The organism is Lutispora saccharofermentans, assembly GCF_024363565.1.
GTDB classification, from domain to species: domain Bacteria; phylum Bacillota; class Clostridia; order Lutisporales; family Lutisporaceae; genus Lutispora; species Lutispora saccharofermentans.
This window is the reverse complement of sequence record NZ_JAJEKE010000003.1, coordinates 57,672-115,342: the sequence shown is the minus strand read 5'-3', so window position 1 is coordinate 115,342 and position 57,671 is coordinate 57,672. Positions and strand designations below refer to the sequence as shown.

The 57,671-nt window shown below is 40.8% G+C and carries 48 protein-coding genes and 2 other annotated features (2 of these 50 cut by a window edge); of the genes, 14 read left to right on the top strand and 34 right to left on the bottom strand.

Annotated features, from left to right (window positions below):
• Positions 1 to 50 carry the start of a sigma-70 family RNA polymerase sigma factor gene (locus LJD61_RS05505; protein ID WP_255226517.1) on the bottom strand. Its footprint begins 442 nt before the window's first position, so only the first 50 of its 492 coding nucleotides appear in the window; its start codon is at positions 48 to 50; the stop codon falls past the left edge of the window.
• A 207-nt stretch (positions 51 to 257) separates the two neighbouring features.
• Here LJD61_RS05505 and LJD61_RS05500 point away from each other — a divergent pair, with 207 nt between their 5' ends.
• On the top strand, positions 258 to 1,130 hold the full coding sequence (locus LJD61_RS05500) for a pyridoxamine kinase (protein ID WP_255226516.1): 873 nt from the start codon (positions 258 to 260) through the stop codon (positions 1,128 to 1,130).
• 25 nt (positions 1,131 to 1,155) lie between these two features.
• Positions 1,156 to 1,680 (top strand): ECF transporter S component, encoded by a 525-nt coding sequence (locus LJD61_RS05495; RefSeq protein WP_255226515.1) that lies wholly within the window; start codon positions 1,156 to 1,158, stop codon positions 1,678 to 1,680.
• A gap of 75 nt (positions 1,681 to 1,755) precedes the next feature.
• On the opposite strand, the gene LJD61_RS05490 is transcribed toward LJD61_RS05495, so the two are convergent.
• Positions 1,756 to 3,864, bottom strand: a complete 2,109-nt coding sequence (locus LJD61_RS05490; RefSeq protein WP_255226514.1) for a heavy metal translocating P-type ATPase — start codon at positions 3,862 to 3,864, stop codon at positions 1,756 to 1,758.
• Positions 3,865 to 4,032: 168 nt separating this feature from the next.
• Positions 4,033 to 4,401, bottom strand: a complete 369-nt coding sequence (locus LJD61_RS05485; RefSeq protein WP_303740670.1) for an ArsR/SmtB family transcription factor — start codon at positions 4,399 to 4,401, stop codon at positions 4,033 to 4,035.
• 190 nt (positions 4,402 to 4,591) lie between these two features.
• Here LJD61_RS05485 and LJD61_RS05480 point away from each other — a divergent pair, with 190 nt between their 5' ends.
• A complete protein-coding gene (locus LJD61_RS05480; RefSeq protein ID WP_255226513.1) occupies positions 4,592 to 5,653 on the top strand; it encodes a YkvI family membrane protein in 1,062 nt (353 codons plus the stop codon).
• 70 nt (positions 5,654 to 5,723) lie between these two features.
• Here LJD61_RS05480 and LJD61_RS05475 read toward each other — a convergent pair whose 3' ends face one another.
• Entirely contained in the window at positions 5,724 to 6,809 is a 1,086-nt protein-coding gene (locus LJD61_RS05475; RefSeq protein ID WP_255226512.1) for an alanine/ornithine racemase family PLP-dependent enzyme, read from the bottom strand.
• 255 nt (positions 6,810 to 7,064) lie between these two features.
• Between LJD61_RS05475 and LJD61_RS05470 the strand changes: the two genes are divergently transcribed.
• On the top strand, positions 7,065 to 7,841 hold the full coding sequence (locus LJD61_RS05470) for an FMN-binding protein (protein WP_255226511.1): 777 nt from the start codon (positions 7,065 to 7,067) through the stop codon (positions 7,839 to 7,841).
• 58 nt (positions 7,842 to 7,899) lie between these two features.
• Here LJD61_RS05470 and LJD61_RS05465 read toward each other — a convergent pair whose 3' ends face one another.
• The 3 genes from LJD61_RS05465 to LJD61_RS05455 all read right to left on the bottom strand — a co-directional run bounded on the left by LJD61_RS05465 (position 7,900) and on the right by LJD61_RS05455 (position 10,845).
• Positions 7,900 to 8,532, bottom strand: coding sequence for a DedA family protein (locus LJD61_RS05465; RefSeq protein WP_255226510.1), 633 nt, complete (start codon positions 8,530 to 8,532; stop codon positions 7,900 to 7,902).
• A 79-nt stretch (positions 8,533 to 8,611) separates the two neighbouring features.
• Positions 8,612 to 9,844 (bottom strand): tyrosine--tRNA ligase, encoded by a 1,233-nt coding sequence (gene tyrS, locus LJD61_RS05460; protein ID WP_255226509.1) that lies wholly within the window; start codon positions 9,842 to 9,844, stop codon positions 8,612 to 8,614.
• Between the two features lie 183 nt (positions 9,845 to 10,027).
• Positions 10,028 to 10,262 (bottom strand) — a binding site (T-box leader).
• A gap of 61 nt (positions 10,263 to 10,323) precedes the next feature.
• Positions 10,324 to 10,845 carry a DUF2179 domain-containing protein gene (locus tag LJD61_RS05455; RefSeq protein WP_255226508.1) on the bottom strand — a complete coding sequence of 174 codons (522 nt, stop codon included), beginning with the start codon at positions 10,843 to 10,845 and terminating at the stop codon, positions 10,324 to 10,326.
• Between the two features lie 234 nt (positions 10,846 to 11,079).
• Here LJD61_RS05455 and LJD61_RS05450 point away from each other — a divergent pair, with 234 nt between their 5' ends.
• On the top strand, positions 11,080 to 12,168 hold the full coding sequence (locus tag LJD61_RS05450; protein ID WP_255226507.1) for a CAP domain-containing protein: 1,089 nt from the start codon (positions 11,080 to 11,082) through the stop codon (positions 12,166 to 12,168).
• 70 nt (positions 12,169 to 12,238) lie between these two features.
• On the opposite strand, the gene LJD61_RS05445 is transcribed toward LJD61_RS05450, so the two are convergent.
• Positions 12,239 to 13,471, bottom strand: coding sequence for a dicarboxylate/amino acid:cation symporter (locus LJD61_RS05445; RefSeq protein WP_255226506.1), 1,233 nt, complete (start codon positions 13,469 to 13,471; stop codon positions 12,239 to 12,241).
• A 371-nt stretch (positions 13,472 to 13,842) separates the two neighbouring features.
• On the opposite strand from LJD61_RS05445, the gene trmB reads away from it, so the two are divergent.
• From trmB to LJD61_RS05430, 3 genes are all read left to right on the top strand, one after another.
• Positions 13,843 to 14,484, top strand: coding sequence for a tRNA (guanosine(46)-N7)-methyltransferase TrmB (trmB, locus tag LJD61_RS05440; RefSeq protein ID WP_255226505.1), 642 nt, complete (start codon positions 13,843 to 13,845; stop codon positions 14,482 to 14,484).
• 385 nt (positions 14,485 to 14,869) lie between these two features.
• A complete protein-coding gene (locus LJD61_RS05435; RefSeq protein WP_255226504.1) occupies positions 14,870 to 15,151 on the top strand; it encodes an ArsR/SmtB family transcription factor in 282 nt (93 codons plus the stop codon).
• Positions 15,152 to 15,360: 209 nt separating this feature from the next.
• Entirely contained in the window at positions 15,361 to 17,826 is a 2,466-nt protein-coding gene (locus LJD61_RS05430; RefSeq protein WP_255226503.1) for a DsrE/DsrF/DrsH-like family protein, read from the top strand.
• Between the two features lie 301 nt (positions 17,827 to 18,127).
• On the opposite strand, the gene LJD61_RS05425 is transcribed toward LJD61_RS05430, so the two are convergent.
• Positions 18,128 to 18,670 carry a helix-turn-helix domain-containing protein gene (locus tag LJD61_RS05425; RefSeq protein ID WP_255226502.1) on the bottom strand — a complete coding sequence of 181 codons (543 nt, stop codon included), beginning with the start codon at positions 18,668 to 18,670 and terminating at the stop codon, positions 18,128 to 18,130.
• 157 nt (positions 18,671 to 18,827) lie between these two features.
• On the opposite strand from LJD61_RS05425, the gene LJD61_RS05420 reads away from it, so the two are divergent.
• Entirely contained in the window at positions 18,828 to 20,030 is a 1,203-nt protein-coding gene (locus LJD61_RS05420; RefSeq protein WP_255226501.1) for a DUF819 family protein, read from the top strand.
• 43 nt (positions 20,031 to 20,073) lie between these two features.
• A complete protein-coding gene (locus LJD61_RS05415) occupies positions 20,074 to 21,051 on the top strand; it encodes a dipeptidase (protein WP_255226500.1) in 978 nt (325 codons plus the stop codon).
• An 83-nt stretch (positions 21,052 to 21,134) separates the two neighbouring features.
• Here the strand turns inward: LJD61_RS05415 and LJD61_RS05410 are convergent, their stop codons facing one another.
• The 8 genes from LJD61_RS05410 to LJD61_RS05370 form a co-directional block, all read right to left on the bottom strand.
• A complete protein-coding gene (locus tag LJD61_RS05410; RefSeq protein WP_255226499.1) occupies positions 21,135 to 23,612 on the bottom strand; it encodes a phosphodiester glycosidase family protein in 2,478 nt (825 codons plus the stop codon).
• Positions 23,613 to 24,075: 463 nt separating this feature from the next.
• A complete protein-coding gene (locus LJD61_RS05405; protein ID WP_255226498.1) occupies positions 24,076 to 25,674 on the bottom strand; it encodes a methyl-accepting chemotaxis protein in 1,599 nt (532 codons plus the stop codon).
• 228 nt (positions 25,675 to 25,902) lie between these two features.
• Complete coding sequence (locus LJD61_RS05400) at positions 25,903 to 27,528, bottom strand: Na/Pi cotransporter family protein (RefSeq protein WP_333783060.1); 1,626 nt, start codon at positions 27,526 to 27,528, stop codon at positions 25,903 to 25,905.
• 172 nt (positions 27,529 to 27,700) lie between these two features.
• A complete protein-coding gene (gene rodA, locus LJD61_RS05395) occupies positions 27,701 to 28,819 on the bottom strand; it encodes a rod shape-determining protein RodA (RefSeq protein WP_255226497.1) in 1,119 nt (372 codons plus the stop codon).
• Positions 28,820 to 28,994: 175 nt separating this feature from the next.
• Entirely contained in the window at positions 28,995 to 30,308 is a 1,314-nt protein-coding gene (locus LJD61_RS05390; protein WP_255226496.1) for a hypothetical protein, read from the bottom strand.
• Between the two features lie 62 nt (positions 30,309 to 30,370).
• Entirely contained in the window at positions 30,371 to 31,240 is an 870-nt protein-coding gene (rsmA, locus tag LJD61_RS05385; RefSeq protein WP_255226495.1) for a 16S rRNA (adenine(1518)-N(6)/adenine(1519)-N(6))-dimethyltransferase RsmA, read from the bottom strand.
• Positions 31,240 to 31,782 carry a ribonuclease M5 gene (gene rnmV, locus LJD61_RS05380; protein WP_255226494.1) on the bottom strand — a complete coding sequence of 181 codons (543 nt, stop codon included), beginning with the start codon at positions 31,780 to 31,782 and terminating at the stop codon, positions 31,240 to 31,242. The genes rsmA and rnmV overlap by 1 nt, the downstream gene beginning before the upstream one ends.
• 318 nt (positions 31,783 to 32,100) lie before the next feature.
• Positions 32,101 to 33,201 (bottom strand): 3D domain-containing protein, encoded by a 1,101-nt coding sequence (locus LJD61_RS05370; protein WP_303740669.1) that lies wholly within the window; start codon positions 33,199 to 33,201, stop codon positions 32,101 to 32,103.
• Positions 33,202 to 33,562: 361 nt separating this feature from the next.
• Between LJD61_RS05370 and LJD61_RS05365 the strand changes: the two genes are divergently transcribed.
• Positions 33,563 to 34,855, top strand: coding sequence for a GGDEF domain-containing protein (locus LJD61_RS05365; protein ID WP_255226493.1), 1,293 nt, complete (start codon positions 33,563 to 33,565; stop codon positions 34,853 to 34,855).
• 97 nt (positions 34,856 to 34,952) lie between these two features.
• Here the strand turns inward: LJD61_RS05365 and LJD61_RS05360 are convergent, their stop codons facing one another.
• The 10 genes from LJD61_RS05360 to LJD61_RS05320 all read right to left on the bottom strand — a co-directional run bounded on the left by LJD61_RS05360 (position 34,953) and on the right by LJD61_RS05320 (position 45,525).
• The gene (locus tag LJD61_RS05360; RefSeq protein WP_255226492.1) at positions 34,953 to 35,720 is read right to left on the bottom strand and encodes a TatD family hydrolase; all 768 of its coding nucleotides are present in this window, start codon (positions 35,718 to 35,720) and stop codon (positions 34,953 to 34,955) included.
• Between the two features lie 283 nt (positions 35,721 to 36,003).
• A complete protein-coding gene (gene metG, locus LJD61_RS05355; protein ID WP_255226491.1) occupies positions 36,004 to 37,947 on the bottom strand; it encodes a methionine--tRNA ligase in 1,944 nt (647 codons plus the stop codon).
• A gap of 177 nt (positions 37,948 to 38,124) precedes the next feature.
• Positions 38,125 to 38,359, bottom strand: a binding site (T-box leader).
• A gap of 354 nt (positions 38,360 to 38,713) precedes the next feature.
• Positions 38,714 to 38,824 carry a putative holin-like toxin gene (locus LJD61_RS20680; protein ID WP_408614853.1) on the bottom strand — a complete coding sequence of 37 codons (111 nt, stop codon included), beginning with the start codon at positions 38,822 to 38,824 and terminating at the stop codon, positions 38,714 to 38,716.
• Positions 38,825 to 38,922: 98 nt separating this feature from the next.
• Positions 38,923 to 39,429: a spore maturation protein gene (locus LJD61_RS05350; RefSeq protein ID WP_255226490.1), complete on the bottom strand. Its 507-nt coding sequence runs from the start codon at positions 39,427 to 39,429 to the stop codon at positions 38,923 to 38,925.
• On the bottom strand, positions 39,426 to 40,013 hold the full coding sequence (locus tag LJD61_RS05345; RefSeq protein ID WP_255226489.1) for a nucleoside recognition domain-containing protein: 588 nt from the start codon (positions 40,011 to 40,013) through the stop codon (positions 39,426 to 39,428). The genes LJD61_RS05350 and LJD61_RS05345 overlap by 4 nt, the downstream gene beginning before the upstream one ends.
• 899 nt (positions 40,014 to 40,912) lie before the next feature.
• A complete protein-coding gene (locus tag LJD61_RS05340; RefSeq protein ID WP_255226488.1) occupies positions 40,913 to 41,719 on the bottom strand; it encodes a TIGR00266 family protein in 807 nt (268 codons plus the stop codon).
• Positions 41,720 to 41,824: 105 nt separating this feature from the next.
• A complete protein-coding gene (locus LJD61_RS05335; RefSeq protein ID WP_255226487.1) occupies positions 41,825 to 43,252 on the bottom strand; it encodes an ArnT family glycosyltransferase in 1,428 nt (475 codons plus the stop codon).
• Between the two features lie 11 nt (positions 43,253 to 43,263).
• A complete protein-coding gene (locus tag LJD61_RS05330; protein WP_255226486.1) occupies positions 43,264 to 43,629 on the bottom strand; it encodes an SMR family transporter in 366 nt (121 codons plus the stop codon).
• Positions 43,622 to 44,395: a glycosyltransferase family 2 protein gene (locus LJD61_RS05325; RefSeq protein WP_255226485.1), complete on the bottom strand. Its 774-nt coding sequence runs from the start codon at positions 44,393 to 44,395 to the stop codon at positions 43,622 to 43,624. The genes LJD61_RS05330 and LJD61_RS05325 overlap by 8 nt, the downstream gene beginning before the upstream one ends.
• A 140-nt stretch (positions 44,396 to 44,535) precedes the next feature.
• The gene (locus tag LJD61_RS05320; RefSeq protein ID WP_255226484.1) at positions 44,536 to 45,525 is read right to left on the bottom strand and encodes a zinc dependent phospholipase C family protein; all 990 of its coding nucleotides are present in this window, start codon (positions 45,523 to 45,525) and stop codon (positions 44,536 to 44,538) included.
• Positions 45,526 to 45,677: 152 nt separating this feature from the next.
• On the opposite strand from LJD61_RS05320, the gene LJD61_RS05315 reads away from it, so the two are divergent.
• On the top strand, positions 45,678 to 46,925 hold the full coding sequence (locus LJD61_RS05315) for an MFS transporter (protein ID WP_255226483.1): 1,248 nt from the start codon (positions 45,678 to 45,680) through the stop codon (positions 46,923 to 46,925).
• Positions 46,926 to 47,001: 76 nt separating this feature from the next.
• Here the strand turns inward: LJD61_RS05315 and LJD61_RS05310 are convergent, their stop codons facing one another.
• The 4 genes from LJD61_RS05310 to LJD61_RS05295 form a co-directional block, all read right to left on the bottom strand.
• Positions 47,002 to 47,328: a DUF4387 domain-containing protein gene (locus LJD61_RS05310; RefSeq protein ID WP_255226482.1), complete on the bottom strand. Its 327-nt coding sequence runs from the start codon at positions 47,326 to 47,328 to the stop codon at positions 47,002 to 47,004.
• 19 nt (positions 47,329 to 47,347) lie between these two features.
• Positions 47,348 to 48,712: an acyclic terpene utilization AtuA family protein gene (locus LJD61_RS05305; protein ID WP_255226481.1), complete on the bottom strand. Its 1,365-nt coding sequence runs from the start codon at positions 48,710 to 48,712 to the stop codon at positions 47,348 to 47,350.
• Positions 48,713 to 48,950: 238 nt separating this feature from the next.
• Entirely contained in the window at positions 48,951 to 50,381 is a 1,431-nt protein-coding gene (locus LJD61_RS05300) for a YfcC family protein (protein WP_255226480.1), read from the bottom strand.
• 69 nt (positions 50,382 to 50,450) lie between these two features.
• The gene (locus LJD61_RS05295) at positions 50,451 to 51,173 is read right to left on the bottom strand and encodes a gamma-glutamyl-gamma-aminobutyrate hydrolase family protein (protein WP_255226479.1); all 723 of its coding nucleotides are present in this window, start codon (positions 51,171 to 51,173) and stop codon (positions 50,451 to 50,453) included.
• Positions 51,174 to 51,545: 372 nt separating this feature from the next.
• On the opposite strand from LJD61_RS05295, the gene LJD61_RS05290 reads away from it, so the two are divergent.
• Entirely contained in the window at positions 51,546 to 52,319 is a 774-nt protein-coding gene (locus LJD61_RS05290) for a GntR family transcriptional regulator (RefSeq protein WP_255226478.1), read from the top strand.
• A gap of 14 nt (positions 52,320 to 52,333) precedes the next feature.
• Entirely contained in the window at positions 52,334 to 53,743 is a 1,410-nt protein-coding gene (locus LJD61_RS05285) for a sodium:solute symporter family protein (protein ID WP_255226477.1), read from the top strand.
• Between the two features lie 45 nt (positions 53,744 to 53,788).
• Here the strand turns inward: LJD61_RS05285 and LJD61_RS05280 are convergent, their stop codons facing one another.
• The 3 genes from LJD61_RS05280 to LJD61_RS05270 all read right to left on the bottom strand — a co-directional run.
• Entirely contained in the window at positions 53,789 to 54,934 is a 1,146-nt protein-coding gene (locus LJD61_RS05280; RefSeq protein WP_255226476.1) for a pyridoxal-phosphate-dependent aminotransferase family protein, read from the bottom strand.
• A 96-nt stretch (positions 54,935 to 55,030) separates the two neighbouring features.
• Complete coding sequence (locus LJD61_RS05275; RefSeq protein WP_255226475.1) at positions 55,031 to 56,821, bottom strand: sigma-54-dependent Fis family transcriptional regulator; 1,791 nt, start codon at positions 56,819 to 56,821, stop codon at positions 55,031 to 55,033.
• 147 nt (positions 56,822 to 56,968) lie between these two features.
• On the bottom strand, positions 56,969 to 57,671 hold the 3' portion of the coding sequence (locus tag LJD61_RS05270; RefSeq protein WP_255226474.1) for an L-cysteine desulfidase family protein. The gene runs 575 nt beyond the window's last position; 703 of the gene's 1,278 nt are visible here — the last part of the coding sequence; its start codon lies off the right edge, out of view; the stop codon is at positions 56,969 to 56,971.

The following is a 57,671-nucleotide window of genomic DNA, read 5'->3' as shown; positions in this document are numbered from 1 at the left end:
TTGTCTATGATATTTTCCTTCAGGAGTTTATCCAGTAACTTATGCCCCATAAAATGAAGGTCTCCTTTCTAAGATGCGCATCTTATTGTCTACATCTTATTGACTCCCTACTGTGTAAAAAAGTTTTGTGTATCGATACGCTTTATAAGATATTTCTATAATTCTCATTTTTGCTGTTTTATCATCTTCATTATAATTATGGCGTACCTTAGAATAAAATTGAAGAGGAAAATTTATGAACATGAGAGGGGTATCCGATGAGAAGTATTATACCTAAGACAGCTGCCATACATGATATCACAGGCTTTGGACGCTGTTCATTATCCGTCATCATACCTGTGCTTTCATCTATGGGGATTCAGGTTTGCCCTATGCCCACCGCTATACTGAGCAGCCATCCGGCAGGCTTTAAAAATTACTTTTTTCATGAGCTTACCGATGAACTGGGTGATTATATAGATAGCTGGAAAGATGAAAGCATCAATTTTGATTGCATATACAGCGGATTTTTAGGCTCTGCAAAGCAGGCAGGCATGATCAGAAATTTTATAGATGAATTCAGGAAGAGCGAAGGCCAATTGATAGTGATAGACCCTGTCATGGCTGACCATGGAAAGCTTTATGGCATATTTGACAAAAGCATAATAAACGAAATGCGCACTCTTGCGGAAAAGGCGGATGTAATAACCCCCAACCTTACCGAAGCCTGCTTCCTGTTAGGTGAAAGCTACAGCCAGGAGTCTATGGATGATCATGATATGAAGCGTTATCTTAAGAGGCTTTCCTATATGGGGCCTGATAACGTTATCATTACCAGCATTAAATCCACAGCCGGGAGCCATGTAAATATAGGATACAGCAAAAAAGCCGATCTTTATTGGAAAATACCCTACAAATATATACCTGCCCAATATCCCGGCACAGGAGATATATTTGCGAGCACATTGACAGGATATCTTCTCCAGGGTTGTGATCTGCCGGAGGCTATGGCCAGAGCTACCGGATTCGTATCCTTAGCCGTTGGCAGGACCTATGAGGCAAGAACCCCCGCCAGGGAAGGGATCTTGTTGGAAGGCATGCTGTGCATGCTCAATGAAGAATTTGCGGGAGTTGGCATTCAGAGTTTTTAATGATCATAACAGGAGGTAATCATAAATGAATAAAAAGTTCTCAATTCACGATATCGTTATTATAGGTATGCTGGCTGCTTTTTGCACCATCGGCACTACCATAAAGATACCCTACGGCAATGGTGCCATGGTGCATATGGGATCAGCGGCTATTTATACTGCGGCATTGCTTTTCGGCGGCGTATATGCAGGCCTTGGAGGAGCAATAGGCTCAGCGTTCTTTGACCTTTTGATGGGCTTTTCCCCTTATACCCTATGGTCCTTCTTTATAAAAGGCATTGCAGGGTTTGTAGTAGGAAGCATTGCCCACTCAGGAGGCTCTGAAGGCAAAAGCCTGGTTAAAAACATCATAGCCATCATAGCAGGAGCCGCCTGGACTCTAGCCGGATACATGGCGGCCTGGACATCAGTGACAGGCAAGTTTGAGGCTGCATTGCTCAATATTCCCAGTTCCCTCATAACTTCCGCAGCCGGTATGCTGGTAGCCCTCCCATTAGCGGCAGCTTTGTATAAGCCTATTTCCAAGCTCAGCATGGATTACAAAAGGTAATGATCACCCGTAAAAGGGAGTTGGATTTCCAACTCCCTTTACAATACAGCAATAGATGCAAAATAGCATATCGCTTTAGCTTCTTACAACTCTCATGGCGTTCAAAACTGCTATAAGCGCCACACCAACGTCTGCGAATACGGCTTCCCACATTGTTGCAAAGCCCAAAGCTCCCATCACCAGCACTATAAGCTTTACTCCCAACGCAAATACTATGTTCTGCAATACTATCTTTCTTGTAAAGGCTGCGACTTTGATGCCCTCAACCAGCTTGGAAGGTTCATCCGTCATAAGCACTATGTCCGAGGCTTCTATAGCTGCATCCGAGCCAAGGCCGCCCATGGCGACACCTATATCTGCCATGGTCAGTACAGGAGCATCATTTATACCGTCTCCTACAAACACTACATTCCCTTTTTCCGATTTCTCGCCCTTTATTTTTTCCAGCATGGCTACCTTTTCCTGAGGGAGAAGCTCATAATAAGCTTCATCGAGGCCCAGGGCCTGCTTTACATTCATAGCTGCTGCCTTGTTGTCTCCCGTAAGCATTACAACTTTTTTAACGCCTGCTTCCTTTAATGCTTTTACGGTTTCTTTGGCATCTGACTTAGGCTTATCGGATATCAATATATATCCTGCATAATTGCCTTCTATAGCTACATGAACTATAGTCCCCGGCGCGTCAATCTCTTTATATGAGATGCCTTCGCTTTCCATAAGCTTTTCATTTCCTACCAGTATTTCTCCCCACTCGGTTTTGGCCTTTATACCCTTGCCCGTTACATCCTCATGGTGAAGAACTTTTGACAGGTCTACACTTTTCCCATAGGCTTCCTTTATTGAGAGAGCTATTGGATGATCAGAAAAGCTTTCTGCAGTTGCAGCATATTCAAGAACTCCTTCTATAGGATAGTCCTTTTCATTGACTATTTCGTTAACTTTAAATACCCCTTCGGTCAGTGTGCCGGTTTTGTCAAATACTACTGTATTGATGCTGTTCAAGGCTTCTAAATAGTTGCCGCCCTTCACCAGGATGCCCTTCTTGGATGCTCCTCCGATACCGCCGAAAAAGCTCAGGGGTATGGACACCACCAAAGCACAGGGGCAGGATACGACCAAGAATATCAATGCTCTGTAAAGCCATTGGGAGAAAGTATCAAAGCCATAAATAAAGGATGGTATCAAAGCTATTCCCAATGCAGTGAACACTACTAAAGGAGTATATACCTTTGCAAATTTGGTTATGAAGTTCTCTGTAGGAGCTTTCTTCAGAGCAGCATTTTCTACAAGATCAAGTATTTTTGCAACTGTGGATTGAGAATATTCTTTATCTACTTTTAAGGTTATCATTTTATCCTTGACTATGAAACCGCTTAAAACCACATCTCCTGCTTTTATGCTTCTCGGTGCCGATTCTCCCGTAAGAGCAGCAGTATCGACAGATGCTTCGCCTTTTACAACAGTTCCGTCTAAGGGTATCCTCTCACCCGGCTTGACCAAAATGATATCGCCTATCTGCACATCCTCGGGAGATACCTCCTGGACCGTATTGTCCAGTACCAGATTTGCATGATCAGGCCTGATATTCATCAATGCTTTGATGGATCTTCTGGACCGGTCTACTGCCATGTCCTGGAATATCTCTCCTATATTAAAGAATATCATGACCGCTGCGGCTTCAGGATATTCTCCTATTGCAAAGGCTCCGATGGTGGCAATGGTCATAAGGAAATTCTCATCAAATACATTGCCCTTAAAAAGATTTCTGAAGGCCTTGTATACTACCTCTCCTCCCGCCAGCACGTAGGCTGCCGCGAATAATGAAAGGCGTAAAATCTCCGAGGATTTAAATATGTGAGCCAGTGCGTAAATAAGCAGTGCTGCAGCCAGCTTCCATATCTCCATCTTTATTTCATTTTTCTCCTCCGGCTCTTCTTTTATCGCCGATTTTTTTTCTATGATCTCAACACCGTCCTCTATGCTATCAATAGTTTTTATTGCTTCATCCAATATTCTTTCCGCATCCTTTGGATTTTTGTATTCCAATACCAATCTTCTGCCTACAAAATCTATGGAAGCCTTGTGAACTCCCGTGATGCTTTGAATTCCGCGCTCTATTTTCGCCGCACAATTGGCGCAATGGAGCCCTTTGATTATGAATTCTCTCTTTAATACCTCTTCCATACTTTTTCCCCCTTAATATAGTTGCGAGTTGCGAGAGCCAGGGCATTCCTTTTAGGTCTTATATTACGGTAAACACGGATTATCACTGAAATTTTCACGGAATTACACGGAATTTTAGTGTTTTTCAGTGGTTCCCGTCTTCCCCGTTACCTCATCTGCCCATTTGCCCTAACGATGCTTGATATGAGCCATCGCCTGGTCGAATATATGTTTTACGTGTTCATCATCCAGGGAATAATAGATTACTTTGCCGTCTCTTCTGTTTTTTACAAGCCTTGCATCCTTTAATATTCTAAGCTGATGGGAAATTGCAGATTGATTCATATTCAAAAGAGCGGCAATATCACAAACACACATCTCCGCTTCAAAAAGTACATGCAATATTTTTACTCTTGTGCTGTCGCCGAATACCCTGAAAAGATCCGAGATGTCATAAAGCAAATCCTCATCAGGCATATTGTCACGCACTTTTTTTACTATGTCCTCATGTATTATATTGCTCTCACAGCAATCAACCTTTGTCTTATCATCCACCATGAATGCACCTCCTTTTACATATGAACGTATGAATACTTGTTCATATGTTCAATAATATTTTATGCTTTTATATAAGCTTTGTCAATAGGATTTAACAATGTTCTTAATTCATATAAAGATTCACAAGCGGCGTGATAAGTCACATATTACTTCAGTTGTGAAAATATAATAGATTGAAGGGGGGATTTTTTTGAAAAAAGGATTAGTCCTATCTTTCAGAATAGGAGCCGCATTTATCGGAACCGTCATTGGGGCAGGATATGCATCAGGGCAGGAAATAATGCAGTTTTTCTCCGTATTCGGTGCATATGGGATGATCACGCTCTTGCTTTCAGGCTTTTTATTTATTATTACGGCCGTTTCCGTATTCAATATTTCAGCCCGGCTCAAGGCTTTCAATTACAGGGATTTCGTCTGCAAGCTCTGCGGCGGTAAAATAGGAGGCTTTTATGATGCCATAATAACTTTATTCTTATTTTTAGGCACTTCCATCATGTTTTCCGGCAGCTGCGAGATTTTTAAGGCTTATTTTCATCTCCCGAAGATCTATGGAATCGCTATCATATGCTTTCTGACCTTGCTGGCGGTCTTTAAATCTATAGAGGGCTTGCTGAGCGTAAATTCAATCATCGTTCCGGCTATTTCTGCAGTTGTGATATTAGCATCTATAGCATTGTTCAAAGATAAAAATATGCTCACGCTGTGGTCTCATATAGATATTCCTAAAAATTCATCCGCTTTTAAGGCTTTTTTCTTTATGTTTTTTTATTGTTCCTATAACCTCATGCTTTCTTTGGGAGTTTTGACAGCTTTCCCTCAGGATATAAAAAGCAAAAAAGCGTTGTCTATGGGAGCTTTCATAGGCGGTTTCGGTTTAATGGTGCTGGCTTTTTTACTCAACGCCCTGATTTTAACCGATATGCCCGAAGTATTGGATAAATCTTTGCCTATGATATACATAACCAGAGGATTCCATCCTTATTTTAGATATGCATTGGCTTTATGCATCTGGGGGGAAATATATTCCACCGCTGTTTCTGATGTGTTCAGCCTGGCAAACAGATTGTCAAGCAAAAAAAGATACAGCTATAAAGCTGTATGCACTGCTATAGTCCTGTGCTCCATTCCGCTGTCCCTCTTTGATTTCAAATCCCTCGTGGCGTTCTTTTACCCGCTCTTCGGGGCTTTGTCGATATTTCTTATAGTTTGTATAATTTATTATGGAAAAGCGGAAAAGCTTAAGCCGCAATAGCAAGAAATACATGCACCCTGAGCTCTGAATCCTGAGTTCTATCACATAAGGAATCCCCTAATACCAGAGGCTAGCGGCCAGAAGCCAGAGGCATAAAGACCTTTTCCACATAGGGGGAGGTAGTGAGGCTTAATACTGCGGAATAGGCGCAGCGAAAGGCTATAAGGCTTCCGGGTTCGACCTTCTCCTTGCTGTCCGTTACATCCACTATCAGATGGTCGCTGCTTCCTCCCAATATCTCCATGCCTTCGGAAACCGGAGCGAGAGCTTCTATTCTCACATCCTGGCGTCCGATGGCCAATATGGCTCTCTTCCTTATTCCTTTGTCCAGGAACACAGGCTGGTTTCCGAAGGCATCATAGCCGCTCCGGCCCATTGGAACAGAGGGTTTTTGCCTGAGCTCAACCACTTCCGCCTTCAATATGAAGGCATCCCGGTGGAGGTTTTCAATAAACAATCCGTTGGTGCTGTCCTCTCCAAGGATCACAGCCTCCCCAATCCTCAAATTGTTTATTTCCTTCGGCAGCTTTCCTTCCCTCAATAGCTTCAGGGCACAGGTAGAGCCTCCGGATATTATAGGCAATTCTATACCATAGGCCTTCTCCAGGCTATCTCTCAGGTTCACTAAAATCTTCGCATTTTCCACTGTGGGCAGGATGCCCCCGTAGCAGCCTACATTCGTACCTATCCCTATGAGCCTTACCCCATTCATTGCAAGGATATCCTCTACCAGCGCTCCGGAATTTTCCGGCATCACCCCTTCTCTCAGGTCGCCTACATCTATCATAAGTATGATGCTATGCACTTTCCCCATGCTCTTTGCTTTGTCGGAATAGGCTTTTATGACCTCAAGCTGGGATTGAAGGCTTATATCAGCGTATCTGATGACTTCTTCCGCTTCGCTTATTTTGGGAATTCTGATCATCATATACTTCACATCAGGAAACTCCCTTTTAATCTTTGCAATATTTTGTATCCTTGCATCGCCAAAAAAATTATGTCCGTCTTCGATAAGGGCTTCAACAATAGGCAGCTCAGCGCAAAACCCTTTTGTTACAATGCAGATATCGATGTCTGATTTTTCACAAAAATCTTTAATCCTTTGGGCATTGTATTTGATCTTGGCCAGATCAATTTCTAATAACGGCGTGTGCATAACAACCCTCCATAATTTAAAAATACAGCAGCCCTGAGCAGCTGCGGTTACTGCCTTATATTACTATTATTATATCATTGCAGATTTATAATAGAAGCGGTTCTTCCAATTTTATATTTATAATATTTTCTATGCCAATATTATTTATGAAATATCTATAAATTTTGTAATAAAACTATTTATTTTTTCCACTGTTATGTTATAATAAAAATGTAAAATTATTAACAAACTCTCGAAAGGGGAAGGAAATTCGAAATGAAAAAGTTATTATCATTAGCGCTTATAGTAGTCTTAGTAGTAGCTATGGCTGCAGCATGCGCACCAAAGAGCGAACCTGCAGCAGCTCCACCGGCAACTAATAATGAGGCTGCTTACAAAGATGGTACTTATACGGCAAAGGGTGATACGGACGAAAGAGGCTGGACACCTGAAGTTACTGTAGTAGTTAAAGACGGTAAGATTTCCGAAGTGAAATACGACGAAGTAAGAGGCATGTACAAATCAGAAGATACCGAATATCACAAGGCATTCAAAGATGCTAAAAATGTTGACATAGTTGCAGTTTATAAGCAGATGGGCGAAGGGCTTGTTGCCGCTCAGGATTCAGAGAAGGTTGCTGCTGTCGCAGGCGCTACAGGATCCTTCACTAACTTCAAAACATTAGCTGCTGAAGCTATCGCACAAGCAAAAGACGGAGACAAGCTTAAAGACGGGAACTTCAAAGCATCAGGGAAAGAGGATGAAAGAGGCTGGACTCCTTTCGTTTCTATCACAGTTGCAGAAGGCAAAATAACAGCTGCTACTTATGATGAAGTTTCATCAAAGGCATTTGTAAACAAGACACAAGACGAAGGCTACAAGGCATCCTTCAAGCAGGTCAAAAATGTTGACTTGGTTGCGGCATACGAGAAATTCGGTGCAGACCTTGTTGCAGCACAGGATATAGCAAAAGTTGATACAACAGGCGGAGCAAGCCACTCAGGAGAAAACTTCAAAGCTCTCGTAGAAGAAGCTTTAAGCCAGGCAAAATAGTATAAAAATACACGATAATGTATAAAAATAGATGCCGACATCGGCATCTATTTTTTATTTAATATCTTCTCTTATTTAATAACTTATATACTTGGTATGCTCCATAAATTATTACGGCTATAGTGACAATATAGAACAGGGGTTTCATGCTTGCAATTATATTCACTATTTCATCCGTACTGCTTATCACTCCATAGCCTAAATAACACATGAACAGAGTCCAGGGAAAAATGCCTGCGAAGGTATACAGCAAAAACTTGCCTATGTTCATACTATTCATCCCTGCTATATAGGAAAAATAGTTTCCCAAAAAGGTAGGCCTTGAAAGGCATACGGTCCATTCCCCGTATTTATTGAATATATCGCTCACCTTTTTTATCTTATCTATTCTATTGCTGTAATATTTCTTGTAAAATTTAGTGGCAATATTATTTATATGTCCCCCGATGTAATATGGTATGAGGGAGGCCGCAGTATAACAGACGCTGCAGATCCCCACCAGCACCCAAAAATTCAATCCCAGCTGTTTGATTGCAAAACCGCTGAAAATCAATATATACATGCCGGGAAAAGGTACGGAAGCACCTTCCATAATCATTGCAAGCCCCGCATATAAATAGCTATGCCCTTGCATATGATATATGATCCCCATTATCTTTGATAAAGCAGCGCTCATAATTTCTTGATACATATTATATCTTTCCATATCAATTAGTTTTAATATTATCCTACTATTATATACGAATTTGATATGGATGATACTTCATCTATTATTTAACAACCACTCTATGATATGTCTTTTTGCCTTTTTTCAGCATCAGGGCAGCTTCTTTAAAATCATCCGGAGTAATTGTAAACTCGATGGAATCCACTTTTTCATCATTCAGGAGAAGCCCGCCCTGGTTTATGAGCCTTCTCCCTTCACCCTTTGAGGGTGCCAGGCCTGTAAAAACCAGCATATCGATAATATTCATGCCGGCTCCCAGCTGATCCTTGCTGATTTCCGTTGTTGGCACCATGTCAAGGTTTCCGCCGCCGCCAAACAGCGCTTCTGCTGCATCCCCGGCTTTTTTTGCCTCTTCTTCGCCATGAACAAGCTTTGTGACTTCAAAGGCAAGAACCTTCTTGGCTTCATTTATCTTATTTCCCGGAAGGGCCCCCAATCTTCTCACTTCATCCATGGGCAGGAACGTCAGCAATGCCAGGCATTTTTCAACATCTGCATCGTCAACGTTTCTCCAGTATTGATAAAAATCATAGGGGCTGGTTTTATCAGGGTCAAGCCATACAGCTCCTGCCTGAGTTTTTCCCATCTTCTTGCCGTCGCTGGTGGTTAAAAGGGTAAATGTCATTCCGAAAGCAGGCACGTTTTCTACCCTTCTGATCAGGTCGGCTCCGGATATTATGTTGGACCATTGATCATCTCCGCCTAATTGCAGCTTACAGCCATACCTTCTGTAGAGCTCTACAAAGTCATAGGATTGCATCAGCATGTAATTAAACTCTATAAAGGTAAGCCCTTTTTCCAACCTGTTTTTGTAGCATTCGGCCGTCAGCATCCTGTTTACAGAGAAGTGCACTCCTATTTCTCTCAAAAAATCTACATAGTTGAGGTTCAACAGCCAATTTGCATTATTCTCCATTATAGCCTTGCCGTCGCTGAAATCTAAAAACTTTTCAAACTGCACCTTGAATCTTTCAGCATTCTGCTGAATCTCCTCTTGAGTCAGCATCTTTCTCATGTCGGTCCTGCCGCTTGGATCTCCTACCATTGTAGTGCCGCCTCCCAGCAAAGCTATTGGCCTATGGCCGGCTTTTTGCATGTGGGCCATGACGATCATCTGTAAAAAATGACCTACATGAAGGCTATCCGCAGTAGCGTCAAATCCTATATAAAAAGTAACGGATTCCTTGCCCAATAATTCTCTTACCTCTTCTTCATGAGTTACCTGCTGGATAAATCCCCTTTCTTTCAAAACATCAAAAACATTTCTCTTTTCCATTTTAATCATCCTTTCTTTTCTATTATGCGTACTGATAATGATTGCCAATGCCCCAGGGCATCCTCTCTTGCTCCTGTGGAGCAATTCACCTTATGCTCCGAGGCTACAAGTTTGTATGCTTGCATAGGGTTGCCTCAAAACTCGCTTTGGCTCAAACAAAAAACAATAAAGCCATCCATCCCTAGTAGGGACGAATGGCTCGCGGTACCACCCTAATTGGCAAAATAAATGCCCGGCTCAACAGGATACAAATAATACCCCCTTCCCATATAACGGTGGAAGACTCCGTCCCGGCCTACTGAAAATTTCAGCCTGCAGCTCAAAGGTGTATTTCACAGCTTCTGCCTTCCGGCTTGCACCAACCGCCGGCTCTCTTTGAGGCATCTTTTCTGTTACTTCTCCCTGTCATCGCCTTTATGGATTTAATTATATATTTGAAAAAAGCTAATGTCAATAGATATTAATAGCATTCCCGGCGGCTAACCCTTCTTTTTGGGAACAAAATGCCCTCCCATTGAAGAGCGTATATCAGATATGGTGATGAACGCATGAGGATCAATCTTATGGACTGCTTTATACAGCTTATTTATATGCCTTCTTTCCAAAATTATATTGAGCATATAGCTTTTGCCTTCCAGGCCCATACCTTCAAATATTGTTACGCCAAAGCCTCCGTCTCTTAAGGCCTGAACGACATCCTCATAGTTTTCCTTTAGAATAACTCCTGCCGAAACTCTGCCCAAGGACAGCTTTTCTTCTATTCTCCCTCCGATTATATTTCCGCATGCATAGCCCAAGCAATATGCGATTATCAAGATGGGCTTGTTTATATTCCCAACCACTTTTCCGAGGACTATAAGATATATCATGACTTCAAAAAAGCCTAAAACTGCCGCTATTTGCCTATTGCCTTTCACTAAAAGTATTGTTCTTAGTGTGCCTATCGATACATCAAGTATTCTGGCAAAAAAAATAAATAATGCTTGTACGAATATGGTCATTTATTCCTCCTGTTTTCGCAAAAATATGTTCCACTATATATATTTCTATTTGATTTCTGATTTTCCTTCATGGTTAAATAAAATTCACATCGATTGCCGTATGAATTTTAATCCATATAAGCCTTAATTTGATGCTCGTCAGCTTTTATATTTTTCATTTTAATATGCAAAATAAATATGAAAGCTGCATTATTTTTTGCAAGTTTTCATCACAAAATACTAAGGAGGTTGTTTATGTTAAGATATAGGAAAGCACTCGCCTTTACCTTATGTGTAATGCTTCTTGCAGGAGTATTTTCGGGCTGCACCAATCAATATACCAGAAGGATCGCCACGCCCAATACTCAACAGAAGAATATGAGCCAAGTCCCCAATACTACCAACACTCCTAATACAAACCGAAGTCAGATGCCTAACAGTATATGGGGAAACACCAATCCAAACGGAAGGATATCGGCAAGCTCTGAAAAAGCTGATATAAGCTTTGGGAAGGTGACTGTGCCAAACTGCAACGTAAGGTCAGGACCAGGAACAAATTTCGGGACCATTGGCACTGTCACATCCAATGATAAGATAAACGTTCTTGGCAAGGTCAATAATTGGTATATAGTTCAAATGCCAGGCAAAAATGATATAGGTTGTATAGAAAGCAAGTATGTGCAGCCTTATCCTTCCGGAACCGGTGCAAAGAAAATCCCAAGCGTTCCTCCACCAGTAACCGGAACCACTACACCCGGTACAACACCTTGGTCTCCTACTTCTCCGGGAGGTCCGTTAAACCCGAACACACCCGGAACAGTTAATCCGGGAACTACAACACCCGGTACTACAACACCTGGTACTACAACACCTGGTACTCCGACTACACCAGGTACTCCAACTACGCCAGGCACCCCGACTACACCGAGCACCCCAAGCCAGGATACGACCGGAACAGGTGTAATGACTGCCGAGGAGAAAAGAATCCTTGAGCTATGCAATGTTGAAAGAGCAAAAGTAGGTGCACCTGCGCTGAAAGCAAATAATGATCTGACGAAGCTAGCTCGTATGAAATCAAAGGATATAGTTGACAAGGGCTATTTTGCCCATCAATCTCCGACTTACGGATCACCCTTTGATATGATGAGAAACTACGGAATATCCTATATGTATGCAGGAGAAAACCTGGCGCAAAATACAACAGCTGATAGAGCTTTCCAGGCATGGATGAACTCTGAAGGCCACAAAAAGAATATATTGAATCCTAACTTTACTGAATTAGGAGTAGGTATTGCTTCTATGGACGGCAGCAATACGTATACTCAGATGTTTATCGGCAAATAGAAAGGCTTGATAGCGATGTGCTGACGCAAAGCACCAGCTAAAGAAACCGCAGGATTGCTCCTGCGGTAGCTTACATAGATGCACTTCTGTTGACTGCAGCTTCCTTGTTCAACTCGTTTTCCGATGCTGCGATTATTACTGAGCAAGCAGTATCTCCTGTTATATTGACAGTTGTCCTTGCCATATCCAGCACCCTGTCTATTCCGGCAATAAGAGCCAAGCCTTCAAGAGGAAGGCCTACAGATTGGAGAACCATGGTGAGCATTATGAGCCCTGCGCCCGGAACACCGGCGGTACCTATGGAAGCCAAGGTTGCCGTAAGCACTATTGTAAATTGCTGCGCAATGGTAAGGTTGATTCCGTAGACCTGAGCTATGAAAAATGCGCAAACTCCTTGATATAATGCAGTTCCGTCCATATTTATCGTAGCTCCCAGAGGAAGCACGAAGCTGCTTATGGAGTTTGGCACCCCCATAGATTCAGCGCATTTCATGTTTATCGGAAGTGTGGCGCTGCTGCTTGCTGTAGTAAATGCAAATATTTGGGCAGGAGCTACGGATTTAAAAAATTTGATAGGGCTGAATTTGCCGAGAATCTTCAAGGTACCTGAGTATACTATGAGCATATGAAGCAGGCATCCTAAATATACGATGACAATCACCTTAAGCAGCGGCAATAAAATCTTTGGCCCGTTTACAGCCACCACCGGAGTTATGAGAGCGAACACACCATAAGGTGCGAAATTCATTATAGCGCCTGTCATCTTGTACATGGCTTCGGCCAAGGATTCAAAGCCCCTCTGCAAGGATGCTCCCTTTTCCCCAATAGCCATTATGCTTCCGCCCAGCATTAAGGCAAACACTATTATCTGCAGCATATTTCCGTCCACAAGTGCTTTCAAGGGATTTGTAGGAATGATGTTCAATAGGGTATCCACAAACTTAGGCATTTCCTTAGCCTCTGCAACAGCATCTACGGGTATTGAATAACCCGCGCCCACATTCAATACATTAGCAAGTATAAGTCCTATGATTACTGCAAAAGCAGTGGTCAAAAGATAATAAGCGAGAGTTTTTCCGCCTACCCTCCCTATTTTCTTTACGTCCCCCAAGCCGGTAGTTCCTACAACCAGCGAAGCCAGCACCAAGGGTACAACTATGAGCTTGATAAGATTTAAGAATAATGTCCCGAAAGGCTTGATATAAGTGTCGGCAATGTCCGGGGAACCTTGCAGGAATACACCTGCCAAAATACCGATTATCAAAGCGATCAATATCTTGGTAGAAAGACCCAGCTTTTTCATTAAAACACCTCCATTAATAATTTTTCTTTCATATTAAGTATATATATCCGTCAATTATATTATGATATATAATAAAATGTTTGTCCATACATTACCAAAGGTTACATTTTTCAACATTCTGTCGAGATATGTCTATTCATGTGTTAAATTATATTTATTTTGTATATTTAATATTTATACATTATTTCTTGTTTAAGTTTTTCACTTTTCCTTAATATATATAACGCATTAAATATTCTACATAGCTGTTATGCTGTAAAATCTTTTTTACGTTATATATAGATATGTACTGAAAAGCAAATTAATAATATAATAAGAAAGGCTTATATCAATTTATTCAAATAATATTATCAGCACTGGAGGTATAGAGAGTGAGATTGCGAAAAAAGCCTAAAGCACTGGGCACATTAGAAGAGAATCAGCATTTGATCATATTCAAACCGGAAGAGAAAAAGGGCTGCTGGAAAGATCACTTTGGCAATAATAACCCTTTGTATGTAGAGCTCGGAACAGGCAAAGGAAAGTTCATAGTTGAAAATTGTTACAAATATCCGAATAAAAACTTCATAGGAGTAGATTCAAAGTATGAAGTAATATATATGGCGTTAAAGAGAGCACTTGAGAAGGGAACAAACAACCTGGCTTTTCTTCCCTTCAACATTGAAAATATTGAACAGGCCTTTGATAAAAACGAAGTAGATTGCCTTTTCATAAACTTTTGCGACCCATGGCCAAAGTCCAAGCATGCTAAAAGGCGCCTCACCAACATTAGATTTCTTGAGAAATATAAGTTATTTCTTAAGGATGGCGCGCAAATTATTTTTAAGACGGACAACAGGCCCCTCTTTGATTACAGCATCGATGAATTCAAGGCGGCTGATTTGGAAATCACAGATATCACATACGACTTAGCAGCAGAAAATGATCCGGAAAATATTCCAACAGAATATGAAACAAAGTTTATGGAAAGAGGCGTAAAAATCAACAGGCTGAAAGCAATTTATAGGGTTTAGAGCTCAGGATTCAGGATTTTGGGTATTACTCTGGGGTCAGCCTCTGGCCTCTAGATTAGGGCATTCCTCTGGGACCTTTGTTGTAATGTTCTAACTTTACAATCCTGATGTGAATGGTAAACTAAAATAGGGGCTTAACTAATCAACAGGATGAAATGTACTAATCGCCTTGCAATCGCTACTTGCAGGGTGATTCTCTTTTTTGCTAATTTTTCTTTTGATGAAAACTCAGCAAACTCAGTGTAAATCCGTGTTCCCCGTTTCCCCGTCTCTCCCTTTTACCCATCTGCCATATTGACATATATTTGGTAAAGTGGTATCATTATATCGTAATATTTGAATATATAGATATTAGGATAAATAATCGGAAATTTGAGGTGAAGGTATGGAAGGAGATTTCAAGCAATATACAGAGACTGCAGAGTTGCTGAAGGTGCTGGCTCACCCAGTAAGGCTGTGCATAGTAAAAGGCCTTATAGAGAAGGGTTCCTGCAATGTGAGCCATATGCAGGGCTGTCTTGAACTTCCCCAGTCCACTATATCGCAGCATCTGCAGAAGCTTAGGGCTGCCGGGATAGTAAAGGGCGAAAGAAACGGCCTCGAGATAACCTATAGCATAGCTGATGAAAGAGTAGGAAAATTTATTGATTCCCTGTTCAATGAATAACGAAAATTTTATCACTGAACTAACCCGCTCTAAGACCCCCGCCTCTATAGGCGGCGGGTGCCAAGAGCGGCTAAGTCCAGTGCCCCAGGGCACCTTCTCTTGCCCTTGCGGGGCAATTCACCTTGTATGGACTCGACTAACATTCAGTGGGGGTTGAATCCCCCTCTGAATGAAGTCTCGTTCAATTTAAGAATTTAGGAGGCAAAAAGATGGGTAAGAAAGTTTTAATAGTAGGCGGAGTAGCCGGTGGCGCTTCTGCTGCCGCAAGGCTCAGGAGGCTTGATGAAAATGCAGAAATAATAATGTTTGAGAGGGACGGATATATTTCCTTTGCAAACTGCGGTCTGCCTTACCATATAGGCGAAGTCATCAAGGAAAGGGAGAAGCTTCTGGTTCAGACTCCTGAAGCCATGAAAAAAAGATTCAACATAGATGTAAGGATCAACAGTGAAATAACTTCCATCGATCCAAATAATAAAAAGGTTATTGTAAAAAGTGCGGACAGAGGAATTTATGAAGAAAGCTATGATTATATAATATTGTCTCCCGGAGCAAAGCCTATAAAGCCCAATATACCAGGGATAAACAGCAGCAGGATATTCTCATTGAGAAATATACCTGACACCGACAGGATCAAGGACTATGTCGACAACCGCAACATCGGATCAGCCATCGTGATAGGAGGAGGCTTTATAGGGGTTGAAATGGCAGAAAACCTTGTCGAGAGAAATATAAAGGTCACTCTTGTGGAAGCAGCTCCCCATATACTGGCTCCCTTTGATTCCGATATGGTTGTCATCACAGAAAAAGAGATGGAGCAAAAGGGCATAAAGCTCATATTGGGCGATGGTGTTAAAGCCTTCTCGGAAGAAAACTCATCTGTTCAGGTGACATTGAACAGCGGCAAGACTTTGTCTGCAGATATGATCATATTGGCGATAGGAGTTACGCCTGATACAGGATTTTTAAAGGATTCCGGCATAGAATTCGGACCTAAGGGGCATATAATCGTAAACGATAGGATGGAAACAAATATCGAAGGCATATATGCAGTTGGAGATGCTATAGAGGTTATGGATTTCATCACCGGACAGAAAACGGCCATACCTTTGGCGGGACCTGCCAACAAGCAGGGCAGGATAGCAGCGGATAATGCAGCGGGCTTGAACAGCGTCTACAAGGGGAGCCAGGGCACTTCGATACTCAAGATATTCAACTTGACTGCCGCAAGCACAGGTGCCAACGAAAGAACCCTGCAAAGGCTTAACATGCCTTACAGGACCATATTCCTTCATCCCAACTCCCATGCGGGATATTACCCTGACGCCCTTCCCATGACCATAAAGCTCATATTCAACGATGAAGGGAAAGTGCTGGGTTCCCAGATAATCGGCTATGACGGTGTGGATAAGAGAATAGATGTCATAGCTGCCGTTATAAGGCTTAAAGGTACTGTAAACGACCTGGCTGAGCTTGAATTAGCCTATGCTCCTCCTTATTCCTCTGCAAAGGATCCTGTCAATATGGCAGGCTTTATGGCCCAAAACATTTTAAACGGCATGACTTCCGCCATTACTCCTTCACAATTCAAGGCCATGGATAAGGACGACTACATCCTTCTCGATGTGCGGACTGAGGAAGAGTTTGAAAACGGCCATGTAGACGGAGCTGTGAATATACCTGTAGATAGCCTGAGAGATAGGCTTCACGAACTAGATAAGGGAAAAGCTATAATTGAGTATTGTCAAGTCGGTCTGAGAGGCTATATAGCAAGCAGAATATTAAAGCAAAACGGCTTTGAAGTAGTAAATATCACAGGAGGCTATAAGAGCTTTTCCATAGAAAAATTCGAGCCGGGGAAAAGCGCAGCCGTCAATGAATCTGATAATACCGTAAATGATAGAGGAGAAGCCGTAAAGTCTTTTAGTCAAGAGCAGCCGGATAGAGAGCTTGACGCCTGCGGACTGTGCTGCCCGGGACCATTGATGCAGGTAAAATCTTGTATTGAAGAGCTCAACAAAGGCCAGGTGCTTAAGGTTACAGCCAGCGATCCGGGTTTTTATGAAGATATAAAGGCGTGGACCAGGAGAACCAATAATGAGCTTATGGATGTGAAAAAAGACGGAGGCAAAATAATCGCTCATATAAAAAAAGGTATGGATATTGCTCCTGCGGTAAACAGCACCGCTGCACCGATAGCTGTAAAGGATAATAAGACCATAGTCGTATTCAGCGGAGATCTGGATAAGGCGATTGCATCTTTTATAATAGCAAACGGCGCTGCATCTATGGGTAAAAAGGTTACTATGTTCTTCACCTTCTGGGGGCTTAACATCCTCAGGAAGCATGACAAAGTCTCCGTGCAAAAGGGCTTCATGGATAAAATGTTCGGCATGATGATGCCTAGAGGAAGCAAGAGATTGGGGCTGTCAAAGATGAACATGCTGGGTATGGGGCCGAAAATGATAAGAAGCGTCATGAAGAACAAGAATGTGACTTCGCTGGAAGACTTGATAAAAGCAGCCATGGAAAGCGGCATAGAAATAGTGGCATGTCAAATGTCCATGGATGTGATGGGCCTGAAGCAAGAAGAGCTTATAGACGGAATAAAAATCGGAGGAGTCGGCTATTACCTTGGTGAGGCCGAGGACTCGAACGTGAATTTGTTTATATAATTTCCTTTTTAGCCTCTAGCCGCTGGCTTCTAGTCCCTAGTATAAGGGTCACGAGTCCAGGGTCAACGAAAATGAGGGATACAAATTGACACGGAAGTTAAATTCATTAGGCGCTATTATGACTATATATAACGCATTAATATTTTACAGCAGTAAGCTTATATTAACTGATAAAAGCTATGTAACGTATTTATTGCAACTTATATAGGGAATAATCGTATGTGCAAGTAAATGTGAACTGCACATACGATTATTCAAATTTATATACTTTTTATGTCCCACGTTATTGATCATAATATAACTACCAGCTAGGCGGTGTCATAGCCCATATTGAGATGCATTCATCGTCATCATAATTTTCATAAACATGAGCTTGAGAGCTGTCAAAATATATACTGTCTCCTTCGTGTAGCACATGCCTTTTGCCCGCAATGATCACAACCATATTTCCTTTTACTACATATCCACATTCTTCACCATCATGAGAAATCGCTTCTTCAGCTTTATGAGTGCATCCATTCAATCTAATCAAAATAAATTCAATTTTTTTGTTGTATGTCGGAGTTAAGAATTCATATATCCTTGACTTATCATTGGTTACCAATGTGCGTCTTTCATTTTTTCTTATAAGCGCAGAAACCTCTTTTTTTTCATCAAAAAAATATCCCATTGTTACATCAAGCGCGTTAACTATATTCAGCATTGCAGTAATTGAAGGCACCACTTTATCTCTTTCAATCTGGCTGATAAGTCCGGTGCTTAATCCCGACATATTAGAGAGATCAGCAATGCTCAGTTTTTTTGATTTTCTCAATTCTCTTATTTTAGGACCTATACCAGTCATAATTTCCCTCCAAGGTTTATTTGAATAATATTATATCATTTTGAGCTTTAAAAATATATTGATTTAAAATTCAATATATTGATAATTTATTTAATATATTGACGATTCAAAGTTTTTATTATATGCTTATATCATAAAAATATAAGGAGGTATAATTATGGGAAGTTTGATTAAAGCAGATCAAACATGGGTATTATGGGCAATTTTAACCGGATTAGCTGCCGGGAGCATTTACTTAGAGGGAAAATACAAATGGGCCTCAAAAGTCACAAGTTCCATCATCGCTTTAGCAGGAGCTCTGATTTTATCCAATCTACATATTATTCCTACGGAATCTCCAGTATATGATACTGTCTGGAGCTATATTATTCCTTTATCAATTCCAATGCTTCTTTTCAACTGCAACATGAAAAAAATATGGAAGGAAAGCGGCAGATTACTGGGGATTTTTATTATTGGTTCATTTGGTACAACATTAGGTGCATTTATCGGATACTTTGCTTTACATAAATATGTACCCAGCTTAGGATATGTGGCAGCAATAATGACCGGATCTTATATAGGCGGCGGTGTAAATTTTGTTGCCCTATCTGATGCTTTTAATGTTCCTAGCGATATTATAGCTTCTGCAACAGTAGCGGATAATTTATTAATGGCGCTATATTTTTTTGTATTACTGGCAATGCCGTCAATACCTTTTTTCAAAAAGCACTTTTCTCATCCTTTAGTAGATGAAATTGAGTCTTCAGGAATGGCAGCTTTAACATCCGATAATTCGAATATATCAAGGAAAACCGAGATTACGATTAAGGATGTTGCCTTTGTTATTGCCAGTTCATTTATAATAGTAGCTGCATCAACAGAAGTCGCAGGTCTTTTTTCAAAAATTATTCCAACCGGCAATGCCTTTTTAAAAGCATTGAATTCATTGTTGGGAAATATGTACTTAGTATTAACTACAATAACAATGCTGCTGGCCACCTTTAAGTCCGAATTTTTCTCTTCATTGAGAGGGGCGCAAGAAATAGGCATGTTTTTTATGGCAGTCTTTATGGCAGTAATCGGTGTTCCTGCATCTATATCTCAAATAATTTATAAAGCGCCCTTACTCTTAGTATTTTGTGCCATTATGGTGCTGATAAACTTGCTGGTAACACTTCTTGGGGCTAAAATCTGCAAATTCAGTTTAGAGGAAGCCATCATTGCTTCCAACGCTAATATAGGAGGCCCTGCAACTGCTCCCGCCATGGCAAGTGCTAAAGGCTGGACACCTTTAGTAGGCCCGTCAATATTGGTTGCAGTGTTTGGATATATTATCGGCAATTATTTTGGTATTATAGTCGGCAACATTTTGATTTAAACCATTCAACCGACAGATGGAACTTTAGGAGGAAATACTGATAATGATATTTAATGGACATTCAGACATATTATCTGATATAAACTTGAGGAGGCTAAAGGGAGAAAAAGACGTTTTTAGAAAATACCATTATAAAAATTTTCTAAAATCAGGAGTTAAAGCAGCCATATGGGTGATTTGGACCGATCCTGAGCATCTTAATGATCCGAAAGAAAGAACAGAACAAATCATACAATCCATGTCAGAAGAATTTGCTGAAGCTTCTGATATACTAAATATTGTTAAAGAGTATAGCGACTTTGACAGAGGGCTGAAAGAAAATAAAATAAACATTTTAATTGGTATGGAAGGCTTGTCTCATATTGAGAATAATATAGACTTGCTAAAATCATACTATAATGACATAGGTTTACGACATGCTTCTTTAACCTGGAACGAGAGGAATATTTTAGCTTCCGGAGTGGATGATGCTATAAACGGAGTTACCTATTTAGGGCAAAAAGCCATAGAAAAAATAGAGGAGCTGGGCATCCTTTTAGATGTATCACATCTGAATGAAAAGTCTTTTTGGGATGTAGTCAATATAGCTTCAGGACCTATCATTGCCTCTCATTCAAATTCTAAAAAATTTGCAAATGTGAAAAGGAACCTTGATGACAGCCAGTTATTGGCGGTTGCTAAAAGCGGCGGGTTGATAGGGATTAATGCATGCAGTACATTTGTCAATGATGATAAACATAAGCAAGGAATAGACGATTTAATCGATCAAATCAGCTATATAAAAAAAATAATAGGTATAGAGCATATTGGATTCGGCTTTGATTTCTGTGATTTTCTGCCCGCGTCATATGTGGGATTGCCAGACCCGAGGACGAACTCTATTACTGTAAAAGCATTATCATCAGAAGCTGATATACTAAATCTCATTAATAGAATGAAGGAACGAGGATATACCCAGAAAGAGGTGGATCTAATATCCTATAAAAATTATGATAATTTGCTTAAAAAGATTATGAAATAGTTAAAAGCTTAGCGCAATGCTGCAAACTGTAAATAACATCATAAAAAAGAAGTTAACCTACTTCGTTAACTTCTTTTTTTATATTATTGATCTATTGTAAATGTATATTTCAATTCCGGATTTATCGAATTTCCGGCTTTATCCTTGAGGAACAGCCTTATATTATGCTCTCCTTTGTAAAGCTTGTAATCTATCGTATGAGTGATCATACCTGTTTCCGGATTATACACCGCTTTTACCTGAACGTTATTGAGCAAGAATCTTATGGATTTAGGATCGATGCCCTCGCCCTTATCCTTTACCTTTATAGTGATCTCCGAAGGCTGAGCCTCAAGCTTCGCACCTGCTGCAGGATTCAATTCCACAGCTTCAGGATTGTAGATATCCGGTCCCGGTTCGTATAGTGCGGTCAAGTTATCGAAATAAACTGCACCCGCAGTCTTGTTCTCCTCCAGAGGCTCTGCTATATATATCTGCTCAAGGGCAATAGGGAATTTCTCATCCTTTGGAATTTCCGCATATACATACTTCCATCCCTTCCAGTTGAAGCCGCCCTGGTTCGTAAAGTTTACAAGCTTCTTCTCGCCTGCGCTGTTTGTATAAACGCCTCTGAGCCAGTGTGCCCCGCCGTCTCCATAAGCCCACAAGCCTATTTCCAATGGCTTGCCCGGAGCTTTCACAGGGTTCTTCAGGTTAACATAAGCTGCAGCAGTACCGGTCTGCTCAATTACCATATTATATGCCAGCTTTAAGGCTCCTTTGCCCTGTTTTACAGGCTCCTTATCAACAGTGGTCTTTCCTGATGCTTCAGCTCTTATACTGCTTATCTCGATATTATCTGTCTTTTCAAAGCTTTCCAGCACTATAGGCGTATTTCCTACTCGTGCCTGGACATCCGCCGCAACCTTATCCACTTTGCCGATTATCTTTCCTTCTTTTTTATTCTTGCCTGCAGTAAATACTCCAGCCTTATCCATCGTTCCTATTTCACCGCTTACGGACCAGTTAACCGCAGAGGGGCTTATCACGATTTGCTGTCCGTTTTCATCATAAGCCTTGACCTCCAGCTGAACCTTCTGCCCCGGGTCCAAGCTTACATAGTCATTTGTTATCTTAAGGGAAGCCACCTTGTCATGTACCTGCACTTCTATCCTGCTCTTTGTGCCTCCCGAAGAGCCCTCTATAAAGCCCTTTCCCGCTTTTGAAGCGGCTGTAAACATGCCATTTTCATTCATCTTGCCTATGCCCTTGCTCAGGGTATATTTTATAGCGTCAGCTTGAATGTCCACCCTGTTGAAATACTGATCAAGAGCATATGCGCTTGGTGTAAAGGTACTGTTTTTGTATATTTTCAGAGTATCCTGATTAAATCTTACATGCATCGGCTTTGATTTAGGGGCATATGACAGTATCTGTATGGAATTGGAAATACTTCTCTCTCTCCCGTCTGAGGGTGAATTCACCAAAGCCGGTTCAAAATGGCCTTGAGTTCTCACTACCATAGATGTAGACCCTCCGCCATCCAGATTTATTGCATTTTCTATGCCTTGGCTGAACAAATATTCAGCGAACTCATAAAGAGTCATCCCATCGCTGAAGTTTTTCTGTCTCCCGTCCACCGTCACCATGACTACCGAACCGCCTTTGATGCCTATGGCAGTTCTGGGATGTCTTACCTTGGCATCGCTTGCCTTAACTATCTCTTCTGACAGCTGGCCGCCTTTTAAAAGTCGCGTATTGCCAGATACCGCATATTTTATATTATTCCTGTTGAAGTTTATGCTGAAGCTTACTTCATCGCCTTCCTTCAGTGAATTAAGAAATTCAGCGGCCATGCCCTGCCCTGACAGTACGATTCCGTCCTCCGGGATCTGAGCATCCTTTACATCCTTATATATTGTATGTACATAGCCCTTGTATTCTTGATTGCCCTTGATAGGAAGCTCAATCCCCTTAACCACTACTTCCGTTCCATTGCCTTTCGTGTTGGTAAGACCTGCGAAAGCCGGTGTGTATAATATAAGCTGATTATCCCATCTTACCCTGTTCACTCCTGCTATAGAATAGCTGATATCTTTGAACTGGGCCGATCCTTCCATCATCAACAGATCTATAAAGCAATTGCCCTGGTCACTGACCCCAAAGATCGTGCTTTCCGGCAAAGCGGTTTTTATTTCTCCGTCAATGATGCTGGTCCCCGAAGTCAAGCCTCTAAGCTCATTGGTGTAAAAAAAGTCACCATTTACAGCCCCTAAGACTCTGGTATCATCGCTGTATTTTTTCTGGGCCTGCTTTGATACGGTTTCAGTTCCTACGGCTTTACCGCTGTCTGAAGCCTCAACTTTTATATATTCAGTCCCTATCAGGGTTTCAACCATATTGATGCTGAATATACCCTTTGGAGTCACCCAGGCAGCCTTCTTGTAATGAGTGCCCGGTCCTATCTGCTGGCTGCTTTCTGAGTAGGCCCCCTCCCCATCCGCATAAAGCATTGTGGAAAAAAGCAGAGTAAATGCCAGAAGCAAACACAGAGCCTTCTTTGCTGTAAATCCTTTCTTCATATAAATTACCTCCTGTGCTTCAATGATTCTATTCTATTGTACCATTAAAGTTGGACGTATTATATTTCGTGTTTGTTACAAAAAAACGAAATATGGAGAACGGTGAAAGACAGGGAGGGAAATAGGCAGATGGGCAAATGGGCAGATGGGGGAAGGTCAACCACTGAAAGACACGGAAGTATTTTCCAATGCCATATCACACAGGAATGCTAGTTATGAACCTAAGACTAAGTAAACTTGCTTACTGCAGCTTCAAAACTCGCTTTGGCTCAAACAATTGAAGCTGCGGTCGTTACGCTTCGTTAACTTACTCTAAGGTTCTTCACAAAATTCCTGCTTAGATATGGAATAAAAATATTCTCCCGTGTCTTTCAGTGGTTTCCGTCTCCTATGACCCAAAAGGAATACCCTAGCCCCTGAGTTCTGAGCTCTGAATCCTGAGTTCTAAAACCCGTCTCTCCGTTTATTCATTCAGGTTAATATCTGCCAGAAGCACTCCCTGAACCGTTCCTCCCTCATACAGAGGAATGGATATGGTGATATTGTAGTGGTTGGTAAGTATTGATATGTACTCCTTGCTCACATATGTTTCTCCGGCCATGGCTCTTTGGAAGAATACTCTGGCGCTGCAGTCTCTTTGTTCCTTCGGGACTTCCGGGCTGGCAAATTTGATGACCCCGTTTTTATCCACCAATGCCACTAATTCGACATAGTCCAGATCCTTTCCCCTGCCGGCTAAAAGCTCATTTCCTTTATCTTCATCCATCTGCAGGAGCCTGTCAACCTTGCTGGTCTCAATGAGCATCTTCTTTACGGTCTCCACTTTAACTTTCATCGCGTCGGTAATCACAAAGCCCTGCATGAAGTTGCCTATTATACTGTTGCTGTGCTCGATGGCATCACTAAGATTTACTATGGAATCATACATGGTCTCTATTATTGAAAGCTGCTCCTGCGTGGAGGCCGTTATTTCCTCAACCACTGCCGCATTCTGCTGAGTGGCATCATTTATTACCTCAACGGCATGAGTTATTTCATTTATTTTTGCTTTCTGTTTTTCAGTAAGGTTTACTATGGCCTCTGCAGCATCCATATTTTTTTCAACAGCCTTGTTTATATCTTCAGATTTCTTTAAGGCCTTTACTGCATAGGCTACATTATTCTCTATAACCTCTGTCTCAACCTTTATGCTTGTAGACAGCCCTTGAATTTCTTTTGTTATGCTCTCGATAAGGGTCTTTATCTTCTTGGCAGAGCCCGATGAGTCATCCGCCAGCTTGCTTACCTCTCCTGCAACTACCGCGAAGCCTCTCCCGGCTTCTCCTGCCCTTGCAGCCTCTATGGATGCATTCAGGGCCAGGAGGTGCGTTTGGGATGCTATGGCTTCCACTGCTTCAGTTATCACGCTTACCTGCCTTATTGAATCGTTCAGCTCCGTTATATCTTTCAATACTTTGTCGTTATACTCTTTTACCTCTTCCATCTTTTTGAAGGCTTCTCTAAAGGTTTCAAAGCTTTCATCGACTACTGTCTTGGAATTCTTAGCCGCATTCAGGGATTCCCTGGCGTTCTCATAAATGTCGTTCACTCCGTAAGAAAAGGTTTCTACGCTTTCTTTGACGCTGACTGTAGATTGTGCTTGATTATTGACTGCTTCAGATATATTCTGCACAGTAGAAGCTATCTCGCCGGATGTAACTCTCAGGCCTTCTGCCTGGCTCTTCATGGTTTGGGATTCCTTAGTAGTCTTTTCCGATAAATTCACGTACTGGCCTGTCAAATTTCTTATCTTGTCCAGGTATTCATTAAATTTATCCCCGATTCTATTGATGACCTTTATATTGGACTTTTTTATGTTTATATTGAGCTGACCGCTGACGATTTTGCCCAGGTTGTCATGCATGCGCTTTGCTCCATTGCTAATAACATATATGAAAATTATTTTCATAGCTACCAGTGCGGCCACAAATACTGATAATAAAATCAAATTATCTCTCATAATGATTGCAAGAACACCCAGTATTATGCTGAACAATATATAGCCCAACCAAAGACCTGTCATAATCATTCCTCCCATATCTTACTAACATCAATTATATTATACATTTAACGACATCAATAATAAATACCCTATATAAATATCGACAATATTTCCCGGGAAATAATACATTATTATAAAAAATCAGTGCTGAGCAGGCAAAAATACTTAAAATCCGCTGCAAAAAAAACAGGCCCCCGCATCACTTTCGAGCAGGTTTGGCTCTTTGTGACACTGGTTCCCGAATGACCTTTATATCTTAGTCTTATGAATTACGGAAGCAGGGCTTACAATACCGGCAATATTTACGCTGTGGTCGCTTATTCTTTCAAGATTTGTTACAATATCCAAAAATATTACCCCTGCGTTTATATTGCATTCGTTATTATTCAAACGTCTGATGTGGCTTTCTCTCAGGCTGTCCCTCAGCTCATCGACCCGTTCCTCGTACTCATTTACTTCTTTAACCTTTTCCTTGTCCTCGTCTTCTAAAGCGGTTAAGGAAGTTTCTATAGCTTTGTCCACAACACCGTATATTTCCTTCAGCTCTTCAACAGCAGTGCTTGAGAAAACAATCTTATTATCAATCTTAAACTGCGCAAGTTCAACCAGATTCTCCGCATGATCGCCGATCCTCTCAACATCATGAACAGTATTGAACAGCGATGCAACACGGTTTGATTGCTCAGAGCTTATGGCTGTATTAGAAACAGCAAGCAAATATTCTGTAATTTTTTTCTCCAGCGCGTTTATGGCTTTCTCCTTTGCATAAACCTCAGCTATCAAATCTTCATCCTCAGTCAATATGGCATCTATGGATTTTCTAACGTTTGATCTTGCTATTTCAGCCATTCTGATTATTTCCTTCACTATCTGCACAACAGCGACAGATGGGGTTTCAAGTATTCTCTTATCCAGATATACAAGCTTGGTAGGATCCTCGGCTTCTTTGCCGGGTATAAGCTTAGTAACAAAGGCTACAAGGAAACCTGCAAAGGGCAGCTGTATTGCTGTATTTACCAGGTTGAAGAATGTGTGTGCATTAGCTATCTGCCTTACTTCGTCCAAAGAGGTCATCTTGACCAGTTCTGCCATCGGTCCGAGTATCAGCAAAAATATTATTGTACCCACTATATTGAATATAAGATGCATCAGGGCTGCTCTCTTAGCGGTGAAATTTGCTCCTATACTGGCTAACAATGCAGTGACGCAGGTTCCTATGTTATCTCCAAACAAAATCGGCAATGCGGCTTCTATAGGAACAAGTCCCTGTAAAGCCAGTGCCTGAAGAATACCTATAGTAGCACTGCTGCTTTGAATCACAGCCGTCAATATAAAGCCTGCGAGAACTCCCAATAGAGGGTTGTGCTGCAAATTGACCATGAACTGTGTAAATTGAGGGATTTCTTTTAAAGGCTTCATAGCGTCGCTCATGGAATTCATTCCTAAGAAAAGTAAGCCAAAACCAAGAAGAAGCTCTCCAAGCTGCCTATGGGATTTCTTTTTTGCAAACAGCACAAGGGCTGTTCCTGCTATCAAAGCATAAGGGATAATATTGCTGAATTTAAAGGCGATTAATTGAGCTGTCATAGTAGTGCCTATGTTAGCTCCCATTATAACGCCTACAGATTGGCTCAGATTCATTATGCCTGCGTTGACAAGACCTACCACCATTACTGTAGTGGCACTGCTGCTTTGAATTATTGCAGTTATCGCCGTACCTACCAAAACCGCTAGAAATCTGTTTCTCGTGAGAACCTCCAGCAGTTTTTTCATCCTGTCGCCGGCTGCTTTTTGCAAGGCATCGGACATAACCTTCATGCCATATAGAAATATGGCCAAGCCTGCAAATAAGCCGAGTATCATACTATAACCCAAGATTACACCTCCAACAAAAAATATACCATTATAAGTATATTAGTATAGAAAGATAAGTACAATACTGAAATTCAACCTTTTTAGCGTAAATATGCCATTTTTCTCACAAATAATACAGTATACTACTTTTGTCCGTAAGTAGAAAATATAGAAAGGGAAATGTATGAAGTTTCTAAAACCTGATAACCTGCCTTCTCATTCCTACATTTAAAACCAAACCTACAGATATCATATTTGTTAAAAGGGAGCTTCCCCCATAGCTTACAAAAGGAAGAGGAATGCCTGTAACAGGCATGATTCCGATTGTCATGCCTATGTTCTCCAGGACATGAAACAGAAGCATGGCCATAATACCGATGCATATATATTTACCGTAGCTATCCTTTGATATTCTGGCAATATATATGCACCTTGTGATCAGGATCATAAATAAAAATATGATGACCACAGAGCCTATAAGGCCAAGCTCTTCCCCTATCACAGAGAATATGAAATCCGTATGCCGTTCGGGTATAAAGCCCAGATTGTTTTGAGTGCCCTTAAACAAGCCCTTTCCCGTAAATTGGCCCGAGCCTATGGCTATTTTTGATTGGATGACGTGGTATCCGCTGCCCAGCTTATCCAGCTCCGGATTAAAAAAAACTAATATCCTCTTTTTTTGATAATCTCCGAAAAATTTAAACCAGAGCAAAGGCAGGCTAAGCACAGCTAAAACTCCTGTCCCTAATATGAATTTATAGCTCATGCCTGCAGCAAACACCATAAAGGCAATAAAAAAAATAAATACAAGAGCTGTCCCAAAGTCGTTTTGAAGGAGTATCAAGCCGATTATAGGGACAATGTATAGTATTATCGGAATTATACCCTTTATAGTATCCAGAGTACCTTCTCTTTTTTCCAAAAGCTTGGCAAAGGATAATATAAAACCTATCTTTACAATTTCTGAGGGCTGAAAGTTTACAGGACCTAGATCGAACCAGCTTTTGGAGCCCTTTATTTCTTTTCCGAATATCAATACTGCCACCAGAAGTATTATGCTTACCGCATAAATTAATTTGCTCATGTCTCCGAAGGTATTGTAATCAAAGAAAAGTATTATGATGATCGCTATTATCCCTAAAATAAAAGCTACGCTTTGGATCTTTATTTGGGTCAAGGATCCGCCATGGGTGACCCCGGTTGCACTGGCTATGGCAGCGATTCCGCATGCAAAAAGCAGTATCATTGAAATTATTATTCCAATGTCTATATTTTTTAATAGTTTCTTATCAAAAATATTATCCCATCTCATAGGCTCATTCCCTCTTATTTTATTTCATATTCAATTTTACCACAAAAAAATGATTTTACCACACTGTAACTTTAAACCAAAAAAAGAAAGGGTTATCCACTCTTTCATACAATAAAAAAAGGCTTCTCAATCGAAGCACTTTAAAATAGATGAAGCCTTTTAATTTCCTCGAGTTTTAAATTCTGCATATTTTCCCTTTCATTATATCCATGCACATGATCCAATAGCCTCTCCTATTGTCCCTGGTTCTTTTATAGCCTGTAAATCCCTTATATTCATAGCAGGCCTTGCAGCCTTCATAATATGCTCCCGGTATGCCTATATAAACATACCTTATTTCTCCCTTCCTGTATTCTATGCCTAAAACGCAGCTTTCTATGTTTCTTCCTGCGCTTTCTGCTATATATGGATAGGACAGAGGCATCATGGCACCGTTTATCGGTATCATAACATCATTCAGAAGGGGCAGTTCTTGACCTATTCTATACCACCTGATCCCGTATTCGTCATGGAACCCGCCAAATTTCTCCATACATTTTAGAGCATCGGCCATTATTTTATGGGCCTTCTCTTCGCTTTCCTTATGCTCTTTCTTATGCCGCTCAGGCTCTTGAACCTCATTTGTGAGCCTTCCCGTATCCCAACCATGGAAGGATTGCTGTTCCGCATACTCAGGCTCTTCATAATATAAAGGCGCAGGTTCGGCTCTCATTTCCATGTCTATTATCTCAGACTCGGATTCTAAAATTTCCTCTCTCGCAGCTTCAAACACTTCGGCCGATTCTGCTCCGTCCTCTTTTTCTATTCTCTCTTCTACTTCCGATGACTCATGAACTTCCCTGGCTTCCAATATTTCTTCGGCATCTTCTTTTCGTGCTTCTTCTATTTTAACTATCTCTTCCGCTTCTTGAGCTTCCCCTTGCCCTCTTGTCTCCTCCTGCCAGACCATGTCCTCTATTTCTCTTGCTTCCTCTATATCTTCTGCCGCTTCTATCCTTTCAATACGTGGCAATTCCTCTGTAACACTTTCTTTCTCAGGCATTTCTTCTTCCCGTATTTTCTCTGCTTCCTCTTTATCCTCTTTGCCATACCAATCCCTCCATGGTATGCTGTCCCTGCCCGCGTAGCCTACCATGGGGATTCCTGAACCTGCCACAACCAAAGCACCGGTAAATTCACTTATGGATAAATTGCTGCCCGAAACATTGTCCGAATCAAATTCAGCATAAAATTCTCCTCTTCCTGCACCATCCATTCTAAACAGACCTATATCCAGCACCAGCTTTTGCCTTGGAGCCAAAAGATTCAATTTATATTTGGATTTTGTGTCTGATTTCATGTTCTGAATAAACCCGCCGACCTTAACTCTGTTTTTCTTTATTTCTATTTTTACATAGCCGGTGGGTATTTTCCCGGCTGTCATCTCATAGCCCTTATCTTCTTCCTGCAATATTATGAAGTACCTTTTATATTCATATCCCAAAGGCACAAAAAACCCCTCCCTTCAAAAATTGTCATTACTAATATATGTCTGAGAGGGGCAATTGTAGACTACTTTTTTAAAAAAAGCCATATTTTGTTGCTTAAAGCGGCAAATTCGTTCATACTTAAGGTCTCACCCCTTCTTTTGGCGTCTATATCACAGCTTTTAAGCAGTTCTTCGATCCAGCTTTTTTCAAGATTGAGGCCGCTCCCATACAGTGCATTCAACAGGGTTTTTCTTCTTTGGGCAAAGGCAGCCTTTATAACTCTGAAAAACAAAGCCTCGTCTTCCAAAGCCACGGGTGCTTCCTGCCTGATTTTCAGATTGACTACAGCCGAATCCACTCCCGGCATGGGCATAAAAGCCTCTGCCGGCACTATAGCCGCTATTTCCGGTATTGCATAATATTGAACCGATAATGACAATACCCCATAGTCTTTGCCTCCGGGAGCCGCCGCAATCCTTTGGGCCACTTCCTTTTGCACCATGATGGTTATGGATGACAGATTGAGGCCTTCTTCCAAAAGCTTCATTATTATCGGAGAGGTTATATAGTATGGCAGATTCGCTACCACCCTGGCCTTTATGTCTCCAAAATTTTCTTTCAGCAGCGATTTCAGGTCCAGCCGCAGCACATCATCATTTATCAGCTTAAAATTATCATATCCCGACATGTTGATGCTCAGGGCCTTTATTAGGTCTTTATCGATCTCTATGGCTAAAACCTTGCCTGCCCTTTCGCATAATTGCTTTGTCATGGTGCCGAGACCCGGTCCGATTTCCAAAACCATGGAGTCTTTATCTATAGCAGATACTTCCAGTATTTTACCCAGCACTCCCGGGTCTATCAAAAAATTCTGTCCGTATTTTTTTGAAGCTCTTATATCGAACTTTTTCATAGCATCTCTTGTGGCATCAGCCAAAGTATAATCTCTCATCACATGCGCCTCCCGGCCTTTTCTATCGCTCTATCAAATTCTTCTCTGGTAACCCCATAATTATTCAGCCTTTTTAGAAACTGCTTTGCATTGGTATACCCTATGCCCAGAGCTTTTCCCACTTTAGCCCTCATATCCGCTGCAGAATCGCAGCCTGACAGACCGTATGCCATCATGTCATCCTGGCCGAACTCAGCCCGCTCCTCCTTGGTTTCACATCTCGCCATCGTCAAGGCTTTTATGATACTATCGGGAGAAGCATTTTCCACTCCTACATCACCTTCATCCGTGGCCTCTTCTCTGGGTATGAAGGCATGCTTGACACCGGGAATTCTGTCCCCGATTATTTTTCTTATCTTTTCTCCCATAAAATCCGGATCAGTCAGTATTATGACTCCGCGCTTCTCAACGGCTGTTCTTATAAGCTTGAGAGTATCTCCCGTGATTCCAAAGCCGCTGGTTATTATCACATCAGCATCCACTGCCCTTTTCACGGCAGCCGCATCATTTTTGCCTTCTACTACGATACATTCCTTGATCATATATTTCCCCCTCATCATCCCATTATTAATATGAAAGTCCAGCGGACCTTGTCATCCTGAGGGCTATGCCCGAAGGATCTGATTTGAGATTCTTCAGTCGCTTTGATCCTTCAGAATGACCAAGACTGTTTTCGTTCAACGTTGTGCGGACACCGCATGCTAATTCTGAGCGAAACAAAGCGAAGCGAAGAATCTGGATAAGATTCTTCGCTACACTCAGAATGACGGCATACGCCTTTCCAATTGCGAACAATAACAACTATTATCAACCCTTCAGTGATTTGACCTGGTTTCCGTTATCCTTATGTCGCATTATTCTCAGAACTTATATTTAGGCTTATCCAGTACGTATACCTTTACCTTTTTCTTCCCGTACTTGGCAACATCCTTCGGAGATTCATAATACAGGTCTATCCTATTGCCTTTGATGGCTCCGCCGGTATCTGCAGCCAGAGCTTCTCCGTAGCCCTCCACATAGAGCCAGGTCCCCAAGGGTATGACCTTCGGGTCTACCGCTACGATTCCCGGCTTTACTTTGAGTCCTGACCGGGTTACGCCATATTGAGGATGGCCGGGATTCTTGCCTGTGCTGGCAAATGTTGCGTCATAAGCTGTGGCAGTCATTTCCATTGCTTTTACAAATCGTGTGACAGTGCCCCTGGAAGAAACCAAGGTTGTTTTGGTGCCCTCCTCAATGACTCCTGCAACAGGCTCTTGAATGATCTTCTCCGCAATGATCTGCCTCATGGATTCGATTCCATTTTCGAAAACTATCTTTACCGAGGTTTCTTTCTTGCCTTCCTTGCCTTTGTTTATTACCTTTACAAAGCCTTTCTCCAGGCTTTCATTTTTTCTTACCTCATTTTCAAAAGGGATCTTCTCAACCTGATTTACGATTTGCTCTTCTACTCTTATAACATTTATCCTGTCCACATCTTTTGTCAAAGCGTCTTTTTGAGGCTGTATTTTGTCCAGTGCCCCCAGATATACTCCTGCTTCTTCTATTGCTTGGCCTACGGTTTGAGCCAAGGTGTGTATGAGTATATCTCTTTCCTTAGTAATTATCATTATAGGTTTTGCTCTTTTTATCACTATCTTCATGTCATCCCTAAGCTTTTGCTCAGGGTCGATATCAAGTCTGTCGTCCGGACCGATTTGGATGCCTCTTTCGCTCAGCACCTCAGCCACTGTAGACTTAAAGGTGCTGATATTGCTCTCCGCATCCGCATCTGCAATAACTATGTCTTTCTTCAATATATTAAATATAATCGATGCAGTCAAAAGCAAAACAAGGACGGCTGTTATGCTGATTCCAATGCAAACGGGCTTCTTATATTTGAGTTTAAGCTGTCCGTTCTCATAACGCCATTCCCTTCCTAAGGAAAATAAACTTTTTAACCGGGGAAAGTTTATTCCCATTAATTACCCTCCTTTTTAATCGATAAGCATATTTTATATTTTTTTTTCCGTATTGTCAAACTTTGCATATTTTTATATACATAGCCTTATATATTTTTTACTAATTTTAATGGTTATATACCATTATATTAATAATGACTTGAATAAATTACATCTGTACTATATATGAGCTGCATGATCAAATTTCATAACATCATGTTGAGAATTGCCGCAATATGTTGAATACTGTCATAATTTGTTGTATTATGTAATTATGTATCGTTACTAGTAAAAAATGCAAGGTTGACTCGCAAGGTTGACTGTCTTCAGATTGCTACGCATGATTGAATCGATAGAATCATGGGAAAGGAATAGTAAAATTATGATAAAGTCAACTTGCCGTAAAGGAAAGAATTGCTTAACAAAAATTTTCATGGTGCTGCCTATAATTTGGATTTGTTCAATTGCAGCATTGTCCTTTTTTACATATAATACGCTTTCCAACGGCATTAGAAATGAATTGGGGAATAAAGCTATGCTGCTGGCTTTAGATATTTCACAAAAGCTTATTATAGAAGAAAATGAAGTTAAGAGATTGCTTGAATTAGATTTTAACCAATTACTGAAAGATCCATTAAACATTAAGTTCGAAGATGCTGTAAGATTTGTCATTAAAGGCTCTGATATTAAATATGTCTATATTGAAGCTCCATTATCAAAATCAAAATATATTGTGGAGCGGGGAGAAGAAGAAATATACAACGCAAAAGCAGGTACAGAGCTGAGCGTTGTATATTTATTGGACGCAGCTGTAAGCGATGCAGTCCGGCTAGAGGACACCTCCGGCAAAGGATATGAGGACAAGGATCGGTATACTGTGATGGATAAGTCATTCCTTGCTGCATATAAAAGCAAGACACCTTCTTTTCACATTTCTCAAAACCGATGGGGAAATTACATAACAGGCTATGCTCCTTTTTATGATAGCGGCGGAAATTATATAGGGTTGTTAGGAGTAGATATTTTTATAGAAAAGTATAACGAATCTTTAAAAAACTACTTGTTAGTAATAGCAGGGTTTATATTCATTAATCTAATAGTTGGAATACTGGCAATATATCTTGGCATTAAAGCAAAATATGAAAAAATGCAGGCTCACGAGAAATATTTGCTTTCATCAATTGATGATTTGACATCAATCTTCAACCGGCGCAAATTTAGAGAGATAGTCGAGGGCAGTTGGGAAAATGCCATAGAAAATAATCAAGAGCTTTCAATGGTTTTTATCGACATAGACTATTTTAAAGAATTTAATGATAATTATGGGCATCTTAAAGGGGATGAGCTATTAAAAAAGCTAGCCAGACTGTTTAAGACTAAAGCCGAACAATACAAAGGATTCGCCGGACGTTTTGGAGGAGATGAATTTGTGATACTGCTTCCTGATGCTAATATTATTAAGGCTAAAAAAGCAGGAGAGGATATCTTAAAAACCGTTGAAGAACTCAGAATTCCCCATGACTATTCTGCTGTAAGTAAATATCAAACAGTGAGTATAGGTGTGACATCAACTATTCCTACAAAAGACGCAATGCCTGAGATTTTATTTAGTCATGCTGATATTGCCCTATACCAGGCAAAAAGGTATGGCCGCAATAGGGTTTGTTTATGGTAGCTATGATACTAACGAAAAAGTAAAACTGATCTCTCATCATGATATTCCCCCCTTACAGATCTGTAAAGGGGGAATATCAAATCATACCCAGTATCTTTTATATATTAAATAATCTTTTTCCGTTTTCAAGTGTCTTTTCTGCTATCTCTTCAAATTCCATATCCCTCAACGCGGCTATTTTCTCCGCCACATGCCGCACATAAGAAGGGTAATTCCGCTCTCCCCTGTGAGGCACCGGAGTGAGATAGGGGCTGTCGGTTTCTATTAAAAGCATGTCTAAGGGAACCTCTTTCGCCGCTTCCACCGCTTTTTTAGAATTTTTGAAGGTCACCGGCCCGGATAATGATATATACATATTGAGCTTCAGGCATTCCCTCATCATTTCCACACTTCCGGAGAAGCTGTGGAGCACACCGCCTATTTCTTTGACCCCTGAGCTTTTGAGTATATTCATGGTATCCTCATGGGCATCCCTGTCGTGGATTATCACAGGAAGTTTGAGCTGTTTGGCCAGATCGATCTGCTCCATGAAGCGCTTCTTCTGGACATCCCTGGGAGAATAATCATAATAATAATCCAATCCTATCTCACCTATGGCTCTCACCTTTTGATTCTTCTCAACCAGTTCAGCCAGTGCCATACAGCTTTTTTCATCCATCTCGGAAGTATCATGGGGATGGACCCCAACTGATGCATATATAAAGTTATATTTTCCGGCAAGCTCTATGGCCTTCAGAGAGGTAGCAAAATTGCTGGCCGCATTTAAAATGAGAGCTACGCCTTCTTCTCTGCATTTTTCTATGACAGCGCCCCTGTCCTCATCAAATTTGCCGTCATCCAGATGAGCATGTGTATCAAAAAGCATTGTTATTATCTCCCTCCGTGCTCAATATGGGAAAGTAATATATCACGCAGAAATCAAAGCTTTTAACCTAAGACTAAGTAAACTCGCTCACTGCAGCTTCAAAACTCGCTTTGGCTCAAACAGTTGAAGCTGCGGCCGTTTCGCTTCGTCAACTTACTTTAAGGTTATCCGCTAAGTTCCTGCTTAGATATATTAATTCTCCTTCAGTGTTTTTTGTGAAACTTCCGTGTCTTTCCGTGGTTTCCGTAATCCTCCGTGTCAATCCGTGTTCCCCGTTCCCCCATCAGCTGACTGTTGACCCTGAAGCTATTTCGCTTAAAGGTGATACTACGGTGAGTTCCTGATCATTTGATGCTGCCAGTATCATGCCCTTGGACTCTATGCCGCGAAGCTTCACAGGCTTCAGATTGGCTACAACCACCACGCTTTTGCCTATCAGATCCTCCGGCTTGTAATACTCTGCTATGCCTGAAACCACCTGTCTGATTTCCTCCCCAACCTGAAGCTCCAGCTTCAGCAGCTTATCTGCCCCTTTTACTTTTTCGCAGCCTAAAACCTTCGCCACTCTCAGGTCCAGCTTTGCAAAGTCCTCTATGGTTATCTCCGGCTTAAGCTGTTCTGCAGGCTTGGCTTCAGCGGCAGCCTTAGCTTCAGATGACGATTTTGGTTTTGGCGCAGCCTCCTCCTTCTCGAATTCAACCCTCGGGAATATGACGCCGCCCTTTTCCACCTTAGTCCCGGCTTTGATCCCTCTATAATCATTAAGGCTCTCCAATGTCTTAAGCTCTCCATCCTTTATGCCCAGCTGAGAGAATATCTTTTCCGGGGTATTGGGCATAAACGGAGTTATCAGCACCGCTATATACCTCAAGGCCTCTGCCAAATTGTACAGGACAGTTCCCAATCGGTCTTTCTTGCTTTCGTCCTTTGCCAAAGTCCAGGGTGTAGTTTCATCTATATACTTATTTGCCCTTCCTACCAGCTTGAATATCTCTGCCAGAGCATTGGAGAAAAGCAGCTTGTTCATAAGCTCATCCACCTTGCCCGGCAGTTCAGATGCCATATTTTCGAGCTCCGCGTCTATAGGCTCCGTGGCCTTCGGCGAAGGTATAAATCCGTCAAAATATTTCTCTATCATGGTTATGGTTCTTGAAACCAGATTCCCAAGGTCATTGGCCAGGTCCGAATTGAGCCTGTTTACCAAAGCCTCTTCCGAGTATATCCCATCTGAACCAAAAGGTACCTCTCTGAGAAGGAAATATCTTATGGGATCTACACCGTATTTTTCTACTAAGACCACAGGGTCTACCACATTGCCTTTGGATTTGGACATCTTGCCGCCCTCCAATATGAGCCAGCCGTGACCGAATACCTGCTTTGGAAGAGGCAGATCAAGCGCCATGAGCATAATAGGCCATATGATGGTATGGAACCTTACGATCTCCTTGCCGACCAGATGCACATCTGCGGGCCAATATTTCTTATAGTCGCTGTCATCCTCCGTGAGATAGCCTAAAACAGTTATATAGTTTGATAATGCATCTATCCATACATAAATTACATGCTTCTCGTCAAAAGTTACAGGTATGCCCCAGTCAAAGGAGGTCCTGGATACGCACAAGTCCTCAAGGCCGGGCCTCAGGAAATTGTTGAGCATCTCATTCTGCCTGGATTGAGGCTGTATGAAGTCCGGATTATCCTCAATGTATTTTATTAATCTGTCTGCATACTTTGATAATTTGAAGAAATAGCTCTCTTCCTTTGTGAGCTCCACATCTCTCCCGCAGTCGGGGCATTTGCCGTCAACCAATTGATGCTCCGTCCAGAAGGATTCACAAGGGGTACAGTACCAGCCTTCGTATTCGCTTTTATATATATCACCCTGGTCATAAAGCTTCTTGAAAATCTTTTGCACAATTTTTACATGATAGTCATCGGTGGTTCTGATAAATCTATCATTGGAGATATCTAAAAGCTTCCACAGCTCCTTTATACCTGCCACTACTTCATCAACATACTGTTTTGGAGTGACACCCTTGTCTTCCGCTTTTCTCTGTATTTTTTGTCCGTGCTCGTCAGTACCCGTAAGAAACATTACATCATAGCCGGACAGCCTTTTATACCTGGCAGCCGCATCCGCCGCCACTGTAGTATAGGAATGGCCTATATGCAATTTGTCGCTTGGATAATAAATTGGTGTAGTGATATAATATTTTTTCTTCTCCATATTTTTCTCTCCTTTATTATTTTACTATAATAACCAATTGATGCATCTGTTGTTATGTTGACTGATAACGATTGCGAGAGCTCCGGGACTAAGACTTTGTAAGCTTGCACTCTTCTATCAGTCAGCAAAACAATTTATACATTGAAATCTTTTTAAAATAAAAAAACCCTCAATCCCCAAAGGGACGAGAGCATCGTGTTACCACCCTAATTTATTTTTACTTCACAGTAAAAACCTCAATAAGTGACTATCATCACTTTACCCTGTAACGGAGGTCTCCGGTGCAGGCTAAGCATATGCCTCACCTACACGGTTCAAGGACCATGTTCATCCGGCTTTTTGTACCGATTTTCACCTGACATCGGCTCTCTTTGACATATTTCCAGACTACTCTTCCCATCATCACTTTTATATTTCTGATACGAGTTTCGAGTTGCGGGTTTCGAGGACTTAGGTATTCCTTACGGGTCAATAGTACGGGAACCACTAAACTTCACGAAAGGGCTATTTTTTAACTTTTCATATCTTTTCGTGATTTTTGTTCCCCGTTCTCCTGAGTTCTGAATCCTGAATCCAAAGTTCTTATATAATATAGAATATACAATAAATCAAATATTTAGTCAATCTGATTTTTATTATAATCATTTTTACTGTTTATTTTTATATTTTATGTGCTATAATATATGTAAAGGTAATCGGATCCGCAAAATGCGGTTACCACAGTGGTTAAATTAGTTTAACCGTCCTGCACGGCAATGCAGGGCGGTTATTTTTTCTCTTTTATTATTGCCTTTATTAGGTCAATAATTAAGGAGACAAGCGTTAGAATCAGCATGCCAAATCCTATCATCAAAGATATGATTTGATAAGTATTCATCCGCACCACCTCCTTTCTTTCATGAAATGAGGCGGTCAACCACACCTGCAATACCCGAACTTTCCCGCCAGCCGCGAAGAATTATCCCCGGCGGCTCATCAGAACATTCTGCTGCAGATTGCTATAGCAGCGATTATTCCGGCGATATCGGCAATGATCGCGGCCCACAGTGTATGCCTGATGTTTTTTATTCCTATTGATCCAAAATAAACTGTTATGGTGTAGAAAATGGTTTCCGTGCTGCTCATTATAGTAGAAGCTATGATGCCTATCAAGCTGTCCGGTCCCGATGTTTTCAATATATCGGCAAGCACGCCCAGCGAACCGCTGCCGGACAAGGGTTTCATTATGATAAGAGGCAATATTTCTTCAGGTATTTTTAAAGCGAAGGTTATAGGCTTCATAATAAAGGCAATGAGGGACAGTCCTCCCGAAGCTCTAAGCATCCCGACTGCCAAAAGCATAGCAACTATATATGGAAATATCTTAAGAGTGATGTCCATGCCTTCTCTTGCTCCTTCTATAAAAGCATCATAAACAGTGACACCCCTGGCATATCCGTAGGTCAGTATGAACAGTATGATAAAGGGTATAATTATACTCATCGTGCGTTGCCTCCTATCCTCTCCATCACCTTGCAGCAAATCACCCCTACCGTTATTGCCGCTGCAGAAGAAATTATGGAGGGTATGATTATTGCTCCCGGATTGCCGGAGCCAAGAGAAGCCCTTATAGAAATAACCGTAGAAGGTATAAGGCATATAGGAGCTCCGTTTATGACAAGGAATTGACACATGGCATTTGTGGCGGTATCCTTCTCTTTATTTAGCTTCTGCAATTCCGTCATAGCCTTTAATCCGAAGGGAGTAGCAGCATTGCCCAGGCCAAGCATATTAGAGGTTATATTCATTATCATAGCCCCCATTGCGGCACTCCCGGCCGGTATATCCTGGAACAGCGATCCTACGGCAGGCCTGATGATAGAGCTTAATTTTTCAACCAATCCCGCCTTTTCTGCGGCCTTCAGCAGGCCGCACCATAGCATCATGCTTCCCAACAGCCCCAAGGATAGGTCCAGAGAAGATTTCAAGGATGCGAATATCTCCTGATTTAAAAGCTCCAGTCTCCCATTGGTTGCTGCAAAGGCTATGGAAAAAGCGATAATAAAAAACCATATCTTGTTTATCATAAAAACTCCCACCTCAGTTTATTTGTACTAATAAACTCTATGGCTTTGCTTCTCCTATTATGAATCGGGCAAAAAATTATATTTGCCTGTTGCAAAGACTAGGGATGGGGGGCGGGAAACACGGATTGGCCGGATCTTTACACTGATTAGCACAGAGGGGAGGGTTAATAAGCATTCTCGTTCTGACTAATGCCATATCACACAGGAATGCGAGCTACGAACCTGCTTAGATATGGAGTTAGTGGAAATAGCATCCATGTATAGTCACGTATAGTATATAAGCATACTTAGTCTATACATGGATGCTATTTTACTGTAGCGGAATATATAAAAGCTTCGAGTTGCGTGTTGCGAAAGCTAGGATAGCCTGATGAGATCATAGGGGAACGGAGAGCACGGATTAACACGGTTTTCTATTTTTCTAATCTCATATCTAAGCAGGAATTTTGTGAAGAACCTTAGAGTAAGTTAACGATGCGTAACGCCCGCAGCTTCAACTGTTTGAGCAAAGCGAGTTTTGAAGCTGCAGTAAGCAAGTTTACCCCGTTCTATCGTGCCTAAGCCTTCAGTTTTTATTAACTGCAGGCAAGGCACGCTACGAACCCGATTGACATTTCTAACATTCAGCCGGAGATAAACTCCACCTGAATGAAGAACTGTCTTACTTAGTCTTAGGTTCGTAACTCGCTTTCCTGTGTGATATGGCATTAGAAAATACTTCAGTGTCTTTCAGTGGTTTATGTAACCCTCTGACCCCAGAGTCTAACCCTAATCCCCTGAGTTCTGAGCTCTGAATCCTGAGTTCTAAAACCCGTGCTCATCTATACATATCCTTCTACTTATCGGCACTGTATCAAAAAACTCAGAAGCCCTGCAATTTGCAGGGCTTACAATATTGTCTAATCTTTTCCGAACAAATCTCCTATTCCTATACCTCTCAACAAGCTACCTTCATCCTTTGCCTTGCTTCCTCCCTTTGCCGCAGCCGCATATATCCTGTTTGCCAGCCTGCTGAAGGGTATCGACTGGAGCCATATATGTCCCGGCCCTCTCAAGGTAGCCAGGAACAATCCTTCTCCTCCGAAGAAAGCGCTTTTGACATTGCCTACAAATTCTACATTGTAGTTTATGCTTGGGGTCATAGCGACCAAGCATCCGGTATCAAGCTTTAAGGTCTCTCCCGGTCTCAATTCCTTTTCTATTATGGTGCCTCCGGCATGCATGAAGGCTAAACCGTCCCCTATGAGCCTCTGCATTATAAATCCCTCTCCGCCGAACAAGCCTGCGCCTATATTTTTCTGGAAGGCGATTTCTATCTGTATCCCTCTGGCAGCACACAGGAAGGCATCTCTTTGGCATATCAGCTGTCCGCCCATATCACCCAGGTCCTTGGCAATTATTTTACCCGGATATGGTGCAGCAAAAGCCAATGCTTTTTTATCGGGGCTTTTATTTGTAAACATAGTCATAAACAAGCTCTCTCCGGTAAGCACTCTCTTTCCGGCCCCCAGCATCTTATCCATAAAGCCTTTTTTAGAATCTTCATCGGAGCCGTCTCCGAATACGGCATCCATCTCTATACCGTTTTCCATATACATCATGGCTCCTGCTTCCGCCACTATGCTTTCCCCGCTGTCCAACTGGATCTCCACAAACTGCATGTCATCTCCGTAAAGCTGAAAATCCACCTCATGCGCTTTCTTCATAAAAACCCTCCTAAAAAAATATATTTCCATCTACGATTATATGTATTTAACTCCATATTAAACCAAAATTATGCTCTGCACAATAATTTTTTCCCTAGTGCTCCCTTATCTTAGCTTATATATGAAATATTGCCCATCGCCGAGCTTTTCAAAGTTTTCATCCAGGTACTTTTTATAGCTGCCGTCATCTTTATATATGTAACCTCCCAATGGGCTGAAGTATTTTGCACCCTTTTCTATTAAATAGCTGATCTCCTGCTCCGGACCTCTGGGTATTTCCTTGTAATACCCTATATTTGCCCTCCAGCCGCTTCTCCCTGACTGATTCAGCAAAGCCGGTTCCATGGTGCCTATCACTATCAGATCATCCTTATTTGTATATCTTTTTATGATTTCAGCCTGTCTTAAAATATTGTCCTTTTCTATGAAGTATGGCTTTGCTCCGCTATAATTCCATAAGGCTATCAAGGACAGGCCCAAAAATACTGCAATCACCGTCTTTTTCCTATGGCCCAATCTCCCAAGGGTTTTGCCTGCCAATACAGCAGTTATGGGAGTCATAAAAATAAAATAGTATCTTAGCTTTATTACCGCAGCTATAGCTATTACCTCAATCAGCATGGCGGCAGTCCACAATAGCATAGGATAATCCTTCTCCCATTCAACATCTACAAGCCCTATTATAACCACTGCCAGAAGCCCTGAGGATATGGCTGCGGCAATCTCGACGGCCGCAAACCTATAGGAATCAATATTGAAAAAAGCTTTGGCGGTCTTCGGCGCAATATGTAATAAGCCGATATTGCTGACAAAGGCAAACTCGGCGATACTCTTTGACCATATGAAATAAAGCAGGTTAGGCAGCAAGGATATGGCTGCAAAAACCCAGAGCTCCCATTTTCCCAAAAACTTAAACCTATACTTCTTGATCAGCATAGATATCATTGCCAGACCTATAAAAACCGCAGGAGTTTTCTGGGATATGGACAGGCATGTAAACACCGCAGAGAGGAAGAGGAACGAAAGCTTTTCATCATCATACCATTTGATAAAGTAATAGAAGGCTCCCGTAAAGAAGAACAAAGCTGCAGACTCAGGCATTATGGCCCTTGAATAGAAGATGTTCATCGGCATGATTGAATAAGCTGCAGCAGCAAACCAACCTGCCGGATTGCCGTAATATCTTTTGGTCATAAGATAAACGTATAAAGCCGAGCCCATAAAGAATATTATCGGTACCAGTCTGGCCAGATAATAATGATAGCCGAAGGCCTTATATAAAAGCGCAATAATAAAGGTAGTTATCTGGAACTCCAGCTGGACATAATTGGGTTTGGCTCCATCATAATAAAATTGAGGATAAAGAATATTGAATCTATCCTCAATGAAATTTCTCGCTATGGATTCCGTATCGCTCTGCCTCCAGAAATCCCCCTGCTCGCAGGGAGAGTTGTTTATATGAGGGAGCCTTATGGCTAAAATAAAAAGAAAAACTAGTATAGTAACTGCGACAGTCCACCGGTCTTTTTTCATTTTTATCATCCTTACCTGTTAAGTATGAATACTCCTGATATTATCATAACCACTCCTATGACCTTATTGACAGTAAAGGGCTCATTGAACAAAAACTTAGACAGCAAAGCTACCAAAACATAGCCCAGGCTCACCATGGGATAGGCATAGCTCAGATCCGACTTTGTCAAAACCTTGATCCACAGCAAAAAGCTGCTCCCGAAAAGAACCAGACCTACAAGTATCTCAGGTACCATCAATATATGTATGATATCTTTAAAAATCGTCCTGAAGGATAAGGACAGGTTATCCAATTTATTTGCTCCCAGCTTCAATACGGTCTGGCCTATGGCACCCATGAACACGGATACCAGTATTTCAATCAAATTTCTATTCATAGCATTCCCCTCTCTTCCCCGTAGGTTTCTTAACCCTATGAACAAGGCTGAAATATCCCTTTATAGTCCTTAATACTTTCATTTTGCTCCGGCCTTCCTTTAAGTTATATTCCAGAACCAAAGGATATTCACCGGCCCTTACCCCGATTTTGCTGAACCTGGCCAATATCTCTGCCATACATTCAAAGCCCTTTGAAGTCACAAGCTTTCCTCCGTAAGCCTTTATAGCCTTATCAAGGTATCCGATGTCATAGGCTCTGAAACCACATGAATAATCATGCACATTGTCTATTGGGAAGAATATTTTCAAAAAAGCAGCGGCCCCTCTGCTGTATATCTTTCTTTCTATAGTAAGGCCTACTTCCTTGCCTCCTTCAACAAATCTGGATGCTATTACCACATCAAGCTTTTCTTTCACCAGCTTATCTATCATCTTGGGTATAATGTTAGGATTGTGGGTATTATCGGCATCCAGAGTTATCAATATATCGCCCTGTCCATAATTCTGGCTGACATGGCAAAAAAGAGTATACATGGCCCTTCCCAGTCCTTGATTCACATCATGATTGATATAATCAATAAATCCGCAGCTTTTTTTATACTCCTTCAATATATTCTCCGTATTATCGCTGCTGCCGTCATTAACCACCAATATACGGAATCTTTCGCCATATATATCCTTCAGGAAGAGCAGCTTCTCGAAGAGCTTCGGCAGCGCCCCTTCCTCGTTGTAGGCAGGCAAACCTATTACAATATTTGAATCCATATAAGCCTCCAAAAATTTAATCATTCATTTCTATATATTATATTATTTACATAATTGCCAACTAATATAATATCACTTAGCTTCCTAAACTACATGCTTATCTTATCATTTTCGCCATGCCTTATCAAGTTTTGACAAAATCAGCTATATATCAAATCATGGTATTTGAACTTAATATCCTCGCAACAGTCCAGCCCGGATGAAAAAGACCTGTTGCCTATAATCCTCAGCACTTCGTCAATACCAATACTCCCATTTATATATCCATCAATGCTTTCACACATAAGCTTTGCTTCCGCTGCCGCTTCATTAAAAAGATCCATAAAGGAAGAATTCAGCTGCATTTCTTTATCCCAGAGACAGTGCCATAAAGAATGCTTGACATTCAATTGATCCAAATCGCTGTCAACCCTCAGCGGATATATCATATTGGAAATGAGATTATGCTTGCCCATAAGCTTTTCTGCAAAAGCGACTACAGGCTTCTTTATCCCCAGGGGGTCCCGAAAAGCTTTTGTTATAAGCCGCATATCATTAGGAGCCTTTTGAATTTTTTCTATAGGGATATCCAGATCAAATATTTTCTTAAAAATACGATGATACATATCAGATATTGCCAGGGCTTCTTCCCTATCAATCATTATGAGCTCATGGCTTTCTATTCTATTTGCATCTTTATTTAATATTTTATCTGCCATCAGCACATCTATTTCTGCCTCAAATCTTCTATGATAGGCATCATACTTTTTTTTATCCTCCGTCTCATCTGCTGCAAATCCTGTTTTATAAAATATATAGGGATGAGTATGGACATCCAGAGAATAATGGCATATGTAGCCATAAACATATGAAAGAAGTATTTCCTTTTTAGCATTCTGTATGCTATCAATGACTGCCAAGGCACACTCAAAGAAAGCTCTCACCTTTTCACTATGAAGCTTCCCGCCTAATTTGCTCAAGCTTTCTCCTTTCACCCACGGCAAAGCGTTATGATAGAAAAATATATCAGGTCCTTGGGTTCCAAGATTGAATAGGTTCCTATGCTGAATGATCATATCCGCCGCCCCAGGGGCATCTATTGATTTAAGCACCATATCTCCGCACAGGTAGTGGGTCAGTAAAGCCGGCATAAGGGCACCTCCTTTAAAGCATCTTTATGCTTTTTATATAGCACTATTGATCGCAAAAGTCAAAGGACTTTACAATAACTTTACATGGGACATCTTTCACTATTATCATATCTGGGTTACAATGAAATCAAATACATAATAGGGGGGGTAATATGTTTAAAAACTTTACCAGGGAAGAGAAAAGCTGGATATTCTATGATTGGGCCAATTCCGCATACTCGGTGGTCATCACCGCATCCATACTTCCCATATTTTTTAAGACTATGGCAAAAGCCGGCGGCATAAACCCTAATATGGCAGATTCCTATTGGGGATATGCCAATTCAGCAGCCACATTAATAGTAGCTATTTTGGCTCCAATCCTTGGAACCATAGGAGATTACAGGGGCAAGAAAATGCAATTATTTCGTTTCTTTTTTATCATAGGCGTTTTATCCACTGCTGCATTAAGCTTTACCGATCAATGGGCATTGATACTAATAATATATATGGTAACCATAGTAGGCTTCTCTGCAGCCAATCTCTTTTATGATGCATTTTTGATCGACGTCACCAGCGCAGAAAGAATGGACCTTGTTTCAACCTACGGCTTTGCTCTCGGATATATCGGAGGCAGCACCATACCTTTTATAATATCCATAGGCCTCATACTTTTCGGAAGCAAAATAGGCATAGGCTCAAGCCTCGCAGTGAAGATCTCATTTATGCTTACCGCTGTGTGGTGGACGGTCTTTGCCGTACCCATGCTGAAAAATGTAAAACAGATCTATTATATTGAAAGCGAAGAGAATATAATAGGAAAAAGCTTCTTGAGGCTTTATAAGACCTTTATGAATATAAGGGAATACAAATCCGTATTTATTTTCCTATTGGCATATTTCTTTTATATTGACGGGGTCAACACCATAATACGCATGGCAACGGTCTACGGAGATTCTGTAGGGGTTGGAAGCAACTCGCTGCTTCTGGCGCTTTTGATGACTCAGATAGTAGCCTTTCCCTTCGCCATCATATATGGGAAGCTGGCTAAAAAAGTGGGAACCCGCAATATGCTGCTTATCGGAATCGTAATGTATATAATAATCTGCTTTGTGGCCTATAATATGAAATCTGCAGTAGAATTCTGGATTTTGGCCTTTTTGGTTGCTACCTCTCAAGGCGGCATACAGGCATTGTCCCGTTCGTACTTCGGCAAAATGATACCCAAGGAGAAAGCAAATGAATTCTTCGGTTTTTATGATATATTCGGTAAGTTTGCCGCCATTATGGGCCCTGCCCTCTACGCTTTCTTCAGCCAGATCACCGGTCAATCCCGCTACGGTGTATTGAGCGTAATGCTCCTCTTTATAATCGGGGGAGGAATAATGCTGTTTGCAGTGCCAAGGGATATTAAAGCCTAAGTTAAGCTTCAAATGAAACAAAGAGCCTTACAAATTCATATGACTTTGTAAGGCTTTTTCTATCTCAAATCGTTATTTACTCTTCGATAGGTATCTCTATATCTAAAAGCGGTGCATACTGCTGAGAGCCGAATATGTCGCCTTCTCCTGCACTCCCGCTGGGACGGCTTCTATATAAAGTAACCTTAAAGGCATATGCAGGATCAAACATAACAAAATCAGATATCCTGTCTTCAGATATATCATATATTTTACATATATTTTCTTTGGTTAAAGCTCCACTTTTCTTCACCAATTCGTATTTTTCTTTTTCCCTAAAGATTATGTCAAAGGTTAACTTATCAACCCCAGCATTTTTACTCCTTATGGTTTTTGCTAAATCTACAAGCTTAACTTTTTTCATCTGTTCATTCCCCTCCATTCTAACCTATTTCAATCATTTTAACGTTGAATAGCTCCATAGGATCATCTACGGGCATTATATGGTTCATTGTCCATTCATAGGCTGGAGTTGCTCTCAATACCTCATCCAGTACAAAAGCTGCTCCTCCCGCGGTTCCTTTAACTTCAGGAAGTCTAGCGTAGAATACCTGACGGGTACCGATCATTGTGACTTCTTCTGCTACTTCGGCAGTAGGCGCCACACCCTCGACTACTATGCATAGCTCATGAGATTTTGTTTCTTTAATAGGCTCCAAATCTCCCATTACTCCATTTTTACCAAATACTTTGAAGTATACAGAATAGCCTGTATCTCCAAACCTTTCTCTGATTTGAGATTTGCACCATTCTATTACCTTATCTATATTTTTTATGGTATAAGGGTCTCTCACCCCTGCTATACCGATATATCTTTCTCCAATCTTGCCTGAACCTTCAAGCTTCACCATGAGCTGCTTATCAGGTATGTATTTAGGTCCTGTTATCCTGCATGTCTTTTCGTCATATTGCTCATATACACAATTGGTCATGTCCAGGCATCCGCCCAGGAAATTTTCATAATAAGGATTTGATCTTTCATACATGGCGTGGCCTGCAACTGAAGCTATGGTGCATCGCTGCTCAGGATGCATAGCTGTAACTTTTACATCTTCTTTTGTAATTTCGCCTATTATGCTCTCTTTTGCTCCGTAGGGCTCTGCACAAAATGATGCGCATTCCATAACCTTACCAAGGTAGTATGACAAGTTTTCGGGAAATCCCGCTCTCATGGCAGGTGCCGCAAAAATTGCCACATCACTGGAGCGCCCTCCGATGATTACATCAGCTCCCATATCCAATGCTTTAATATATGGATGGACACCCGCAACCGCCACAATATTATTTGTACGTTCAATGACATCCAAAGTTAGGTCTTTTCTACCATCAAGGCCTTTTATAGCCTGGCCTTTTTTTATTTTATCGATTAAAACCTGCTTATCTACTTCGGAATAGAAATATGCTAATTTAAATTTAGGTATATTATGATCCTTTGCAATTTCTCTGATCATATCGATATACATATCCACTCGGCTGTTAGTGCCTGTATCACCTGCAGAGCCTATGATCATGGGCACACCTAATCTTCTTGATTCTACCAGCATAAGCTCCAGGTCGTGCTTTTGCCATGCCTTGGGGCTGGTGCATATGTCTTCGCCCAATGGTCCCGGTCCTATATCATCACTGCCTGAATCTGCAAGTATATAGTCCGGCTTTTGTTTTACCCCTTCATAAAAACTGCCCTCTTTACTTGGGGCGAACCCTAAGTGTCCATTTGGGCACAAAAAGCGTAAAGAATCCTTTTTCACTTTTATACACTCCTTTATATGTTATATCATGTTATAACAACTATATATAGTATTCTACTTATCTTTCAATTTTCCTGCTTAATTTCAAAATTTATTGTAAGATTTATATCATAGTGAAACTCTAATTAAAATTTAACTTCTAAATTAGAGTTTCACTGCTATCTTGATTAAACAATAGACAAAATATGTATTATAAATTCATACTGTTTATATTGATTTGTTATTATAAAGATGATGCTTAAAATGGACCATAATTAATTATTGCTGCTACTGCCGTTAATATTGCAGCTGTTATTGACAGATATATAACTAGCTTAAGTATATGCTTAAACCACCCGCTATATGGTATATCAGCAAATACTAAATAATACATCATTGCAGGATATAACATATTTGTTATACCATCTCCAAATTGAAAAGCAAGAACAGTAGTTTGTCTTGTTACGCCAATTAAATCGCCTAAAGGCACCATTATCGGCATTGTTGCCGCAGCAAGGCCGCTACTTGAACCAATAAAGAAATTTAATAGCGACTGAATAGCAAATATCCCCAGTGAAGCTACAACCGCCCCTGCATCCATAATGGGCCTCGATAAACCATATATTATGGTATCCATTATTATACCTTGATCCAAAATAACTACAATTGCTCTTGCTAGCCCGACAACTATGGCACCGGAAGTAACCTCAGCCATTCCCTTGCAAAACTGTTTAGCAATTCCATTAGGAGGCATTCCTCCGACAAAGCCGCAAATTATTCCGAATCCTAAAAACAATGCGGACAGCTCTGTTGTATACCAGCCGTATTTTATTACTCCGAATATTAGCAAACCGATATTAACTAAAAATAGTAACAGCACTATTTTTTGCCTTAAGGTAAAAGCAGAGTTTTCAAGATCAAGTACAAAGGAGCTATCTCCTCTTTCACCTTCATAATTATACAATACACTGATTGAAGGGTCCTTTTTTACCTTCTTAGCATAACCAATGATAAACCATAACCCGATACCCAGGAAAATGAAATAACATAAAACTCTGAAACCTAAGCCTGAGAAAAGAGGCAACTCTGCTATACTTTGTGCAACACCGATAGAAAATGGATTCAGAAACGCCCCTGCAAAGCCAATCCAAGCTGCCGTACGCACAATATGGAAGCCTACCATCCTGTCATATCCTAAAGCTAAAGCCATAGATACACCCAGTGGGATAAATGGAATAGTTTCTTCTGCAAAACCAAAAGCAGCTCCAAGCAATGTAAAAAGTATGGTGATTATAACAAGAAGAGGAGTGTCCTTACCTTTAAGCCTATTTACAACCTTTATGATGCCAGCATCCAATGCACCTGTACCTTTTATAATTTGTATAGAACCTGAAATGATAAATATAAATGTAATTATCCCTATAGAATCTTTGACCCCTATAGGAATAGCTTTTAACATGCCAAATACATTTACAGGAGCAGATTCAACATTCTTAAAAGAATCAGCTACTATTACCGTCTTGCCGGAAGCTTCATCCTTCACTCTTTCAAATTGACCGGCGGGTATTATCCAAGTTGCTATCATAGCACATAATATTAGTATGAAAATGATGACATATGAGTTAGGGTTTCTTAAAAATTCTGGTAATCTAGTATTTTTTTTAACCTCTGCTACCTTTTGTGTAGTCATATAAAAGCCTCCTTATTATTTTTTAAAAATACTTAACCCTTTGCATACTATATCAAGTATGATATTATTTCATCTACTAATTTTTGCATTTTCAATTAAACATTTTATTATTAATTCAGAAGGTTTATCAAACCTCATTAACTCTTCCGGATGAAACTGAAGGCCAATGAAAAATGTATGATCTATAGATTCTATTGCTTCAATTGTACCTCCATCTGCTTTTATTGAAGCTATAAATCCTTCCGGTACTTTTTCTACAACCTGCCTATGGAAACTGTTAACCCGCCAATTATGGATTCCGGTGATATCACTCATCTTACTTTTTGCTTCTATGCTTACTTCATGCCATGGTTTATAGCCGGGCAAATTCTGTTTATGCCCATCAATAAGCTCTTTTGATATACTCCCTCCAAAAACTTCCGCTATCATTTGATGACCTCTGCATATGCCTAAAACAGGGATATTCCTTTTCGATGCTTCCTTTAATAATTCACTCTCAAAATAATACCTTCTCGGCTGCTGCTCTTCTAATGTAGGAAATTCAGCGGGTGAAAATCTTTTGGCATCACCTCCTCCTGAAAAAATCAGCCCATTAACACAGCTTAATATTCTGTCTATCATTTCATGCAAATCTTCATTGATATAACTGGGAGGTATCATCATTGGAATACCGCCGCATTTTGTAACAGCTTCTGCATAAGGTCTGCCAACATAGTAGTAACCTTCTCCGTCAGAGGAATTACCCCATGTTTCTTCACTCCAAGCGCAAGTAATGCCTATTATTGGCTTCAATTTCAACATCTCCTTTTTTAAATATGTACATATATAAGCTTTAATACTATATTTTATCCCCCCCTATATGATATTTAGGTATTAAAATGGGCCTATTAATTATTAGTTTATTGTGGTAATGTCATTCATTAGTGTTTATGCGTTTCCGGTTTATGTTGTTATAACATTTAATTTTATATTCGCCACATCTTTTATATTTCCTTCTTAAAAATAAAAATTTTTTGAAAATATAAAATTATTAGCTTATTTGCATTAAAGTAGCTAAATGTATTGCAATGCTGTAATATTGCGGCAATACCCTTGCTTATAATACATTATAATAATGATACGGAAATATAAAGAAATCTTTTGCAAATATTGTTATTTCATGTTATGATATTTGATAATGGAGGTGATATTATTATAAATGCAGATAGACCCACGCCCCTTTATCAGCAATTGAAAGATACTTTGAGGGCAAATATCATTAACGGCGATTTGAGCCCTCATGAAAAAGTACCTACCGAGAGAGAACTTAGTGAAATGTATAATGTCAGCCGTATAACAGTAAGACAAGCGTTAGCTGACCTCACAAATGAAGGTTTCATCTACAAGGTACAAGGCAAGGGAACCTTTGTATCTCCACCAAAAGTTGAGCAACCGCTGTTTTCAGTGACGCCCTTTGAAGAGACGCTTAAAGCAAAAGGAATTATACCATCTACTCAACTGCTCGAATGGAAATCAGAATCCGCAGATTTTGAGATCGCTACAAAGCTTGCGATCCCGATATCTTCTTCCGTAATCAAGCTTACTTTGCTTGGTTTAGGTGATAAGGAGCCTATGGCTATATATAATTCCTTTTTTTCAGAAACCCTTGGCAGGGAAATGGTAAAGAGTGCAGAGTTCAATGAAAAATCCCAAAGATCGTATACAACGATTGATCTTTATAAGAGTATTCCAGATATAAAGCCTAAAATGCAGAATCAATCTTTCGAGGCTTTACCGGCTAACGGCACCATTTCTGATATTTTAAAGATACCCTATGGCGCCCCTGTATTTTTTGTTACAAGCATAATCTATGATATGGATGATAGGCCTATTGAGCTTAAAACAGCCGCTTACAGAGGAGATAAATATCGTTTCAACATAACTCGTATGGTAAAGTGACTCGAGGTTACAACATGCTGGGAATAACATTACAGCATATATTGGGTATGGCCCTCATTCTTTTTTTCATAACCATGGTGGGCATATACTCCGGTAAAAAAGTTAAAACTTCCTCTGATTTTTCTGTAGGCGGTAAAAAAGCAGGTGCTGCTATAATAGCAGGAACTATAATGGGAACCTTAGTAGGAGGTGCTTCTACCATAGGGACAGCACAGCTTGCTTTTCTTTATGGTTTTTCGGCTTGGTGGTTCACCTTAGGTGCAGGCATTGGCTGTTTAATTCTTTCATTAGTTTTTTCTGACCCGCTATATAAAAGTAATAAGGAGACAGTGCCCCAAATTTTAACTGAAGAATTCGGCAGTAAGGCAGGACCTATATCAAGTATATTTGTTTCAATAGGGACATATTTGAATATAATTGCTCAAGTACTATCCGCTGTAGCCCTTTTGACTTCCATGATTAATATAAGTGCCTTAGCCGCCGCTTTCATAGCGATTTTTTTGATGGCTGCTTATGTTATTTTTGGAGGTGTTTGGGGCACAGGCTTTGTTGGCCTGGCTAAACTTATTCTTCTTTACGCATCGGTTATTATAGGCGGTTTTTTAGCTTTCAAATATGGAGGCGGTGTATCTGGATATGTTAAGGTATTTCCGGCACAGCCATATTTCAGTCTTTTTGGCAGGGGGCTCTTGATAGACGGAGCCGCCGGTTTTTCATTAATACTTGGCGTATTATCTACGCAAACATACATACAGGCAATCCTCTCCGGCAGAACTCTGCGTGAATCAAAACTAGGCTCATTGATAAGTGCTGTCTTAATACCCCCTATAGGATTATGCGGTATTATAATAGGGCTTTATATGAAAATGAATTATTCTGGCATCAGCCCCGCATCCGCATTCCCTCAATTTGTTATAAGGCATATGAGCCCTTTGCTCAGCGGTATTGTTCTGGCAACGCTCCTGGTAACGGTCGTTGGAACTGGTGCCGGCCTTTCATTAGGAATAAGCACTATATTTACTAAGGACATATATAAGAATTATATAAATAAGACTGCAAATGACGAGAAGCTTTTAAAAGTAACACGAAAGACAATTATAATCACGCTCCTGTCTGCAGTAGTCTTCATAACGGGAAATATAAAATCCTTGATACTTAAATGGAGTTTCATGTCCATGGGTTTGAGAGGTGCTGCTGTATTTGCTCCTCTTTGTGCAGCACTTTTCATGAAAGGAAAGGTCAATAGCAGCTATGCAGTTGCTTCCATGGTACTTGGGCCTATATTTGTATTAGCGGGCAAATTGCTTCTGCCGGAAAAATTCGATCCTTTATTCGTGGGTTTTTTCATAAGCTTGCTAGTAATTGCAATGGGCCGTTTTGCTCCTAGGAATAATAAAGAAACAAATCAAAAAACCTGCCGATAAATACACCGGCAGGTTTTTTGACTGCAACTTCATTTGCTATATATTCTAATCCATCAAATGCTTTTGAACTACTCCTACACCTTTACCAAGCTCTACAGGCATACCTGCTCTGTACAATGCTCTTTCTATAGTCGCTATTACAGATACAAGGTCATGCTTATCAATATTGCCCATATGGCCCAGTCTGAACATTCTTCCTGCATATGCGGCTAAACCGCCTGCCACCATGATTCCCTCTTCTGCCAGAAGTCCTCTGAATTTCGCATCATCGGTTCCTTCAGGATAAACCAGATTGGATAGTGTGACTGCTCTGCAGCCTTTCTTTGCAAGCACTTTAAATCCTAAAGTCTCCAATGCATCCTGCATGGCAGCTGCATACTTCTTATGTCTTGCATATCTGTTCTCTATTCCTTCTTCTTTTATGATCCTGACAGATTCCTTCAATGCCCATACTAAGTTAACAGCCGGGGTAGCATAGTACTTGGAAGGATCCTTCATTATTGGAAGCCATTTTTCAAAATCTATATAGAACTCGGGAATAGTGCCCAAGCTCTTGCGTCTATCCATAGCTTTTTGGCTTACCCATAGCATTGTCAAGCCCGGAGCCACTCCAAAAGCTTTCTGTGAGCCTGTAAGAAGCACGTCGATCCCCATTTCGTCCACATATTCCGGTTCTCCTGCTGTAGCGCATACTCCATCAACTATGTAGATAGTCTCAGGGAATTCCTTCATCATTTTGCCTATTTCAGCAACCGATGCGCATACACCTGTAGAAGTATCAACATGAGTAACCGTCATAGCTGCATACTTTTTCTCTTTCAGCTTCTCTCTTATTTTTTCGACAGGTACTGTTTCTCCCCATTCGCTGGAAATCACATCAGCATTCAAGCCTTTTCTGTTGCATAGATCTATGAAGCGATCACCGAAGAATCCGTGAGATACTATCAGTACATTGTCGCCTTTCTTTGTTGTGTTGGCAATGGCCATTTCCATGCCCATAGTTCCGGTGCCGGCAACAACAAAAGCTTCTCCGCTGCATTTGAACAAAACTTTCAGGTCTTCCAAAAGCTCTTTGAAATCCTTCACAAAAGCCGGATCACCAAATGCTACTGTCTCTCTTCCCATCTGATCCTGGATTGATCTCGCAACGGGAGTTGGTCCTGGTATCATCAAAAGCTTTCTTGTTTTCATAAAAACACCCCTTTTTACTATTAGTAAATAATGTTTTACCTATATTCTAATTATACTGCTCTAAAATGTTTAAGTCAAGGATTTCCATATTCTATTTTAATAATCATTAAGCTTTCTATATAGTGTGGTAATGCTCATATTAAGCTTCTTTGCTATTGTCCTTTTTCCCTCCGTTGTATCGCCGTATAAGTCCAGAAGCCTTTTCAGTATTTTTTTCTCATAATCTCTTGTCATTTCATCCAAGCTTCTCAAGCTATTTATATCTATGGCTTCTATATCAACACATTCATGTTTTGTTTCCGTCTTTGCAATATTGTTTAAGAAATATTCCGGCAGGTCCTCCTCGCCGATCTCATCATCATTTGAAAAATTAATGGCATATTCCAATACATTTTCCAGTTCTCTCACATTGCCAGGCCAGCTATAGCTCAGAAACTTTTCCTCGATATCTTTGGATATATATTTTTGAGGCTTATTCATTTTATTGCATAGTTTTTTGATTATATATTCGGTGCACAAAAGCACATCTTCTTCTCTTTCCTTCAAGGATGGCAGAGATAGGGGTATGACGTTCAATCTGTAATACAGATCCTCCCTGAACTGGTTTTTTCTCACCATCTCCTGCAGATTTTTATGAGTGGCTGATATTATCCTTACGTTTATATCCGTAGGTGTGGTGCTGCCTATCCTGTCTATCTTTTTTTCCTGCAGGACTCTAAGGAGCTTTGCCTGAAGATGCAGAGGAAGGTCTGCAATTTCATCGAGAAACAATGTTCCGTTGTTCGCCTGCTCAAATTTACCGATTTTCCCTTTGGGGCTCGCTCCTGTAAAGGAGCCCTTCTCATAACCAAACAGTTCAGACTCTATAAGGTTTTCAGGCAAAGTAGCGCAGTTTATCGCTATAAAAGGGCCGTCTTTCCTGAAGCTCGCATTATGGATGGATCTGGCAAACAGCTCTTTGCCTGTACCGCTGGCACCATAAAGAAATATTGTGGAGTCGGATTTAGCGGCTATTTTGGCCTTATCTATCACCTCTTGCATGACCTGGCTGCATCCCACAATATTCTCAAAGGTTATTACATTATCATTGTTATAAGTAACGGCTATGTTGATTATTTCATCTAAAGCATCGAAGTCTATAAGGGTTGATATGTTTTTCTTGTCAAGTATAATATAATTTACTTTATAGAGTACCTTTAATATCCTGTTCTCAATTGTCCAGTTTCCTACCAATTCCTTGTTGTTTGTGTCTTCAACCTTGAAGTTTTTTATTATGTCGCTTATCTTCCTGTTGATGATCTTGCTGGCTGAAAAATTGATATTGAGTATTCTTATGGCTTTGGAATTGATGTGAATTATTCTCTGTTCTTTGTTTAAAATAATTATGCATCTGTTTATGGAATTAATTACACCATTTATCTCGGCTATACCCATATTAAGCTTATTTATCATTTTTATGCTGATTATTTCTTTTTCAATGCTCTCGGCAAAATGTTTCAGCATTTCCATATATTCTTCTTTTTTACTGAGCATCAGTTGATCCTGTATTTGGTTGAAGGAGGCAAAGCACACCACCCCAATATTTTCTTCTTCAACTTTAATGGGATAGATCATGCTTTTGCGCTCTTTGCATGTGTCCCCATAGCTGCAGGAACGACATACGGCATTATCTTTTTCATATATGTTGAATTCAGGCTTGCCGTTTTTCAATACCTTGGCAAACAATGAATTTTCCGGACTGCTTTCGTTGATGCGGTGATAAAAATCTCCTGTGCCTGCAATTCTCAAAAGACTGCTGTCTACCACCGTAGTTTCCACATTCAGTATGGATGATAGAGACTCGGCCAAAGATTGAATTTTATCATCTATAAGCTTTAAGTAGGACATACAAAAAAACCTCCTCAACCCAAAGTAGAACTGCTGCTGCAGCGTTTATTGCTCTGTTCTAATACGCATAAAGACTATATAATATAGTATATATATAAGTATATACCTTTTTACGTATTTTGTCGAATTTTGTCTGTCTTATCCTGCTTATTTGTTGAGCATGATATCGATTATTTCAATATCAGTGCTTTCCATGCCTTTTTTACCTAATCTTCCGATGCTCTCGATAGTGGCTTCAACTCCATTTTTAACCAAGCCTTCTCCCTCTTTAAAGGCATTGCCCTGGGAGCTGAGCTGATGAGCGAGGATTGCGGCATCTACAGCAGAAGCAATCTTTGCGGCACAGGAAGGCTTGGCTCCGTCGCACACCATACCGCCCACATTGGCTATAGTGTTTATAATCGTTCTGGAAATTTCTTCGTAGCCTCCCCCGTGAAGATAAGTTATACCGGCTCCGCTTCCTGCCGCAGCGCTTACAGCACCGCAATAAGCCGAAAGCTTCCCTATCAATTCCTTTTGGTGAATGGCTGTGAGATTGCTCACTATCAATGCTCTAAAGAGCTTTTCCTCGCCGACCTTCAGCTCTTTTGCATACTCGATTACCGGAATGGATGCAGTTATACCTTGATTTCCGCTGCCTGAGTTGATGACAACAGGGAGAGAGCAGCCGCTCATTCTGGCATCGCTTCCCGCTGCAGCCTTAGCTTTAGCCCTTATCTTAATATCATCGCCGTAGTATTTTAAAAGCGTCTTGCCTACGCTGACACCATAGTTGTTTTTTAAGCCTTCTTCTGAAATCGCCGTATTCATCTTAACCTGATTTGCAAGAAGGCCGCGCAATTCCCCTAAA

Excerpts from the sequence above, each read along its gene's own strand:
- LJD61_RS05370 (WP_303740669.1), bottom strand. The coding sequence starts at position 33,201 with ATGGGAATAAACTTTCCCCGGTTAAAAAGTTTATTTTCCTTAGGAAGG.
- LJD61_RS05420 (WP_255226501.1), top strand. The coding sequence starts at position 18,828 with ATGGGAAGTTTGATTAAAGCAGATCAAACATGGGTATTATGGGCAATT.
- LJD61_RS05410 (WP_255226499.1), bottom strand. The coding sequence starts at position 23,612 with ATGAAGAAAGGATTTACAGCAAAGAAGGCTCTGTGTTTGCTTCTGGCA.
- rnmV (WP_255226494.1), bottom strand. The coding sequence starts at position 31,782 with ATGATCAAGGAATGTATCGTAGTAGAAGGCAAAAATGATGCGGCTGCC.
- LJD61_RS05445 (WP_255226506.1), bottom strand. The coding sequence starts at position 13,471 with ATGAAAAAGCTGGGTCTTTCTACCAAGATATTGATCGCTTTGATAATC.
- LJD61_RS05435 (WP_255226504.1), top strand. The coding sequence starts at position 14,870 with ATGGAAGGAGATTTCAAGCAATATACAGAGACTGCAGAGTTGCTGAAG.
- rodA (WP_255226497.1), bottom strand. The coding sequence starts at position 28,819 with ATGAGATGGGATAATATTTTTGATAAGAAACTATTAAAAAATATAGAC.
- tyrS (WP_255226509.1), bottom strand. The coding sequence starts at position 9,844 with ATGGAAAAGAGAAATGTTTTTGATGTTTTGAAAGAAAGGGGATTTATC.
- LJD61_RS05450 (WP_255226507.1), top strand. The coding sequence starts at position 11,080 with ATGTTAAGATATAGGAAAGCACTCGCCTTTACCTTATGTGTAATGCTT.
- LJD61_RS05315 (WP_255226483.1), top strand. The coding sequence starts at position 45,678 with ATGTTTAAAAACTTTACCAGGGAAGAGAAAAGCTGGATATTCTATGAT.
- LJD61_RS20680 (WP_408614853.1), bottom strand. The coding sequence starts at position 38,824 with ATGAATACTTATCAAATCATATCTTTGATGATAGGATTTGGCATGCTG.
- LJD61_RS05320 (WP_255226484.1), bottom strand. The coding sequence starts at position 45,525 with ATGCCGGCTTTACTGACCCACTACCTGTGCGGAGATATGGTGCTTAAA.
- LJD61_RS05430 (WP_255226503.1), top strand. The coding sequence starts at position 15,361 with ATGGGTAAGAAAGTTTTAATAGTAGGCGGAGTAGCCGGTGGCGCTTCT.
- LJD61_RS05350 (WP_255226490.1), bottom strand. The coding sequence starts at position 39,429 with ATGAGTATAATTATACCCTTTATCATACTGTTCATACTGACCTACGGA.
- LJD61_RS05300 (WP_255226480.1), bottom strand. The coding sequence starts at position 50,381 with ATGACTACACAAAAGGTAGCAGAGGTTAAAAAAAATACTAGATTACCA.
- LJD61_RS05310 (WP_255226482.1), bottom strand. The coding sequence starts at position 47,328 with ATGAAAAAAGTTAAGCTTGTAGATTTAGCAAAAACCATAAGGAGTAAA.
- LJD61_RS05280 (WP_255226476.1), bottom strand. The coding sequence starts at position 54,934 with ATGAAAACAAGAAAGCTTTTGATGATACCAGGACCAACTCCCGTTGCG.
- LJD61_RS05415 (WP_255226500.1), top strand. The coding sequence starts at position 20,074 with ATGATATTTAATGGACATTCAGACATATTATCTGATATAAACTTGAGG.
- rsmA (WP_255226495.1), bottom strand. The coding sequence starts at position 31,240 with ATGAGAGATTATACTTTGGCTGATGCCACAAGAGATGCTATGAAAAAG.
- LJD61_RS05340 (WP_255226488.1), bottom strand. The coding sequence starts at position 41,719 with ATGAAGAAAGCGCATGAGGTGGATTTTCAGCTTTACGGAGATGACATG.
- LJD61_RS05470 (WP_255226511.1), top strand. The coding sequence starts at position 7,065 with ATGAAAAAGTTATTATCATTAGCGCTTATAGTAGTCTTAGTAGTAGCT.
- LJD61_RS05405 (WP_255226498.1), bottom strand. The coding sequence starts at position 25,674 with ATGACAGGTCTTTGGTTGGGCTATATATTGTTCAGCATAATACTGGGT.
- LJD61_RS05325 (WP_255226485.1), bottom strand. The coding sequence starts at position 44,395 with ATGGATTCAAATATTGTAATAGGTTTGCCTGCCTACAACGAGGAAGGG.
- LJD61_RS05285 (WP_255226477.1), top strand. The coding sequence starts at position 52,334 with ATGCTGGGAATAACATTACAGCATATATTGGGTATGGCCCTCATTCTT.
- LJD61_RS05485 (WP_303740670.1), bottom strand. The coding sequence starts at position 4,401 with ATGGTGGATGATAAGACAAAGGTTGATTGCTGTGAGAGCAATATAATA.
- LJD61_RS05290 (WP_255226478.1), top strand. The coding sequence starts at position 51,546 with ATGATATTTGATAATGGAGGTGATATTATTATAAATGCAGATAGACCC.
- LJD61_RS05490 (WP_255226514.1), bottom strand. The coding sequence starts at position 3,864 with ATGGAAGAGGTATTAAAGAGAGAATTCATAATCAAAGGGCTCCATTGC.
- LJD61_RS05495 (WP_255226515.1), top strand. The coding sequence starts at position 1,156 with ATGAATAAAAAGTTCTCAATTCACGATATCGTTATTATAGGTATGCTG.
- metG (WP_255226491.1), bottom strand. The coding sequence starts at position 37,947 with ATGGAGAAGAAAAAATATTATATCACTACACCAATTTATTATCCAAGC.
- LJD61_RS05275 (WP_255226475.1), bottom strand. The coding sequence starts at position 56,821 with ATGTCCTACTTAAAGCTTATAGATGATAAAATTCAATCTTTGGCCGAG.
- LJD61_RS05455 (WP_255226508.1), bottom strand. The coding sequence starts at position 10,845 with ATGACCATATTCGTACAAGCATTATTTATTTTTTTTGCCAGAATACTT.
- LJD61_RS05330 (WP_255226486.1), bottom strand. The coding sequence starts at position 43,629 with ATGAATAGAAATTTGATTGAAATACTGGTATCCGTGTTCATGGGTGCC.
- LJD61_RS05425 (WP_255226502.1), bottom strand. The coding sequence starts at position 18,670 with ATGACTGGTATAGGTCCTAAAATAAGAGAATTGAGAAAATCAAAAAAA.
- LJD61_RS05465 (WP_255226510.1), bottom strand. The coding sequence starts at position 8,532 with ATGTATCAAGAAATTATGAGCGCTGCTTTATCAAAGATAATGGGGATC.
- LJD61_RS05500 (WP_255226516.1), top strand. The coding sequence starts at position 258 with ATGAGAAGTATTATACCTAAGACAGCTGCCATACATGATATCACAGGC.
- LJD61_RS05365 (WP_255226493.1), top strand. The coding sequence starts at position 33,563 with ATGATAAAGTCAACTTGCCGTAAAGGAAAGAATTGCTTAACAAAAATT.
- LJD61_RS05360 (WP_255226492.1), bottom strand. The coding sequence starts at position 35,720 with ATGCTTTTTGATACACATGCTCATCTGGATGACGGCAAATTTGATGAG.
- LJD61_RS05335 (WP_255226487.1), bottom strand. The coding sequence starts at position 43,252 with ATGAAAAAAGACCGGTGGACTGTCGCAGTTACTATACTAGTTTTTCTT.
- LJD61_RS05475 (WP_255226512.1), bottom strand. The coding sequence starts at position 6,809 with ATGCACACGCCGTTATTAGAAATTGATCTGGCCAAGATCAAATACAAT.
- LJD61_RS05345 (WP_255226489.1), bottom strand. The coding sequence starts at position 40,013 with ATGATAAACAAGATATGGTTTTTTATTATCGCTTTTTCCATAGCCTTT.